Below are 55,505 nucleotides of genomic sequence, written 5' to 3'. Positions count from 1 at the left end.
GTGCCGATCGGGATCTCGAAGTCGACCGTGTCGTATTTCGCATACGGCTGCTTCTTGCGCAGATCCCAGGCGATGCCCGAACCGCGCAGCATCGCGCCGGTCATGCCCCAGGCGCGCGCTTCGTCCGGCGAGATCACACCGATGCCGACAGTGCGCTGCTTCCAGATGCGGTTGTCGGTGAGCAGGGTTTCGTACTCGTCGACGCGCTTGGGGAATTCGTTGGTGAAGTCTTCGATGAAATCCAACAGCGTGCCTTCGCGCGCGGCGTTGAAGCGCTTCAGCGCCTTGCCCTTGCGCCAGGGCGATTCCTTGTACTTGGGCATGTGGTCCGGCAGGTCGCGATAGACGCCGCCCGGACGATAGTAAGTGGCGTGCATGCGCGCGCCGCTGACCGCTTCGTAGCAGTCCATCAGCTCTTCGCGTTCGCGGAAGGCGTACAGCATCACCGCCATCGCGCCCAGGTCCAGGCCGTTGGAACCGACCCACATCAGGTGGTTCAGGATGCGGGTGATCTCGTCGAACATGGTGCGGATGTACTGGGCGCGTTCCGGCGCCTGAATGCCCATCAGCCGTTCGATCGCAAGCACATAAGCGTGCTCGTTGCACATCATGGACACGTAATCCAGACGATCCATATAGCCGATCGACTGGTTGAACGGCTTGCTCTCGGCCAGCTTCTCGGTGCCACGGTGCAGCAGGCCGATGTGCGGATCGGCGCGGACCACGGTTTCGCCGTCCATTTCCAAGATCAGGCGCAGCACGCCGTGCGCGGCCGGGTGCTGGGGGCCGAAGTTCAGCGTGTAGTTGCGGATTTCCTGGCGGCTTTCGGCAGGATTGCTGGCGAAGGCGACGCCGGATTGCTGCGCGGTCACTTGGCGGGCTCCCTCAGGGCGGCTTCGCCGGCCGCAGTGGCGTAGCGGGCGTCGTCGCGGATCACGCGCGGTACGCCGACGCGGGGTTCGACCGAAGTCACCGGTTCGTAGATCACGCGCTTCTTCTCTTCGTCGTAGCGGACTTCCACGTTACCGATCAGCGGGAAATCCTTGCGGAACGGATGGCCGACGAAACCGTAGTCGGTCAGGATGCGGCGCAGGTCCGGATGTCCCTGGTAGAGGATGCCGAACAGATCGAACGCCTCGCGCTCGAACCAGTTGGCGCCCGGCCAGATGTCGGTGACCGAGGCCACCATCGGCAGTTCGTCGTTGGCGGCGTAGCAGCGCACGCGCAGTAGGCGGTTGTGCCGGTAGGAACGCAGGTGGGCCACGGTGGCGAAGCGGTGCACGGGGCCTTCGCCGTGCGGACGGTTTTCCCAGGTGAAGCGTCCCGGACCGAAACCCAGTTCGACACCGCGGCTGAAGCCTTCGGAAGAGACGTTGGCGGTTTCCCACTCGTCGCTGCCGTAACCCAGGTAATCGACACCGCACAAGTCGACGAGTTGCTCGAAGCCGAAATCGTCGCGCAGGGAGAGGCAGGCGGCGTGCCACGTCTCCGACGGCACTTCCAGCGTCACTTCACCGCGGGCTTCGGCGATGCTGAGGATCGCGTCGGGAAAACGCGCCTGCAGTTGTTCGATGTAGGTTGCAGCTTGCTCGGCCATGGGGGCGTGGCGTGCTCTTGAGTTAAGGGATCAGCGGGTGGCTCTTCAACGGGCAATCGTCTGCGTACGCCAGATTTTCTTTTGCAACTGCAGGATGCCGTAGACCAGCGCTTCGGCCGTCGGCGGGCAACCCGGCACGTACACGTCCACTGGCACGATGCGGTCGCAACCGCGCACCACTGAATACGAGTAGTGGTAATAACCGCCGCCGTTGGCGCAGCTGCCCATCGAGATGACCCACTTCGGTTCCGGCATCTGGTCGTAGACCTTGCGCAGCGCCGGCGCCATCTTGTTGACCAGGGTGCCAGCCACGATCATCACGTCGGATTGGCGCGGCGACGGGCGGAACACCACGCCGTAGCGATCCAGGTCCAGGCGCGAAGCGCCAGCGTGCATCATCTCGACCGCGCAGCAGGCCAGGCCGAAGGTCATCGGCCACATCGAACCGGTGCGCGCCCAGTTCATCAGCGCATCGACGCTGGTGGTCACGTAGCCCTTTTCCAGCAGCGGGTTTTCGCCGTCGGGCCGCAGGATGTCGTCGACCCGCCCTTCCGGGATCGGGTTGGTCATCAGGCGATCGATGGTTCCAAGGACGCTCATGCGCTCACTCCCATTCCAGGGCTCCCTTCTTCCAAACGTAGATGAAACCGAGGAACAGCATGCCCACGAACAGGCCCATGGTGACCAGCGCGCGTGCGCCCAGCTCCTGCCAAACCAGGGTCCAGGGCACGATGAAGATGATTTCCAGATCGAAGACGATGAACTGGATGGCGATCAGGTAGTAGCGCACGTCGAACTTCATGCGCGCGTCCTCGAAGGCCTCGAAGCCGCACTCGTAGGGCGAGAGCTTCTGCGCATCGGGACGACGGGGACCGAGGAACCGTCCTATCACCATCAGCGAAACGCCGATGCCGGTAGCGACGATCAGGAACAACAGGGTCGGCAGGTATTCGGCCAGCACGCGTGGTCCTCGGTTGGTTGACCTGCGGAATGCGCGCCGGTCGCGCGCGGGTTCCGCCGGATTCGCGTTTTCCCTCACGAGTCCGCGCGTCTGATGCGCGGGGCTTTGAGAAGAATTCGCATCTTGGTGCCCAAGAGGGGACTCGAACCCCTACGACTTTCGCCGCTACCACCTCAAGGTAGTGCGTCTACCAATTCCGCCACCTGGGCAAACGTATGCGCTTGGGCAAGCCCGAGCGCGGAAACTATTGTAACCGTCTTCAGCCGCCTTGCGGCGGTGTCACGGGCGGTTGCGCAGGCGTCGACGGTGCGGTTTCCTTCTCTACCGGAACCGATTCGACCGGCACGGAAGAAGCCGGTGCCGACGGCACGGAGGAAGGCGTCGCGCTGGGCGCCGTGATCGGCGCACTCGGCACCGTCGATGGAGACTGCGACGGTTTCGACAATTCGCCCGCGGCGGCGGCAGGCGCAGGCTGTTCGGCCATGATGCCGAGATTCTGCTGCACCACCGGACGTGCGCTGTGCGACGCCTGCCAAGCCATGAACAGGCTGATGCCGAAGAACACGACGGCCAGCCATTTGGTGCTCTTGGACAGGAAGTTGGACGCGCCACGCGCGCCGAACACGGTGCCGGAAGCGCCGGCACCGAAGCCGGAACCCGCGGCCGCGCCGCTGCCACGTTGCATCAGCACCATTGCGATGATCGCAATGGCCACCAGCACGTAGATCACATTGAGGGTCAACATCAACATTTGTGGATCTCGATCGAATTTGAAAAAAAGAGCCAGGGACGTCAGGCCCGAACCAATGGATCAGTCGGCTGCAGCCCTTGCGATGGCCAGGAAATCGGCGGCCACCAGGGAGGCGCCACCGACCAGTCCACCATCGACATCGGGTTGCGCGAACAGTTCCGCGGCATTGTCGGGCTTGACGCTTCCGCCATACAGCAGCGGCAGCGAATCGCCAATTCTAGCATCGCGGGCCTTGACCACGCCACGAATGAAGGCGTGCACGTCCTGCGCCTGCTGTGGAGATGCGGTGCGGCCGGTGCCGATGGCCCAGACCGGTTCATAGGCCACCACGGCCTCCCCGAAGGCCCCGATACCGGCCAGATCCAGCACCGGAGCCAGCTGCGCGGCGATCACGGCTTCGGTCTGGCCGGCCTCGCGTTGCTCCAGGGTTTCGCCCACGCAGAGGATGGGAACCAGCCCGGCATTCTTCGCCGCGACGAACTTGGCGGCCACCAGTTCGCTGCTTTCGGCGTGGTACTGACGGCGTTCGGAGTGGCCGACCAGCCCGTAGCGGGCGCCCACATCCACCAACATCGCCGCCGAGACTTCGCCGGTATAGGCGCCTTTTTCGTTGCTGCTGACGTCCTGGGCGCCGAAGAAAATGTCGTGGCGTTCGAAGTCCTCGATCAAGTCGCCCAGGTAGGGCATGGGCGGCAACACCACCACCTCGACCCCCGACAGCGGCAGACCCGCGGCCAGTTCAGCGACCAGGCCTGTGGCGAAGGCGCGGGTGCCATGGAGTTTCCAGTTTCCGGCTACGATCTTGCGGCGCATCGTGCGATTCCTATCCAGCCTGACTCCAGGGGCGCAAAGAATAGCCGATGCCCTGCCCCGCCTTCATTCAGGATGCGACCGATGGTTTCCACTGCTCCCGCCGGCTATGCACTGGTCACCGGCGCCTCCAGCGGCATCGGCGCCGCCATCGCCCGGGAATACGCGCAGCGGGGCGTGCCGTTGATCCTGACCGCGCGCCGCGTGGACAAGCTGGAACAACTGGCTGCCGAGCTGCGCGGCAAAGTGCAGGTGGAAGTGATCCCCGCCGACCTCAGCGACCCGAAGGCGCCCGAAATCCTGGCCGCCGAAATCCAGCGCCGCGGCCTGCCGGTGCGCATTCTGGTCAACAACGCCGGCTACGGCGTGCCCGGCCGCTATCTGACCAAGGACTGGCCGACGCATGCGCAGTTCCTGCAGGTCATGGTCGGCGCGGCCAGCGAACTGACCTGGCGGCTGCTGCCAGCGATCCGGGCTTCCGGCCATGGTCGCATCCTCAATGTGGCCTCGTTCGCCGCACTGGTGCCGGGCGCGGACGGGCAGACGCTATACGCGGCGGTCAAAGCCTACCTGGTGAGGTTCAGCGAATCGCTTGCGCTGGAAAACCTGGATCGCGGCGTGCACGTGACCGCGCTATGCCCGGGTTTTACCTGGTCCGAATTCCACGACGTGACCGGCACCCGCGAAATGATGTCCAAGCTTCCCAAATGGGCGTGGCTGGAAACCGATGCGGTGGCCAAGGCGGGTATCGACGGCGTCGAACGCGGGAAGGTGATCGTAGTGCCGGGGCGCGTCTACAGGCTGCTGCGGTTCCTGGCCAAGCATCTGCCCGATTCGCTGGTATTGGGATTAATGGGCAGGAATTCGAAGAAGATCCGCAAGGTGGATTGAATGCCGGATCGACGCAGATAACCGAAAGGAGCCTGTAAATCCCAAGGCTCGTCATCCCAGCGAAAGCTGGGATCCATTTTGCTTTTGCTCCTATCCGGCTGACCGCGAAGATCAAGATGGATCCCAGCTTTCGCTGGGATGACGACCCGTTACTTTTGCTTCGCCTGCAACAACTGGAACCTGCTGGCCACTACTTCTATTTCAGCTTGATCTCGCGCAACCGCTCTTCCAGATAGCCCTGGGCAGTGATCGGCTCCGGATAGCGCTTGGGATTTTCCGCGGTGACGGTCGAGGGCAACACGTCGATCAGGAAATCCGGATTGGGATGCAGGAAGAACGGCACCGAATAGCGCGGCTTGCGCGCCTGTTCGCCCGGGGGATTGACGACGCGGTGCGTGGTCGACGGGTACACATGGTTGGTCAGCCGCTGCAGCATGTCGCCGATGTTGACCACGATGGTGTCCGCATCCGAAGTGAACGGCACCCACTCGCCCTGCTGGGATTTGACTTCCAGCCCGGCGGCGCTGGCGCCGACCAGCAGCGTGATCAGGTTGATGTCCTCGTGCGCGCCGGCGCGCACGTTGGGGATGTCGTCGGCGGTGATGGGCGGGTAATGGATGGGCCGCAGGATGGAGTTGCCGGAGTCGGTCTTGTCGGCGAAATAGTTCTCCGCCAGCCCCAGATGCAGGGCCAGAGCGGACAGAACCCGCGAACCGAGCTTGTCGAGCGCCTCGTAAAGCCCGTAACCGTGCTCGCGGAAACCCGGCACCTCATCGGGCCACAGGTTGGGCGGCATGACCTCGGCGTATTTCGAGTCGCGCGGAATCTCACGGCCGATATGCCAGAACTCCTTCAGATCGAAGTGTTTGGAATCCTTCGCGGTCTCCACGCCGAACGGCGTGTAGCCGCGCGCGCCGCCGCTGCCGGGCACGTGGTATTTCAATTTGGTCTCTTCCGGCAGAGCGAAGAAATTGCGGAACACGTCGTAGGCGTCATCGATCGCCGGCTGCGGGATGCCATGGTTGCGGATGCCGGCGAACCCCCACTGCCGATAGGCAGCGCCGAGTTCGGCGACGAAAGCTTCACGATCTGTGTCGAAACGGGTGATGTCGAGGGTGGGAATTCTTGCTGTCATTGTTTTGCTCTGGCTTTTGTTCCCTTCTCCCACCGGGAGAAGGTGGCGCGCAGCGCCGGATATCGAAGTCGCCTCAAGCGGCTGAGGAGGGAGAATTCCAACCCACGGGAACGGCATCGCAAGCGGAAAGTCCGCTCCCTCATCCGCCCTCCGGGCACCTTCTCCGGGGGGAGAAGGAAAACTCAAGCCGCCGCACGCACCGCATCGGCCAGCTTGTCCAACGTGTTCTGCATCAAAACATCATCATCCGCCTCCACGGTCACCCGCACCACCGGCTCGGTGCCGGAAGGACGCAGGAAAGCGCGCCCGTGGCCTGAAACCGCGGCCTGCGCCTCGGCCAAGGCGGCCTTGACGCTATCGGCTTCGGTCGGCCTGGCGCCATTGGTCAGACGCACGTTGATGGTTTTCTGCGGCACCATCACCAGACCTTCCAGCGCCTGCCGCAACGACCTGCGCGTGCGGCCCAGCACTTCCAGCACCTGTAGCGCGCTGACGATGCCGTCGCCGGTGCTGGTGCGGTCCAGGCACAGCAGATGCCCGGAGGCTTCGCCACCCAGGATGCCTTTGCCTTCGACCAGCGCCTGATGCACATAGCGGTCGCCGACTTTGGCGCGGACGAACTCGATACCGGATTGGCCGAAGGCTTTTTCCAAACCGTAATTGGTCATCAGCGTGCCGACCACGGGGCCGCGTAGACGGCCGCTCTTCTTCCAGTCGTTGGCCAGCACATAGATCAGGCCATCGCCATCGACGATTTCGCCCTGTCCATCGACGAACAGCACGCGGTCGCCATCGCCATCGAAAGCGATGCCCAGATCCGCGCCGGTTTCGCGCACGCGCGCCGCCAGCAGTTCCGGGTGGGTGGAACCGACGCCGTCGTTGATGTTGAGTCCGTTGGGTTCCGCGCCGATCGCTTCGACGCGCGCGCCGAGTTCGCGCAGCACGATCGGTCCTACCTGATAGGTCGCGCCATTGGCGCAGTCCACCACGATGCGCATGCCCTGCAGGTCGAACTGCCGCGATACGGAATTCTTGCAAGCCTCCACGTAACGGCCGATGGCATCGCGGGTGCGTACCGCCTTGCCCAGTTGTTCGGAAGCCACGGTGCGGAACGGATGCTCCAGCGCCGCCTCGATCGCCAGTTCGGTGGCATCGTCCAGCTTCTCGCCTTCGGCGGAGAAGAATTTGATGCCGTTGTCGTGGTGCGGATTGTGCGAAGCGGAAATCACGATGCCGCCATCGGCGCGCAGCGAACGGGTCATGTGCGACACCGCCGGGGTGGGCATCGGCCCCATCAATTCCACGTCCACGCCCGCCGCGACCAGACCGGCCTCGAGCGCGGCCTCGAACATGTAGTTGGAGATGCGCGTGTCCTTGCCGATGATCACCACCGGCTTGCGCCAGTCGCCAGCGCTCTTGACCGAAGCGCGCAGCGCATGGCCGTAGGCATTGCCCAGCCGCAGCATGAAGTCGGCCGAGATAGGACCCTCGCCGACCCGGCCACGAATACCGTCGGTGCCGAAATACTTGCGACTCATGCGGCGTCCACCAGCGGACCATCCTGCGGCTTGGGTTGTTTCATCATCAACGCCAGCAGGTCGGCCAGGCGGTCACGCAGCTCGCGACGGTCGCAGATCTGATCGATGGCGCCGTGTTCGACCAGAAACTCGGAACGCTGGAAACCTTCCGGCAAGGTCTCGCGCACGGTTTGTTCGATCACGCGCGGACCGGCGAAACCGATCAGCGCTTCCGGCTCGGCCATGTTGATGTCGCCCAGCATCGCGAACGACGCCGACACGCCGCCGGTGGTGGGATGGGTCATCACCGAGATGTACGGCAGGCCGGCCTCGCGCAGGCGACCGAGCGCCGCCGAAGTCTTGGCCATCTGCATCAGCGAAAACAGGCCTTCCTGCATGCGCGCGCCGCCGCTGGCGGAAAAGCATACGAACGGCGAACCGATCTCCAGCGCACGCTCGGCGCCCAGGGCGAAACGTTCGCCGACCACCGAACCCATCGAGCCGCCCATGAAGGCGAAATCGAACGCGGCGGCGACCAGCGGACGCCCCTTCAGCGGGCCCTGCAACACGACCAGCGCGTCGCGCTCGCCGGTGGCTTTCTGCGACGCCTTGATGCGGTCGACGTATTTCTTTTGGTCCTTGAACTTCAGCGCATCGACCGGCCCCAGCGTCGAACCGATTTCCTGGGTACTGGCGCCTGCGTCGAACAGCGCGTTCAGGCGCGCACGCGCGCGGATGGCCATGTGGAAGCTGCACTTCGGACAGACTTCCAGGTTTTCTTCCAATTCGGGACGGTAAAGCACGGAGCCGCAGCGCTCGCACTTTTCCCAGAGACCCTCCGGTACGCTGCGCTTGTTCTTGTTGGCGCCCGCCTGGGTGCGGATGCCCGACGGCATCAGTTTGCTCAGCCAGCTCATGCGTTTGCCATGTGTTTGCGACGCCCCGTTCAGTTTCAGCGCTTGGATCAGCGCGGAAGTTTATCCCAGCCGCCGCTTTTTGAGTTCAGCCGTCCAGCGCGCGGCGAAGCGGCGCAAGGAATGCTGCAGCGCGGGATGCGGCGTCCTCGGGCGTGGCGGCGTCCGCCAGGTAAGCCACCAGCGCGCTGCCGACCACCACCCCATCGGCCTCGACCGCCATGGCGGCGGCGCTGGCCGCATCCTTGATGCCGAAGCCGGCGACCACCGGCACCTGCGATTGCGCCCGAAGCGTATGCAGCCGTCCTCCGGCGGCCTGCGTGTCCAGATGGCTGGCGCCGGTGACGCCGGCGAAGCTGACGTAATACAGATAGCCCTGCGCGGATTCGCACAGCATGGCCATGCGTTCGGGCGTGGTGGTCGGCGAAGCGAGCGCGATCAGGTCCAGGCCCTGGCCGGTGAAGATCTCGCGCGTCTCGGCGGCTTCTTCCGGCGGCAGGTCGACCAGCAGCACCCCGTCCACGCCGGCCTGCACCGCTTCTTCGGCGAAACGCCGGTTGCCATGGATCTCGATGGGGTTCAGGTAGCCCATCAGCACCACCGGCGTATCGGCATCGCGCTGGCGGAACTCGGCGACGGCCTGTAACACATAGCGCAGACCCGCGCCGCGCCGTAACGCCTGTTCGGAACTGCGCTGGATGACCGGACCGTCCGCCATGGGATCGGAGAACGGAACGCCCAGCTCGATCACATCGGCTCCGGCGGCGACCAGCGCATGCATGACCGGCACGGTGGCTTCCAGCGAAGGATCGCCTGCGGTGACGAAGGGGATGAGTGCCTTGCGCTGAGCGGACTTGAGTTGTGAAAAACGGGCGGCGATTCGACTCACGTTAGGAGGCTCGGTTGAGCCCCTCTCCCACCGGGAGAGGGGTTGGGGTGAGGGTACGGCGAAGTCCGGATGTTGAAATGGCTTCCGCAGTTCGGCACTCACTGCTCCGCCGTACCCTCATCCGCCCTTCGGGCACCCTGTATCAAGTACAGGGCAGGCCCTTCTCCCGAGGGGAGAAGGGAAAATGCTTAAAGCTCAAACCCCTCGCGCGCGGCGATCGTGTGCACATCCTTGTCGCCGCGACCGGAGAGGTTGCACAGCACCAGTGCGTCCTTGGGCAGCTCGCGCGCCAGTTTGATCGCCTGGGCCACGGCGTGGCTGGACTCCAGCGCCGCCAGAATGCCTTCGGTGCGCGCCAGCGTGTGGAACGCTTCCAGCGCCTCCTCATCGGTCACGCCCACGTACTGCGCGCGTCCCGCATCGCTGAGAAAGGAATGCTCCGGACCCACGCCCGGGTAATCCAGGCCGGCGGAGACCGAATGGGTCTCGGTGATCTGCCCGTCGTCGTCGCAGATCACATAGGTGCGGTTGCCGTGCAGCACGCCTGGGCGGCCAGCGGCGATCGAGGCCGCGTGGCGGCCGGTCTCGATGCCATCGCCCGCCGCTTCGGCGCCGACGATCTTCACTTCGGCATCGTTGAGGAACGCATGGAACAGGCCGATGGCGTTGCTGCCTCCGCCGACGCAGGCGGTGATGACATCCGGCAGGCGGCCATAGTCGGTCAGCATCTGCGCGCGCGCCTCGCGTCCGACCACGGCGTTGAAATCGCGCACCATGCGCGGATACGGATCCGGGCCGGCGACGGTGCCGATGATGTAGAAGGTGTCCTGCACGTTGGTCACCCAGTCGCGCATGGCTTCGTTCAACGCATCCTTCAGCGTCTGCGAGCCGGAGGTGACCGGCACTACGGTCGCGCCGAGCAGCTTCATGCGGTAGACGTTGATCTTCTGGCGCTCGATGTCGGTCGCGCCCATGTACACCACGCATTCCAGACCCAGCCGCGCGGCGACGGTGGCGCTGGCCACGCCGTGCTGGCCGGCGCCGGTCTCGGCGATGATGCGGGTCTTGCCCATGCGGCTGGCCAGCAGGGCCTGGCCGATGGTGTTGTTGATCTTGTGCGCGCCGGTGTGATTCAGATCCTCGCGTTTGAGCAGGATGCGGGCGCCGCCGACTTCGCGCGACAGGCGCTCGGCCTCGTAGATGGGGCTGGGCCGGCCGACGTAGTGCTTGAGGTCTTTTTCGAACTCGGCGATGAAGGCCGGGTCCACGCGCGCCACGTCATAGGCGGCTGCCAGTTCCTGCAGAGGACCGATCAGGGTTTCGGCAACGAAGCGCCCGCCATAACGTCCGAAATGGCCACTGGCGTCCGGATAGGCGTGGTAATCGGTGGTCCGGGTTTGGTTCATGGGTGATCGAACGACATCAATACGGGACCTACACTTTAGCGCACACAAAATCAGCTATAAAGCTATAAAATCTCAATGAAACGTCAGTAAAACTCACCTATCAATGCCCCGGAAACTGCCCTCTCTCAATGCCCTGCACGCTTTCGAGGCCGCCGCCCGCCTGGAAAGCGTGACCCGTGCAGCGAACGAACTGCACGTCACCCACGGCGCCGTCAGCCGACAGATCAAGGCGCTGGAAGCCGATCTGGGCAAAGCTCTGTTTGCGCGAGAGGGGCGCGGCCTGGCTCTGACGCCCGCCGGCGTTCGTTTGCGCGACGCTACTGGCGCTGCCTTCCAGCAACTGGAGGAATCCTGGTCGGACCTGCGCCGCGTCAGCGCCCCTTCGGCACTGGTGCTGGGCTGCCCGGGCAGCGTGCTGGCGCGCTGGGTCATTCCACGCCTGCCACGCCTCAGCCGGGAACTACCGGATCTGAAACTGCATCTGGTGGTCCACGAAGGCGATTTCGATGCCCGTTTGAATGGTCTGGACGCCGCACTGTTGCTAGCGGAGCCGCCGTTCCCCGAAGGATGGCAGGTGCACGAACTGGCCGCCGAAAGGATCGGCCCGGTAGTCAGTCCGCGTTACGCCGGTTTCGACTCGTTACGCGACCAGTCGCCCCCGATGTTGTTGGGCGAAGCCTTGTTGCATACCAGCTCGCGGCCGCAGGCCTGGCCGACGTGGGCCGCGAGCAACGGACTGGACCCGGACGATCTGACCTTTGGCGCGGGTTTCGAGCACCTTTATTACCTGCTGGAAGCGGCGGTCGCCGGACTGGGCGTGGCGATCGCGCCGCAGCCGCTGGTCAGCGAAGACCTCGACTCCGGACGCCTGATGGCGCCCTGGGGCTTTGTGGAAGCGCCGGGGCGATGGATTCTCTGCGCACGTCGCAACGAGGACGATGCACGCATCGCCCTGCTGGCCGAATGGCTGCGACGCGAGCTGGCCGGCGATCGGGCATAAATCCAAACGCTCAGTCGGGCTGCGCGTCGGCGCGGCGGGCCTCGTCCAGGAAGAATCGCATGCGATCGGGGTTCTTTATTCCGGGCGCCGATTCGATTCCGCTGGACACGTCCACGCCCCACGGTCGCGCGATACGGATAGCAGTCGCCACGTTTTCGCTGGTCAGGCCGCCCGCAAGAAAGACCGGTTTTTCGAGCCGCGGCACCCGTTTCCAGTCGAAGCGCTGACCGCTGCCGCCCTGCTCGCCCTTGCCGTGCCCGTCGAGCAGATAACCGTAAGCGGAAGGAAATTCGGTGGCGCGCGCGGACGCGTTTTCGTCTTCGCTGGCCATGGCGATAGCCTTCAGGAAAGGCACATCGAACCCAGCGCAGAAGGCATCGGTTTCGCCGCCATGGAACTGCAATAGGTCCGGACGCACGTTCTCGATCAACGTTTCGATCTCCGCGCTCGTGTTGTCCATCACTAGGGCGACCACCGCGATTTCTTCCGGTACCAGTTCACGCAACATCCGCGCTTGCCCCAACAGCAGCCTGCGTGGGCTGCGCGGCGCGAAAACCAGACCGACATAGTCCACGCCCAGCTCCACCGCCAAGCGCACGTCTTCGGCACGGGTCATTCCGCAGAATTTGATGCGGGTGTGGGTCATTAGTAAGGAGACGGCAGATAAGGCGATGGGGATAGCCTAACTCTTTACGTTCGTCATCCCAGCGAAAGCTGGGATCCATTTTGACTTTGCACTTGACTCTGCTCGCTTTATGGCCAAGAGCAAATGCCAAGAGCAAGATGGATCCCAGCTTTCGCTGGGATGACGGCACGAGCAACAATTGCTAATCAGATAGCGAGTGTCACTTCTTCGGGTAAGCCCCATTGCGCGGGATACAACGGCCCCAAGAACACCAACCCATCTGCGGGGGCGGTAGGCCCGGCCAGTGTCCGATCGCGTCCAGCCAGCAATTCGGCGATCCAGTCTTCGGGTTTCTCGCCCCGCCCCACCATCAGCAACGATCCGACGATATTGCGGACCATGTGGTGCAGGAACGCGTTCGCCTGTATCTCCAACCGCACCTGTTCGCCTTCGCGCACGATGGAGAGTGCCTGCAGATCGCGCACCGCGTGCGGCGCCTGGCAATGCACCGTCCGGAATGCGTTGAAGTCGTTCTCGCCCAGCAGCGCTTGCGCGGCACGGTGCATGGCGTCGGCATCCAGAGGCAAACGCTCCCAGCTCAGTTGTTGCCTGCCCAAGGCAGGCCGCACCGCACGGTTGAGGATGCGATAGCGGTAACGCCGTGCCCGTGCGGAAAAGCGCGCATTGAAATCGTCGGCCACCGGTAGGCACCAACGCACGCAAATCGAAGGCGGCAGGCGGGTAGTGGTACCCAGGCTCCAGCTGCGCGGCGTACGCGGCGCATCGCTGTCGAAATGCACGACCTGGCATTCGGCATGCACGCCGGCATCGGTACGGCCGGCGCAGACGACTTCGACCGGGGCCGCAGCGACAGACGAAAGCGCCTCTTCCAGCGAAGCCTGCACAGTCGGTACGCCGGGCTGCCCGTGCGGACTCAGCCGCTGCCAGCCGCGAAAATCGCCGCCGTCGTATTCGACTCCCAACGCGTAACGCATCAGCGACCCATCGCTGGGCGGTCAGCCGATCTCGCGCAGCAGCTGCGTCGCTTCTTTGCGCGCGGCGGCATCGCCGCCGGCGGCCACTTCGTTGAGCAGGTCGCGCGCGGTTTCCAGGTCGCCCAGGTCCAAATAGGCGATCGCCAACTCGAGACGTTCGCGCCCTGCCGGCGCGGCGTTCAGGGGCGCTACGTTCAGTCCGTCGCCGACGTGCCAGGTGGGTTTGATCGCAGCCGTCGTCCACGGTTGTGGCGCGGCGACCGGCGCGGCCGGTGCGCGCGCGGGCGCGTCTTCCGCTTCAGGCAGCGTTGCCGGCACCTCGTCCTCGTGGCGTGCTGCCGCGAAGTGGTCGTCCTTCGCCTTGGCGGCCGCTTGCGGCGCGGTTTCCGCGGCCGGCATGGCCGCCGCCATCGCCGCGCTGTCGTAACCCGGACGGGCGGCGACGAAGGCCGGCTTCTTGCGGCGGCCGATCAGCCAAGCCACCACCAGACCGGCGACCAGCAGGCCCAAACCGGCCCACAGCCACAGCGGCTGCGAGGCATCTCCCTGCGATTGCGCCAGGCGTTGCTGCGCGGCCGCCAGTTCGCTGTCCTTCATCGCGATCAGCTTGGCCTGCTGTTGCTTGAGGCCTTCCAGTTCGGCGACCTGAGCGCGCAGTTCCTGCACCTCGGATTCGCGCGCCGCCAGTTCTTCCTTGGTCAGCGTGAGTTGTTCGTTCGCCAGCATGTCGCCCTCGCCTTCGGCATCGATGCCGGATTGTGTTCCCGCCCTTGTCGCCGCGCTCGCATCGGGCGGCGCGATCTCAAGACGCGCCTCGGCTGCACGCGGAGCTGCAGGTGCGGCACGTGGCGGCGCCGACGCAAGCGGGGATGCCGTTGTTTCGACTGGCTGCGGGATCGGCCGGCGCGCCTGCCGCCATTCGGCCATCTGGTCGCGCACCAGCGCGGCCGCCTCGGCTTCCCCCAGCTGCGCCAGTTCCGCCGATTGCGGGACCCGCAGCACTGCGCCCTGTTTCAGGCGATTGATGTTGCCGTTGATGAAGGCCTCGGGATTGGCGCGCAGCAAGGCCAGCATGGTCTGGTCGAGGTTGTAGCCCTGGCCCGCGCCGTTATTTAAGAAGCCGCGCGCGATCTGCGACAGGGTCTGGCCGCGCTGAACTTCCAGTTCGCCGCCTGCCAGGGTCGGTGAGGGGGTGGGAGCCGCAGCTGCAGGGGCAGCGGCTGCCGGAGCCGGGGTGGGAGCGGGTTCGGTTGCCGGGACCGGTGCGGGCTCGGTCGCGGCAACGGGCTCCGGTTCGCGGACGATGGTGTTGGCCGGCGGCGGCAGCGGCGCCTCGATGATCGGTTGGTTAGCGGCCGCAAGGGCGCCGGGCGTATCGACCAGCGCGGAGTATTCGCGCACCAGCCGGCCCTGACCCCAATCGACCTCGATCAGGAAATTGACCGCGGCGACCTGCACGGGCTCGCTGCTGGTGACCCGGATTACCGGTTTGCCTTCGTCGCTGAGCGCCACCGCAAAGTTCAGGCTGCTGACCAGTCCCTCGGGACGCGCCAGGCCTACGCGCTCGAACGTGATCGGGGAAGCGAGCCGGGCCTGCAGCTGTTCGAGTTCCCCTGGCTCGTTGGAAATGACCGGAATTTCGGCGAGCAGCGGTTGTCCGGGCTGGGACTTCACCCGGATCTCGCCCAGCCCCAGGGCCATAGCGGCGCCGCTGAGCAGCACCAACGCGATCCCGAGCAGCAAACGCGGAGCAAGTTTCAGAAAACCATGTTTCAAGCACGTTCCCCGTTCATTCCCACCGGGGAATATAGCTTTTTCGGTCCCTGCAATGTGTCTTCACCCGGTAGGTCGGGGCTACGCCCCCGACGCGCGTGGATTCCGGATTCCCTGAGGTCGGGGGCGTAGCCCCGACCTACGGGCCTATTCGGCGGCGACCAGTTCAGCTACCTGCACGGCGTTCAGCGCCGCGCCCTTGCGGATGTTGTCCGAGACCACCCACAAATTGATGGCCCGCGGGTGGGAAAAATCCTCGCGGATACGGCCCACATAAACGGCATCGGTGCCGGAAGCATGGGTGACCGGAGTCGGATAGCCGCCGGCGACGGGTTCGTCCACCACTTCCACGCCAGGCGCGGATTCCAGCAACTTGCGTACGTCGGCGACGCTGATCTTGGTCTTGGTTTCGACGTTGACCGCTTCGGAGTGGCCATAGAACACGGGTACGCGCACGGCGGTGGGATTCACCTGGATGCTGTCGTCGGCCAGGATCTTGCGGGTTTCCCAGACCAGCTTCATCTCTTCCTTGGTGTAGCCGTTGTCCTGGAAGTCGTCGATGTGCGGGATCAGGTTGAAGGCGATCTGCACCGGGAACCGTTGCGGATCGATGCCCTGGAAGTTGAGCAGCTGGCCGGTCTGCTTGCCCAGCTCCTCCAGAGCCGAACGGCCGCCGCCCGAAACCGACTGGTAGGTCGCCACATTGATGCGTTCGATGCCCACCGCGCGATGGATCGGCGCCAGCGCCACCAGCATCTGCATGGTGGAGCAGTTGGGATTGGCGATGATGCCGCGCGGACGGTTCTTGGCCGCCTCGGGGTTCACCTCGCTGATCACCAGCGGCACGTCGTCGTCGTAACGGAAGGCCGAGGAGTTGTCGATCACCACCGCGCCAGCGGCGGCGAATTTCGGGGCGTATTCCTTGGAAATGCCGCCACCGGCCGAAAACAGCGCGATATCCACGCCGGTCGGATCGAAAGTGGCCAAATCCTGCACATTGACTTTGCGTCCGCCGAAATCGACGTCCGCGCCCGCCGAGCGTTCGCTGGCCAGGGCGACCAGTTCGCTGATCGGGAATTTGCGCTCTGCCAGGATCGACAGCATGACTTCGCCGACGGCACCGGTGGCGCCAACGACCGCGACTTTGAAGCTCTTCTTCTCGCTCATTTCAACTCAAGTGGTGGTGGGGGTGGGACCGGTCGTAGGGCTGCACTAGTCTTGAGACGCATCCGGCCGCGGCGCGCGCGCCAACCTGCCGGAGCCTTTCGGTCGCAGCTTCCGCAGCTCCTACGTGTACCGGCAGGATAACGGAAACCGGGCTTTATGCGCTGATCGGATTAGGCGGCTTGCCGGCGTTCGGGCCGACGCCCAGCGCCGCGATCAGGTTGTCCACCGCCAGCGACACCATCGCGCGCCGGGTGGCCAGGCTGCCGCTGGCGATATGCGGGGTCAGCACCACGTTGCGCAGCGCCAGCAGGCGCGGATTGATCGCGGGCTCGCCTTCGAACACGTCCAACCCCGCCGCCGCCAGTTTGCCGCCGGCCAGCGCTTCGGCCAGGGCGTCCTCGTCGACGATTCCACCACGCGCGATATTCACCAACGTGGCCGTGGGTTTCATTCCCGCCAGGGCCTTGGCGCCGATGAGGTGATGGCTTTGTTTGGAATACGGCAGCACCAGCAGCAGATGGTCGGCCCGCGCGAGCAGGTCGTCGAAACCGACATAGGCGGCACGGGCCTCGCGCTCGATGGCTTCCGGCAGCCGGCTGCGGTTGTGGTACAGCACCCGCATGTCGAAGCCGGAGGCGCGTTTGGCGATGCCCCGCCCGATCCGGCCCATGCCCAGGATGCCCAGCGTGCCGCCATGCAGGTCGGCGCCGAGCATGGTCTGGAACGACCACTGCCGCCAATGGCCTTCGCGCAGCCAGCGCTCGGCTTCGGTGATGCGGCGTGCCGTCGCCATCAGCAGCGCGAAGCCGAAATCCGCCGTGGTTTCGGTCAGCACATCCGGCGTGTTGGTGGCGGTAATACCCGCTGCGGACAGCGCCGGGATGTCGAGATTGTTGTAGCCGACACCGACGTTGGCGACCGCTCGAAGCTGCGGCGCAGCGACGATCTGTTCGGCGCCGATACGTTCGTTCAGGGTCACCAGCGCGCCGCTCGCATCGCTCAACGCGGCCGAGATCTGCTCCGGCGTGTATTCGGCGACATCCGATGTGGACACGACCTCGAAATACTCTTCCAGCCGCGCGATCACATCATCGAACAGCGGCTGCGACACCCACACCCGTGGAGGTGGCCGCGGCTCAGCCATGCCCGCCGTCTGAACGCGCGCTGCCTGGGATCAGCGGCGCGACTGGGCCGACATCGCCGCACTGGGCGCGATGGCGCAGTGCCTGGTCCATCAGCACCAGCGCCATCATCGCCTCGGCGATCGGCGTGGCGCGGATGCCCACGCAGGGATCATGCCGGCCGGTGGTGACGACTTCGGTCGCATTGCCTTCGATGTCCACGGTATTGCCCGGCAAGCGCAGGCTGGAAGTGGGCTTCAGCACGATGGAAGCGGTGACCTGCTGACCAGTGGAAATGCCGCCGAGGATGCCCCCGGCATGGTTGGACAGGAATCCTTCCGGCGAAATTTCGTCGCGATGCTCCGTGCCCTTCTGCACGACCGCGCCAAAGCCGTCGCCGATCTCCACGCCCTTGACCGCATTGATGCTCATCAGCGCCGCGGCGAGCTCGCCGTCCAGCTTGCCGTAGATCGGCTCGCCCCAGCCCGGCGGCACGCCGTCGGCGACCACATTGACGCGCGCGCCGACCGAGTCGCCGGACTTGCGCAGCGCATCCATATAGCTCTCCAGCACCGGCACCTGCTCGGCCGACGGCCAGAAGAACGGATTGTCTTCCACCGCATTCCAGTCGAAAGCTTGTGGGGTGATTTCGCCCAGCTGCGACAGGTAGCCACGTACGCGCACGCCGAAATGCAGCGCCAGCCATTTCTTGGCGATCACCGCCGCCGCCACCCGCATGGTGGTTTCGCGCGCAGAGGAGCGTCCGCCGCCGCGCGGATCGCGGATGCCGTATTTCTGCCAGTAGGTGTAGTCGGCGTGGCCGGGGCGGAACTGCTCGGAAATCTTGCTGTAGTCCTTGCTGCGCGCGTCGGTGTTGCGGATCAACAGGGCGATGGGCGTGCCGGTGGTTTTGCCTTCGTAGACACCGCTAAGGATCTCCACTTCGTCGGCTTCGTGCCGCGCCGAGGTGTGGCGCGACTTACCGGTGGCGCGACGATCAAGATCGGCGCGGAATTCCCCCACCGCGATTTCGAGACCCGGCGGACAACCGTCGATCACACAGCCGATGGCCGGCCCGTGGGACTCGCCGAAGGTGGTGACGGTGAACAATTTTCCGAAACTGTTGCTGGACACGCTGCCTCTACTCCGCAATGTCTATCGAATCGTCATTCCCGCGAAGGCGGGAACCCAGTGACTTTGTGCTTTTGCCCGCTTGCCCAGAAAACCAAAGTCGCTGGGTTCCCGCCTTCGCGGGAATGACGGCTGATTTTTCTGCGTGTCACGGCCGCGCATTCGCCAGTTCGCGGATGCGCGGGTGATGCACGATCAACTCCGAGCATTCCACCGCGAAGATGCCCATCTGCCCTACCTTGAACTCGATCCAGGCGAATTCGACATCCGGCAGCAACTCCACCAGCGCCTTTTCGGATTCGCCGACCTCGCAAATCAGCAGGCCGTCCTGGCTCAGGTGCAAGGGCGCATCGCGCAAGATCTTCAGCACCAGGTCCAGACCGTCGTCGCCTGCGCGCAGGCCGAGTTCGGGCTCGTAGGAATACTCCTTCGGCAGCGCGTCGGTTTCGGCATTGGTGACATAGGGCGGATTGGTGACGATGAGCTGGTAGTGCTGGCCCGAAAGTCCGGAGAACAGATCGGACTTGAACAGCTTCACGTTGTCGGCGTGTAGCCGTGCTTTGTTCTCCGCGGCCAGCGCGAGCGCGTCGTCGCTGATGTCCACGCCGTCCACGTGCCATTCGGGGTTGTAGTGGGCCATGGCGATGGCGATGCAGCCCGAACCGGTGCACAGATCCAGCGCGCGCAACACTTCGCGCCCGCCCAGCCAGGGCTCGAAGCCGCTTTCTATGAGTTCGGCGATCGGCGAACGCGGCACCAGCGCGCGGTTGTCGCTCTTGAAGTTGAGTCCGGCGAACCAGGCCTCGCCGGTCAGGTAGGCGATCGGCACTCGCTCCTCGATGCGGCGCTGGAACAGGGCCAGGATCTCGGCTTTCTCCGGCGCGGTCACGCGGGCAACGCCGTAGGCCGGGCCCAGGTCGTTCGGCAAGTGCAGGGTATGCAGGACCAACTGCGTGGCTTCGTCCAGCGCATTGTCGTAGCTGTGCCCGAAGGTAAGGTCGGAGGCATTGAAACGGCTGGCGCCGTAACGGATCAGGTCGATGATCGTATGCAGTTCGGCGGCCGGGTCGGCAGTCATGGCAAGGCTTTTCTCGGGTCGGATGGAGATTATAGGGGTATGCAAACCGAAGCGCCGGTATCATTGCCGTCTTGATTGGCAGGCATTGCGGGACGATCGAACCACTAGAACCTCGTTCGTGGTGAGCCTGTCGAACCACGCTTTTCGAGTAAAAAGAAAACCACCGCTGCGACCTGAAAGGTCACGCCAAGAGCGTGGTTCGACAGGCTCACCACGAACGGTTTCCAGATTTATTCAAGCCATCACCTATGAGCCCCGTCCATGTTCAACCGCAAAATCGGCTTCATCCTGATCATCGCCCTGGCCGCCGGCCTGGGATTGCTGGCCGCGCAGAAGTACTTCGGCGCCAAGTCCACCGGCCCGCAATGGCCGCAGACCACGAGCATCACGATGTTCCCGCAAGCGCGCACCCTGCCCGCGTTTTCGCTGCGGCAGTCGGACGGCACCCAACTGGTTTCAGGCGAACTGAACGGACATTGGACGCTGGTGTTCCTGGGCTTCACCTACTGCCCTGACGTGTGCCCCACCACTTTGGCCGAGCTGGCCCAGGCGCAGAACCAGTGGAAGTCGCTGCCCGATAGCACTCGCCCGCGCGTGCTGTTCGTGTCGGTGGACCCCGAACGCGACACTCCGACGCGGATCGGCGAGTACGCGCATGCCTTCCATCCGGACACTCTGGCGGCAACCGCAGACGTGCCGGCGCTGGAGTCGTTCGCCAAGTCGCTGATGTTCGTGTTCCAGAAAATGCCCGGCAATCACTTCGAAACGGACCCCAAGGACTACAGCATGGACCACTCGGCCAACATCGCCGTGCTGGATCCGCAAGGCCGCATGGTCGGCTTCATCAAGCCTCCGTTCCAGCCTAAGGCGATCGCCGAGGACATGGCCGCCTTGACCCTGGCGACGAAGAAATGAGCCTGGTTACGCGCCTGACCTATCTGTTGCCGCACCGGCTGATGTCCTCTTTGGCGCGACGGCTGGCGTATTCGTCTTCGCCGCGCACCAAGCAATGGCTGATCGACACCGTCACGCGCAAGTTCGGTGTGGATCTGGAGGAAGCCGCGCAGTCCGACGCCACGGCCTACCCGACCTTCAATGCCTTCTTCACCCGCGCGCTCAGGCCCGGCGCGCGCGTGGCCGATCCGGATCCGCGTGCGCTGCTGATGCCTGCCGATGGCCGCATCAGCCAGTGCGGCCCGATCCGCGATGGTCGCATTTTCCAGGCCAAGGGCCAGTCGTTCACCGCCGCCGAACTGCTGGGCGACGCGGAAGCCGCCAAACCTTTCCAGAACGGCCTGTTCGCCACCGTCTATCTGTCGCCCAAGGACTACCATCGCGTGCACATGCCGTGGACCGGTACTCTGCGCGAGACGGTGCACGTGCCTGGCCGTCTTTTCAGCGTGGGCACGGCGGCGGTGGCCACGGTGCCGCGCTTGTTCGCGCGCAACGAGCGTCTGGTCTGCCACTTCGACACCGATTTCGGGCCGATGGTCTCGGTGATGGTGGGCGCGCTACTGGTGTCCGGCGTGGAAACGGTGTGGAGCGGCGTGGAAATCCCGCGTTACGGCGACGCGATCACCCGCAAGGATTGGCGCGGGAAGAACATTACTCTCGAGCGGTTTGCGGAGATGGCCCGGTTCAATTACGGGTCGACCGTGATCGTGCTGTTGCCGCCGGGGATAGCGGAGCTTTCCCCCGAACTGGTCGCCGAATCGCCGGTCAGGCTCGGGCAAGCTCTTGCCCGACTCGTTCCGAACGCACCTTGACGACTAACGGAAGGATCCGGGCGCGTTGCGACGCGCTCGTTGCCGCTGGCGTCTCGTTCCTCGCGCGGCGCGGGCAAGCCCTCGCCCGGATCGTCTCGAACACCCCGTGACGGAACGATCCGAGCGCGTTGCGACGCGCTCCTTAGTCCTTGGCGTCCCGTTCAACGCACCATGGCATTGAGTTCGTTCTGCAACGCCATCAGCTTCTGGCGCTTGTCGTTCAATGCGCCCAGATGCACATTGAGCTCCTCCAACAGCGCAGGGCTGTTCACTTCCACCTGCGAGCCTACGAAATTCACCGAGGCTTCGTTGGTTTTCAGGAAAGTGGCGAAATTCTGCGCCTCGCCAAGAATGCCATCGGTCTGCTCCAGCACCTTGAGCATCAGCTCGCTGGGTTTGACCACCGTTTTTTCGTAAGCGGCCTGGAATACCGGCTTTACGTCGTCGGGCTGCTGCAGTTTGGCGCGATCGGCCTGCGTCTTGCCCAGCTGTTCGCCAAGCTGGCCCTTGACCTTGGCCAGCGCCGCGCGCGCCTCGCCGATCCGCGCCTGCTCCTGCACCAGCGCCTGCGGCGTCGATAGCGAAGCCATGGTCTGCATGGCGGGGCTGGCTTCGGTGAACGCCTTGCCCATGCTGTCGTTGAAATCGCCGATCACCGCATACTGCGCCGCATACCGGCCCAGCGATTTCTGTTCCTCGGCGCTCAGCTTGGGTACGCGCAGGCCCGGCTGATCCACGATGCGCGTCTGCAGGAATTCGATGAACGCCTTGCGTTCGCCTTCCTCGTTGCTGCAGGCGGCCAGACCCAGCAAGGCAAGGCCGGCGAAGAGGACGGGAAAGACTTTACTTGCCAGCGCATTCATATGTTCAGTCCTTGGATGCAGGGTGAGAAGAGCTTACTTGGCGGAAACGATTCTATCCGGCGATACCGTGTACTCGGTATCGAACAAGCGCACCTTGGCGATGGCCTTGTCGCCGCAAGCAAAAGCCATCTCGACCTTCAGCTTGGCCTTCGCCGGCACGGTGAACTCGTCGTCCACCGACTGCGTGGCGCAGGCATAACCTTCGCCATCCAGCGCGGTGACGTGATTATTCTGCGCCAGCTCCGTCACTCGCACCGGCACGTCGCCGGGGTTTGCGAAGCCCAGTGTGACCACGACGGTTTCGCCCGCCTTGGCTTCCAGCACTTCGCCCCTGAGCGAGGATCCGAGCTCCTTGCCACTGCTGACGATCAGCGCGCCATCGACACTGGTGCTGGCCTTCCGGCCTTCCTCAACCCCTTTGCTGGCGCCTGTGGCCGCACCCTTGACCAGTTCCACCGCTTTGGAGACGGTGCCGGAGGCAGCCTTTTCGGCGTTGTCGCCCGAGCAAGCAGACAATACGACGGCGGTCAGCAGAACCGCTGACATAGAAGCTTTCATTCAAATCCCCAAGTTGTACTGCAACGGAGTCTAGTCATTTCCGCGCCGGACAGAAGCCCGGCACGGGAGACATTCATTTTATTCAGCGCCCCGAAGAACGGCGTCTGGGCATTCGCAGCCTATCAGGCCGCTACTTCTTGCAGCTTTCCAGCTTCAGCGATTGCCCCGGCTTCACGCTGTATCCCGGCGCGCGCAGACCGTTGGCGCGTGCCAGCTGTTTCAGGTCGCAGCGCAACTTCTTGGCGATCTTGCCCAGCGTATCGCCGCGCGCCACCCGATAGTCGCGGACCTGTTCGGCTTTGGGCTTGGCCGGCTTGGGCTCGCCAGTGGCCACCGTGGTAGGAACGCCCGGAATGGGAGTGACGTCGCCCACCGCCACGCTGCCGGCAAGCGGGTTGCGGATGATCGCCGCATTGACGTCGGCGGCGATCAAGGTACGCGCCAGGTCCGCACGCGGGCCGCTGACGCAGTTGCGGTTGTACAGACTGGCGATCTTGGCCGTGGCCTTGATCTGCGTGCCGGCGGGAATCCACTGGTCAGGCTCGTAGCGCGGGTTGAGGTTGCGCAGCGCGCGCATATAGCCGTCGCGCGTTCCTCCGTTGCCCAGGCAAATGGTCAGTTCGTAGATCGACGCGGACTTGGCCAGCGGGAAAGTCGCAGGTTCGGCGTCGACCTTGGGAAACTCCAGCCCATATTGCTTGGGATGCAGGAACAGCCAGGCCGCCGCGATCACCATGGGCACGTAGTCTTTGGTCTCGCCCGGAAACTGGTTGTAGACAACCTCATCCCAGAAATTGCGGCCGGCGAACTGGTTGTATACCCGCTGGGCGCGGCCTTCTCCGCCGTTGTAGGCCGCCAGCGAAAGCTCGATGCTGCGGTTGAGGGCGCCCATGCGCTCGTCCAGGTACTCAGCGCTGGCCATTCCCACCGCGGTCGGGTCGAAGCGCGTGTCGAAGCCGGTGCCGTCCGGGCCCAGGCCGAAGCGCCGGCCAGTGGCCGGCATAAACTGCATCAGGCCGGCGGCGCCGGCGCGCGAATTGGCATGCACGCGGCCGTTGGATTCCTTGGCCATGATGCCGAACAGCAGGGCCTCGGGCAGTGCGTGCTTCTCCCATGAGGGCCACATCAGCGGGCGCACGTATTGATAGTTCTCGTAGCTGGTGATCAACGACACGCGCATGTCGGTCAGCCAACGGCGGATGCCGGCCTGCACGGCGGGGTTGTACTGCACCATTTTGTCGAAGGCGTGGCGTTGGTCGTTGAGCAGGCGCGCGGCGCGCGCCGCTTCGGGTATCGCGATGGCCGCCGCGTGGTCGGTGCCATCGTCCAGCAGATCGACCTCGCCCTCTTCGTCCGAGGCGGAGGATTCGGCATCCACGTTCTGCTTCAACAGACGCTTGTAAGCGCTGAGCATGGTGTGCACCTGGCAGCCCTTCTGCTTGAGGCAGGCGTCCATCACGTCTTCCATGTCCTCCAGCGCCGCATCGCCCTCGGTGGTGCCCTTGGGGTCGCTGTTGGCGCTCAGCACCAGCGCGTCCCGGTAGCGCTTCTCGGCAGCGGCCATGCGCTGGTCGAGGACTTCCAAGGCCTCCTTGTCGCGTGCCGAGACGCGCTGGGCCAAGGCGGAGGGAGCAACAGAAAAGAGCGGCAGCATGACCAGCAAGGGCCAGGCGCGGAACAAGGATTGTGGGGACGGCATCAGTAAGGACGACTACGGGAAAAAGGCAGGTTAGCCCCCTGGCGCCGCGCGGGGCAAGGTTGACAAGCGCCTCTGTTGCCCTGCGCGACAGGTTGAGCCGCTAGAATTCGCGCTTCGACTCATCGCTAGGAATGACATGGACCCCATCCTGCTAGGCAAAGGCACTACCGACGATATCGCCGTCACGCTTTTGCCCAAATTCGGCAATCGCCACGGACTGGTCGCCGGCGCCACCGGTACCGGCAAGACCGTGACCCTGATGACCCTGGCCGAAGGTTTTTCGCGCATGGGCGTGCCGGTGTTCATGGCCGACGTGAAGGGCGACGTAGCGGGATTGGCGGTAGCGGGGGACGGCAACGAAAAGATCCTGCAGCGCGCGAAGGACCTTGGCGTCGGCGACTACGCGCCCGGCGCCAGCCCGGTGATCTTCTGGGATCTGTACGGCAAGAAGGGCCATCCCGTGCGCACCACGGTCAGCGAGATCGGATCGATCCTGCTGGCGCGCATCCTGGAGTTGAACGACACCCAGAGCGGCGTGCTGGACATCGTGTTCAAGCTCGCCGACGACCGCGGCCTGCTGTTGCTTGATCTGGACGATTTGCGCGCGCTACTGGCGCTGGTCGCCGACGAGCGCAAGGACATCGCCACCGAATATGGCTTGGTCAGCACTCAGTCGGTCGGTGCGATCCAGCGCGCGCTGTTGCGCCTGGCGCAGAACGGCGGCGAAGGTTTCTTCGGCGAACCGGCGCTGGAACTGGCCGACCTGATGCGCACCGGTACCGATGGTCGCGGCGTGATCGGCATCCTCGCCGCCGACCAGCTGATCCTCAACCCGCGCCTGTACTCCAGCTTCCTGCTGTGGCTGCTGTCGGAACTGTTCGAGCAATTGCCGGAAGTCGGGGATCTGGACAAGCCCAAGCTGGTGTTCGTGTTCGACGAAGCCCACCTGCTGTTCGACGACTCCCCGCCGGCGCTGGTGCAGCGAGTGGAACAGGTCGTGCGCCTGATCCGCTCCAAGGGCGTGGGCGTGTACTTCTGTTCGCAATTCCCGGACGACGTGCCCGACAACATCCTGGGCCAGTTGGGCAACCGCGTGCAACACGCGCTGCGCGCGTTTACCCCGCGCGACCAGAAGGCCGTGCGCGTCGCTGCGGAGACGTTCGTGCCTAATCCGAAGCTCGATGTGGCCGAAGCCATCTCCAAACTGGGCACCGGTGAAGCGCTGGTGTCGACGCTGCAGGACAAAGGCATTCCCATGCCGGTGCAGCAGACCCTGATCGCGCCACCGCGTTGCCGCATGGGTTCGATCAGCGATGCCGAACGCAGCCAGGTGCGGGCCGGCAGCCCGGTGGGAATGAAGTACGACAACCCGGTCAACCGCGAATCCGCATCGGAGATGCTGGCCAAGCGCGCCGAAACCGCCAGCAAGGCCGCCGATGCGCCACCGGCCAAGGACGACCCGGAAGCGGGCGGCTTCGGGCAGTCGATCAAGGACGCGGTGTTCGGCACCAAGCGTCGCCAAGGCATGGTGGAAACCATGGCCAAGCAGACTGCGCGTACCGTAGGCAGTCAGGTCGGTCGGCAGATACTGCGCGGATTGTTGGGCGGCATTTTCGGCGGCAAGCGCTGATTCGGCATGGGAGAGAGCGACGATGAAGGCAGGGAAGCAACTCCTCATATTGGCGTTGTGGGGTATGGCGCAATTCGCAGTGGCTCAGGTCGCGACCGAGAACGGCGGTTATGGACCGATCGTGTGGCCTAAAGAGCGCCAACACGAACTGGCCGGGCATTACGCCGGAACTTTGCGCGACCACGCATGCGAAAACATGATCGCGCGCCTGGCCCTGGATAAGGCGCATCACTACGTACTGACCGTCGACTGCTCGGAACAGGGCTCGCGCGCACGCACGCTGCGCGGCGACTGGTGGATAGACGAGATCGCGGGCAGTTGCCTGATCCTCAACCATGGGGATGGCGAAGAGAAGAGGTTCGGCTTCCGCATCAGCGACGACGCGAACCTCTTGTCGCTGGATGGCAGCGACTGTAACGCCGCCGACGAGCGCGACTCGCCGCATGGCCTCAAGCGTACGGGGAGCAAGCGGTGAGCGCTGGGTCGTATTGCGCAGCGGTTGCCCGCTCGATGCCGTTCCACCACGCACGCTAGCCGCTTTCGGCAAGTTTCTGTAACAAACCACAAGGAATCAGACCATGACCAATCGGACCCTAATCCTGCTTGCGCTCGCCGTCATGCTGGCCACCGCCTGCAAACGCGAGGAACCTGCGGCACCGGCTGAGCCTGCTGCCGCCTCGACTACCGCACCTGCGAATACCGCCAACCCGGTCGACGCCACTTCCGTGGTCGAGAACACGCCGGCCGCCGCAGATGCCTCCGCAGTGGACAGCAAGGCAATCGCCGGCAGCTTCAGCGACGGCGAATCGGTCCTGGAACTGCGCGCCGACGGCAGTTACGTGCAGACACTGAACGCGGGTGGCGGCTCCATTTCCAGCGACGGCACCTGGAGCGGTACCGGCAACAAGAGCCTGTTGCTGGACCCGAACAGCAAATCGGCGAAAGACGTCGCTTTCGAAATCGTCTCCAACGACGAGTTGCGCACCGACAACGGCGCGCGCGTTTTTCGACGCGTCGCCGGCCGATAAGCGGGCCGCCGGTAAGTGAGCCGCTGGCGTCCGCCCGGAGAAAAAAGCACCGCCCTGATCACGCGCGAAGGCCATGAACGCCTGAAGGCGGAACTGGACGATCTGTGGCGCGTAAGGCGGCCGGAAGTGGTGAAAGCGCTCACCGCCGCCGCCGCCGAAGGCGACCGCTCGGAGAACGCCGAATACCACTACCGGAAGAAACAACTCGGCGAGATCGACCGCCGCGTGCGCTATCTCAGCAAACGCCTGGAAGAATTGCGCGTGGTCGATACCCCGCCCACGGATCCGGAAGCGGTTTTCTTCGGCGCTACCGTGGAGCTGGAGAATATCGGCACTGGCGCGCTGTCGAGTTACCGCATCGTGGGTCCGGACGAAACCGACGCTTCGCGCGGCTACATCAGCATCGACTCGCCGTTGGCCCGGGCCATGCTGAAAAAGCGCATCGACGATGAGTTCGAGGCCTCGCTGCCCACCGGCATCGCCAGCTTCGCCATCATCGGCGTCGAATACGAAGCCTGACGCGGCGCGGCGGGAGTCGCTACTGGTCCCAGCCGAGCGTCGCTTCCGGCGCGGGCGCGTCCTCGATGTACAGCGGCGTGGTCGGCACCTTGCCGCGCGTTTCGGGTTTTTCCACGTATTCGCCCGCATCGTCCAGATCGGCGGAACGACGGATCTGCAGACCGGTCAGGCGATTGGTGCTGATTTCCTGCCAACCGTGCGCGTTGGTGCGGCTGTACAGCTTCACGTCGTCGCCGATCAGGCGCATGCGCTTGCTTTTCGCTTCGTAGCGATAGCGGTAGGTCGATGAAATCGCGGTGGTGCCGCCGGTCAAGTCCTCCACCACCAGCACACCCTTGGGCGTGCTGAGCGATGCCGGACCCAGCGCATCGACCGCCAGCTCGGTCTTGCCGGCAGGCGAGTGGCCCATGTCCATTTCCTCCATGAAGCCGAACAGCACGCCGAGCACGCGCGACTCGTCATTGCGCGCGACGAAGGCGATATCGGTCAGGCCGTCGGCATTCAAGTCCGCGTCCAGCCGCTTTTCCAGTTCCATGCCCGGTGGTAGTTCCATGGCATTGAAGTAGTAGTCGGCCAGCAGCTTGTCGTCGGGCATGAACAGTTCGGCGGCTGTCGTGCGAATCGAAGCAGCCATAGCCCAACAAGCGCAGGCGGGCAGGAAAACGGCACGAAAAAGTCTGCGGAAATATTTGCTGGTCATGGCTCCCCCTATCCAAGCGGCACCCCTGCCGCGTTGGTGAAAGGTAACGCAGACGGGCGACGGTAAGGGACATGTTGCCGTCGCATCGGCCGCCGCAAGGCGAACCGACCACGACGCACCCACGGAACCGGACGACCGCCCTAAACTGTAGCCCTCTGCTTTTTGCTTTGGAGGCCACGTGGGCGCCTGGATAGAGATCGACACACCGCATGGGGCCATCGCCGCCTGGAAAGCGTTTCCAGTCGCTGCGCCGCGCGGCGCGCTGGTAGTCATCCAGGAAATCTTCGGCCTCAACGCGCACATCCGCAGCGTGGCCGACGGATTCGCCGACGAAGGTTACGCGGTGCTGGCACCGGCGTTGTTCGACGTGCTCGAGCGCGGCGTGGAATTGGGCTACGACGCTGACGGCATGGCCAAGGGCAGCGATCTGATCACACGGCTGGGACTGGAGAAGGCGTTGGACATGACCGCATCGGCCGCCGACGCACTGGCCGCGCAGGGCAAGGTGGGCACGGTGGGTTATTGCTGGGGCGGCACCGTTGCCCTGCTGGCCGCACTGCGCCTGGGACTGCCGTCGGCCAGCTACTACGGCAAGCGCAATGTGCCCTTCCTGGGCGAAACGCCGAAGGCGCCGGTGATCTTCCACTTCGGCGAACGCGATGCCTCGATCCCTCAGGAGATGGTGGAAAAGCATCGCCAGCTGTTGCCGCAGATGCCGGTCTACGTCTATCCCGCTGGGCACGGCTTCAACTGCGACGCACGCGCCGATTTCGACCCGCAAAGCGCCGCGCTCGCGCGCTCGCGGACCCTGGCCTTCTTCGACGAGCATTTATGATTTCCACCGATTTCATCCTCGACCCGCGCCTGGCCGCCGACAGCGTCTTCATCGCCGACGGCCCGCTGTCGCAAGTGCGGTTGATGAACGACGCCCGTTTCCCTTGGCTGGTGTTGGTGCCGCGCGTGCCGCAGGTATCGGAATGGCTGGAACTCGACGGCGCGCAGCAACGCCTGCTGCTGGCCGAGATCAACCAGGCCGGCAACCTGATACGTACGGAGCCGGGAATGGAAAAACTGAACATCGGAGCCCTAGGCAACATCGTGCGCCAGCTGCATGTGCATCTGGTCGGCCGTCATGCGGGCGACGCCGCCTGGCCAGGACCGGTGTGGGGAAGCGGTGCAGCCGAGCGATACCCGCAAACGACGCTGGATACCAGAATCGCCTACTGGCGACAGCGGCTGGCATGAACCTGCCGACGTTCGAGCCGCTGGCCGACGACGCGCTGCTGCTGCGTTTCGGCGAAGTCATCGACGCCATGCACAACACCCGGGCGCTGGAAGCTTCAAGACGGCTGCGCGAACGGGACCCGTGCTGGCTGCGCGACGCCGTACCGGCCTACGCAAGTCTGGCGGTGTTCTTCGATTGCGGCAGGATCGACGATGCCGATCCCCATGCGTTCGTCGCCACCGCGCTGCGTGCGATCCTGCAAGAGCCGGAAACCGCAGGTGTGGCGACTCCGAGACTCGTCGAAATCCCGGTCTGCTACGACTTGAACATGGCGCCCGATCTGGTCGAGGCGGCGAACGAACTCGGCATCAGCCCCGATGAACTCATCCATCGCCATAGTGCCGCCAACTACACCGTAGCGATGATCGGTTTCGCACCGGGGTTCCCCTATCTGCTCGGCCTGCCGGACTCCTTGGCGTTGCCGCGCCTGGCCACGCCGCGCACCCGCGTGCCCGCGGGCTCGGTGGCGATCGGCGGCAACCAGACCGGTATTTATCCACGCGAAAGCCCGGGTGGCTGGCGGCTGCTGGGACGCACGCCGCTGGTGTTGTTCGATGCCGCCCGCGCGTCGCCCGCACTGTTGGCGCCTGGCGATCGCGTCCGATTCCAGCGCATCGATCTTTCCGCCTTCGACCGGTTACGGAAACCATGAAGGCTTGGGAAGTGATCGCGCCCGGCGCGCTGACCACCGTCCAGGATCGCGGTCGCGAGGGTTGGCGCCATCTGGGCGTGTCGCGTGCCGGCGCGCTGGATCCCGACGCTATGGAACTAGCCAACCGACTGCTCGGCAACGCGCTCGATGCGGCAGTGCTGGAGCTGACCCTGCAAGGCCCGACCCTGAAACTGACGCAAGCGGCGAGGATCGCCATCGTCGGGGCCGAGGTCACGGCGACATCGAATGGCCGTGCCTTGCCCGGCCAGCGCCCGCTTACCGTGCCCGCAGGCGAACTGAAACTGGGCGGCCTCCGTGGGGGCATCCGCGCATGGCTATCGGTCGCGGGCGGCTTCGATTTGCCGATGGCGTTGGGCAGCCGTAGCACCGACCTGCGTGGCGGCTTCGGGGGAATAGAGGGGCGCGCATTGCGTGCGGGCGATCTGCTCCCACTGGGCAAATCCCCACGCGTGGAGACCGCAGTCCCGCAACGCGCCGCGTGGTGGATCGGCGCAGACGACCACAATTCCGGGATCGACCTTCCGCTTCGCTTTGTGTCCGCCGAGCATCCGGCCTCGACCACTCTGGCGGACCGGACATGGTTGGTCAGCCCCAGCAGCAATCGCCAAGGCATCCGGCTGCAGGGACAGCCGTTGCCGAACGCCCCGCACCACAACGTTTCCGAGCCCGTCGCAGTGGGCTGCATCCAATTGCCGCCCGATGGCCAGCCCATCATTCTGTTGGCAGACGCGCAAACCGTTGGCGGATACGCGCGACTGGGCTATGTGATCGCTGCGGACCTGCCGCGATTGGCGCAAGCCGGGCCTGGCGCCGCGCTCGCCTTCACCGCGATTGGCATCGGCGAGGCCCGGCGAATCAACCTGCAGCATCGGCATCGGCAAGCCCGCACCGCCCTTGCCATCGATCAGCGACTGGCCCGCGATCCGTAAGCCGCAACAGGCCGCATAATCCTCATTACCTCCCTGCAGGCTATTCCCGCCAATGAAAGCGAATCTCGTACCCAGCCGGATCCTCATCGCGATGGGTATCAGCATGCTGTCCAAGAATCGCAACGGCAAATAGCCGCAAGCCGCGATGGCACGGGTAATCGACTTCAACTGCGACCTGGGCGAAGGCGTCGGCGACGACGCCGGACTTATGCCCTTCATCAGTTCGGCCAGCATCGCCTGCGGCTTCCACGCAGGAAGCCCGGAGCTGATGCGCGACACAGTGAAGTTGTGCGGCGAACACGGCGTCGCCATCGGCGCGCATCCCTCCTTCGCCGATCGCGAGAACTTCGGCCGCACCGCGCAATCCGTTGCGCCCGGCGAGGCCTATGCGCTTGCGCTGTATCAGATCGGGGCACTGGACGCTTTCGTGCGCGCGGCCGGCCTTCGTCTCAATCACGTCAAACCGCACGGCGCCTTGTACAACCTGGCTGCGCGAGATCGCGCGATCGCCGATGCCATCGCCACCGCCGTGCGGGATCACGATCCGCATCTGATCCTGTACGGCTTGTCCGGAAGCGCCTTGACCGACGCGGGAACCGCACTCGGATTGCAGGTCGCCCATGAAGCGTTCGCGGAACGGCGCTACGAGGCCGACGGCGCCTTGACGCCGCGCAGCCATGCCGATGCGAGCATCGACGATCCCGCCAATGCCGCGGCCCAAGCCGTCTTGCTGCTGCGCGATGGCGTGGTGATCGCGCGCACCGGCGAGCGTCTGGCCTTGCGTGCGGACAGCCTGTGTCTGCATGGCGACCGTGCCGACGCGGTCGGCTTCGCGCGCGCGCTACGCGCGGCGATCGAGAATTCGGGTTTCCAAGTTCGCGTACCGGAGCGTCGCCGATGAATTACTGGCCCCTGCTGGGAATCGCCGTAGTAGTGGTGGGTTTCGTACTGCGCTTCAATCCGGTGCTTGTGGTGGTGGTCGCCGGACTGACCAGCGGCCTGCTGGCCGGCATCGCCCTGCCCGACCTGCTGGCCTTGCTGGGGACGAGCTTCGTGGAGAATCGTACGCTGTTGATGTTCCTGTTGACGCTGCCTGTCATCGGCTTGTTGGAGCACTATGGCTTACGTGAACGCGCACGTGAGTGGATCGTCAGCTTCCGTGGCTTGAACCTGTCGCGTTTCCAGATCGCCTATCTGGCGATGCGCCAGTTGAGCAGCATGATGGGACTGACGCACGTCGCCGGTCCCGCGCAGACGGTGCGTCCCCTGGTTGCGCCAATGAGCGAAGCGGCAGCGGAACGCACCCTCGGGCCGCTAACCGATTCGGAACGCGAGCAGGTGCGCGCCAGCGCCGCGGCCACCGACAACATCGGCCTGTTCTTCGGCGAAGACGTTTTCGTCGCCATCGGCGCGGTGCTGCTGATCCAGGGTTTCTACGCCCGCAACGGTATCGAACTGGAACCCATCGCCATCGCTTTGTGGGCGCTGCCCACCGCCATCGCGGCCTTTGTCATCCATGCGATCCGATTGAGACTGCTGCAGCGCAGGTTGGAACGCGAGCGCGCCCGGACCGCACCGGAATCCACCGATGCTTCGGGTTGACTATTTCTACTGGCTGATCGGCGCTTTCCTGCTGATCACGGCCTTGTACAACCTGCGCGAAGGGCGTTACTCAACTGCCGCCTTTTGGGCGATATTGATCGGACCCTTCGCTTTCGGCACGCAGATCCTGCAGGCCGCAAAATCGGGCGTGCAATGGCCCGCACAGGTCATGGGTGCGGGCGTGATCGCCCTGGGCGTACTGGCCGCGAGAGGACGTCTTGGCACCGCGCCCGACAGCGTCGAGGCGCTCGCGCGACGCCAATCGCTGGCCGCCGCCCTGCGCAATCGCCTGTTTGTGCCCACATTGCTGATTCCGGCGCTCACGCTGGTGCTGTTCGTCGCCAGCAAATGGGTGCCGGGCATGGACCGGTTGATGGACCCGAAGGCCTTGACGCTGAGCTCGCTGGCGATCGCCAGCCTGTTCGCACTGGCTGCGGGATTATGGGTGACGCGCGCCCGCGCGGCCGAACCCCTGGCGCAGGGGCGCCGCCTGCTCGACTCCCTTGGATGGGCAGTCTTGTTGCCGATGGTGCTGGCCACACTGGGCGGCGTGTTCGCCGCCACCGGCGTGGGGGAGGTGATCGCTTCCCTGGTCGGTCACGTGATTCCGATCGAAAGCCGAGTCGCCTGCCTGCTGGCGTTCGCGTCGGGCATGGTGTTGTTCACCATCATCATGGGCAACGCGTTCGCCGCGTTCCCGGTGATGATGGCCGGCATCGGCCTGCCGCTGCTGATCCAGAAGCACGGTGCCGATCCGGCCAGCCTGGGCGCCATCGGCATGCTCACCGGCTATTGCGGCACCTTGCTGACGCCGATGGCGGCCAACTTCAACATCGTGCCCGCAGTACTGCTGGAATTGAAGGATCCCTATGCGGTGATACGTTCGCAAGCCATGACCGCATTCGCGCTCATGGCGGTCAATGTCGCGTTGATGTTGCTGCTCTGCTTCCGATGAAATCGCTGCCCACCATTCTGCTGACCGGCTTCGAACCCTTCGACGGCCAGCCGACCAATCCCAGCTGGGACGCGGTGCTGGCCCTGCACGGCAAGCGTATCGCCGGCCACCACGTTGTCGCGCGGAGACTGCCTGTCACGTTCGGCGCATCGCTGAAGCTGCTGGGAGCCGCCCTCCGTGAAGTTTCGCCGGTCTTGGTCGTCTGCGTGGGCCTGGCAACGGGCCGCGCGTGCCTCTCGCTGGAACGCATCGCCATCAATGTCGACGACGCGCGCATTCCCGATAGCGATGGCAACCAGCCGGTGGACGAGCCCATCGTCGCCGACGGTCCGGCGGCCTACTTCGCCACCCTGCCCATCAAATCGATGCTGGCCGGATTGCGTGAGGCGGGATTTCCAGTCGAAATTTCGCAGACCGCCGGCACCTATGTCTGCAACCACGTGTTCTATGGACTGATGCACGCATTGCGTAAGCGCCGCAAAGTCCGTGCCGGTTTCATACACGTCCCGTATTCGCCGGAACAGGCCTCGATTGCGAACGCGCCCGGGCTTCCGGTGGAAACCGTCGCCGATGCGCTGCGCCTGGCCCTGCGCATCGCTATCGCCACCACCGACGACCAGCGTATGGCCGCTGGCGCGGAACATTGAAAGCCTTCCCTTTGAACAGGAAGGAGTAAATCGTCAGGTACGCGGCAGGGTGACGCCGGTCTGCCCCTGGTACTTGCCGCCCCGGTCCTTGTAACTGGTCTCGCAGACTTCGTCCGATTCGAAGAACAACATCTGCGCCACGCCTTCGTTGGCGTAGATGCGCGCGGGCAGCGGCGTGGTGTTGCTGAATTCCAAAGTCACGTGGCCTTCCCACTCCGGCTCCAGCGGGGTCACGTTGACGATAATGCCGCAACGCGCGTAGGTGCTCTTGCCCAGGCACACGACCAGAGTGCTGCGCGGAATGCGGAAATACTCCACCGTGCGCGCCAGCGCGAAGCTGTTGGGCGGTATCACGCAAGAGTCGGCCTCGACGTCGACGAAGCTGCCGCTGTCGAAATGCTTCGGATCGACGATGGTCGAGTTGATGTTGGTGAAGATCTTGAACTCGCGCGAGCAACGCACGTCGTAGCCATAGCTGGAGGTGCCGTAGCTGACGATGCGCTCGCCGTTGACCTGCTTGACCTGCCCGGCCTCGTACGGTTCGATCATGCCGTGCTGTTCGGACATGCGGCGGATCCAGCGGTCGCTCTTGATGCTCATGCGTTGATTCCTGTGGCCGATCGGCCGGGGCTTTATGGAGTTGAAGCCGTCAATTCTAGCCGAGGCGCTGCGGTCGGTCTCAGACCAGGGACGACGCAATGGGAATGGAAGCGCGCGGACGCAGGGCCAGTTGCGCGGCCATGGCACGGGCGGTCTGCCGATACGCCTCGGCCACGGCCGAGTCGGGCGAAGCGATCACCACCGGTTGGCCGGCATCGCCCTGTTCGCGGATGGCGATATCCAGCGGCAGCGAACCCAGCAAGGGCACGCCGTACTGCGCGGCCATGCGCTGCCCGCCGCCTTCGCCAAACAGGTGTTCTTCGTGTCCGCAGTTCGAGCAGACATGCAACGCCATGTTCTCGATGATGCCCAGCACGGGCACTTCCACTTTATGGAACATCTTCAATGCCTTCTTCGCATCCAGCGTGGCGATGTCCTGCGGGGTGGTGACGATGACGGCTCCGGCCACCGGTATTTTCTGCGCCAGGGTCAGTTGGATATCGCCCGTGCCGGGCGGCAGGTCGATCAGCAGGTAGTCCAGATCCCCCCACAGGGTGTCCGTGAACAACTGGGTCAAGGCGGAAGTCGCCATCGGGCCGCGCCAGATCATCGGCGTTTCGGCATCCACCAGGAAACCGATCGACATCGCCTCGATCCCGAAAGCCCGCATCGGCTCGATGGACTTGTTGTCCGGGCTGTCCGGCTTGCCGCTCAGCCCGAGCATGGTGGGGATGCTGGGGCCGTAGACGTCGGCATCCAGGATTCCGACTTTCGCACCATCGGCGTGCAATGCCAGCGCAAGATTTACGGCGGTGGTGGACTTCCCCACCCCGCCCTTGCCGGAGCCTACTGCGATGACGTTCTTCACCCGCGGCGACGGCGACAGCCCAGGCTGTACTGCGTGCGCACTGATTCGATGTTCCACTTCGGAAGAAACCCCGGTTGTTCGGCAAGGCGTTCATTTTACCTGCATCCCTCTCTGTGCCGCCTGCTGAATGGAAGTGGACATCCGCTTCCATACGCCAGCGGATGCGGTATAAAGGCGGCGCACCGGGATGACCAGAAGCGATTTCCGGACCGAACGTCCACTATCCCTGGGAGGGGAACATGCGCAATAAATTGATCGCCACGCTGGTGGCACTGCCTTTGCTCGCCTTGTCGATGTCGGCTATGGCCGCCGACCCGGCCGTTGGACGCTGGAAAACCTACGATGAAGACACCGGCAAGCCGCGCCTGATCGTGGATGTGTACGAAGCCAAGGGCGGCACCATCGCGGCCAAGGTGGTGGAAACCCTGTTCGCGCCGAACGCCACCTGCACCGCATGCACTGGTGCAGCCAAGAACAAGCCAATGAAGGACATGGTGATCCTGTGGGGACTGAAGCGCGACGGAGCCGGCTACAGTGGCGGAACCGTGCTCAAGCTCGCCAACGGCAAGACCTACAAGGCGAAGGGCGAGTTGCTGTCGCCGACCAAGCTGCAGGTTTCCGGTTGCCTCGGCTTCATCTGCAAACACCAGGAATGGACCCGCGAGCACTGAGGCCCGCCTTGACTTGAAGGACGAACGGCCCGGTCGATCCGGGTCGTTTTCGACCATGCCATTGGCTCATGCCTCGACCGGATCATCCGCCATGTCCCTCCGCCGCCTGTCCGTCTTCCTGTTGTTGTTGGCGCTTCCCTTCGCATGCGTCGCCCAAAGCAGTCCCATCGGCCGCTGGAAAACCATCGACGATGAGACCGGAAAGCCGAAGTCGATCGTCGATATCTACAAGGCTGCCAATGGCACTCTGGCCGGCAAGGTCGTGGAGGTGCTGCAATCGGACACGGGCCCGAACCCGATCTGCGACAAGTGCTCGGGCGTCAACAGGAACAAGCCGATCAAGGGAATGGTGATCCTTTGGAATCTCAAGGCCGAGGACGCGACCCGCTGGGTCGGCGGCACGGTGCTGGATCCGAGCAAGGGCAAGACCTACAAATCGAAGATCGAACTGCACCCGAGCGGCAAGAAACTGGACATGTCCGGCTGTATCGCCTTTATCTGCCGGGCGCAGACTTGGATTCGCGAATAAGCGATCGCCGATACAGGCAAGCGACCTGTTCGGCCCGGCGTCTGCCGGGCCGCGCCTTTTTAGGCAGGCCGGTTTGCGGCGCATGCGATAATCGCCTGCCCTCCGCTCGCCGCATCCCATGACCCGCACCGCGCTCGTAACCACCGCCCTGCCCTACGCCAATGGCCCCCTGCACCTGGGCCACCTGGTCGGCTATATCCAGGCCGACATCTGGGTGCGCGCCCGTCGTCTGCGCGGCGACATCGCTTGGTTCGTATGCGCGGACGACACCCATGGCACGCCGATCATGCTGGCCGCGGAAAAAGCGGGAGTGACGCCGGAAGCCTTCATCGCCAGCGTCCAGGCCTCGCACGAGCGCGACTTCGCGGCGTTCGGCGTCGCCTTCGACCATTACGACTCGACCCACTCGGCCGCCAATCGCGAGCTCACCGAGCTGTTCTATACGCGGCTGGAAGCCGGCGGCCACATTGCGCGCCGCAGCGTGGCCCAGTTCTACGATCCGGAAAAAGGCATGTTCCTGCCGGATCGCTACATCAAAGGCATTTGCCCCAACTGCGGCACGCCCGACCAGTACGGCGACAATTGCGAGAACTGCGGCGCCACCTACGCGCCGACCGAGCTGAAGGAACCGAAGTCGGTCCTGTCCGGGGCTACGCCCGAACTGCGCGATTCGGACCACTACTTCTTCGAGGTCGGCGGCTTCCAATCGTTCCTGCGCGAGTGGATGGCCGGCGATGTCGCTCTACCCGGCGTCAAGGCCAAGCTGATGGAATGGCTGGACGCCGAGGGCGGCCTGCGGGCGTGGGACATCTCCCGTGATGCGCCGTATTTCGGGTTCGAAATCCCTGGCGCACCTGGCAAGTACTTCTACGTCTGGCTGGATGCGCCCATCGGCTACCTCAGCAGCTTCCGTAACCTGTGCGCGCGTAACGGCATCGATTTCGAATCGCACCTGATCGCCGGTACAGGGACCGAACTGCATCATTTCATCGGCAAGGACATCGTCAACTTCCATGGCCTGTTCTGGCCGGCGGTGCTTAAGGGCGTGGGCTTCCGCGCGCCGACGCGCCTGCACGTCAACGGCTACCTGACCGTGGACGGCGCCAAGATGTCCAAGTCGCGCGGCACCTTCGTCATGGCGCGCACCTTCCTGGATGTCGGCCTGGAGCCGGAAGCATTGCGCTACTACTACGCCGCCAAGTCCTCCGGCGGCGTCGACGACTTGGATCTCAACCTGGGCGATTTCGTTGCGCGGGTCAATGCGGACTTGGTCGGCAAGTTCGTCAACCTGGCCAGCCGCTGTGCCGGTTTCATCGAAAAACGCTTCGACGGGCGATTGGCGGCGACGTTGCCCGACGCGGCGATGTATGCGCGCTTCGTGACTGCGCTGGCGCCGATCCGCGAAGCCTACGAACGCAACGATCCCGCGGGCGCGATTCGCCAGACCATGGCGCTGGCCGATGAGGCCAACCGCTATATCGACGATAAGAAGCCTTGGGTCATCGCCAAGCAGGACGGCGCCGATGCGGAACTGCAGGCGGTCTGCACGCAGGGACTGAACCTGTTCCGCGTGCTGGTTGCCGCTCTGAAGCCTATCCTGCCGCATACCTCGACGCAGGCGGAGGCCTTCCTCGCCGCGCCGGTCTATGCCTGGCAGGACCTGGACACGCCGTTATTGGCGCACGCGGTCAAGCCCTACCTGCCGCTGTTCACCCGTATCGACCCGAAGCAGATCGCCGCCATGACCGAAGCCTCGAAAGACACCATGGCTGCTCAGCCCGCCACGGCGCCGGAAACGAAACCGGCGGTAACTAAGGTGGTCGCCAAGGCGACTGCCGCCACTGCCGACGGCACCAAGACGGACGCTTTCGTTTCGATGGAAGATTTCGCCAAACTCGACCTGCGCATCGGCAAGGTCGTTGCCTGCGAATTCGTCGAGGGCTCCGACAAGCTGCTGCGGTTCGAGCTGGATGCTGGCGATCTGGGCAGGCGCCAGATCTTCTCCGGCATTCGTGCGAGTTATGCGGAGCCGGAAAAACTGTTGGGCCGCAGTGTGGTGTTCATCGCCAATCTGGCGCCGCGCAAGATGAGGTTCGGCACCAGCGAAGGCATGATCCTGTCCGCGGGTTTCGATGGCGGCGCGCTGGCGCTGCTGGACGCGGACGACGCCGCCGAACCCGGCATGCCGGTGCGCTGATTGCCGGTGCGCCGCAGACGACGTGGACATCGCACTTGCCGAGCGTCTTGACCGCCTGCTGCCGCAGACCCAATGCGGGCAGTGCGGTTTCGACGGCTGCCGCCCTTACGCCGAAGCGATGGCCCGGCACGAAGCCGGAGTGGATAGGTGTCCGCCCGGCGGCGACGCGGGCGCACGGGCGCTTGCGCACCTTCTATCGACGGCTGCGCAACCCTATGATCGAACGCGCGGGTTGCACAAACCCTCTGCCGTCGCACTGATCGTCGAAGCCGATTGCATCGGCTGCACCAAATGCATCCAGGCCTGTCCGGTGGACGCCATCATCGGCGGGGCCAAGCACATGCACGTGGTGATCGAACCGCTATGCACCGGCTGCGAGCTCTGCCTGCCCGCTTGCCCGGTGGATTGCATTGAAATGCACCTCACCGCTTGAGCGACGACCCAAAGGTCAGCCTACGTCCACGCCGCCTTCTTCGAGCAGACGCCGCAGTCCCTCCATCTGCGTTCCATAGCGCTTCCATCGATGCAGCGAGGAGGCATTCATGCCGGCACGCACCTGCACCATGCTCGCAGTCGCCGCAGGCGCCTGGTTCCGCTCGAAGCTGAGGCAGCCTTCCTCCCACGGCAAACCGCAGAACTCCAATAGCGCGCGCGTGGTGTTTTCCTGCGCATTGACGAGCTGTTCGTAATGAAGGTCCAAGATCCTTCCCGGCATCATCTGCTGGAAGTACCGCATCAGCCGGTCGAATCGCAGGTAATAACGCCCGGTGTCGAGTAGGTCGAAGGAATAAGCATGATCGATCGACTCCAGCGCGAATAGTTGCCTGAAATTGCTCAGACAGGTATCCATCGGATCGCGGCGCAGGCAGATGAGCTTCGCCCGCGGCAATGCTTGCGCAATGAATCCGGCATACAGAAAGTTGTGCGGAAGCTTGTCGACGAAGTGCGGAGCACCGCCTGTGCCTGGCCGCGTGCTCTCCAGATAGGAGTTTCCCAACCGGGCCCAGTCCGAGAATCCGGGGCCGAGTCGGGAGATGACGTCCGGCAGCGATCGCAGCGCGCTGCCGGCCACGCGCTGCAGGGCGGTCCCGAAGTTGTCCAGTTCGCCAGCCGAATGCACCGCGCTGTGCGAAGACAGTATGCGATCGGTCAGAGTGGTCCCCGAACGCGGCATGCCGAAGACGAAGATCGGCTCGTCGCTTTCCGCGCCGCTTGCCGCGCTCACCTCCAGCCCATCGAAATAGCGCCTGATCGCGTCGAAAACCGCGGCATCCCGCTCGCTTGAGTATCCGACCCTGCTGCGATGCGCGGCCTTGCCGCGGGTGTAGTGGTCGAATGCCGTCGGATACTCGCCAAAGTCCTCGAATTCTTTGGCTAACGACAAATTAAGGTAGAGCCTCGCATCGACGTCCTGCAGGTGATCCTGCAGCAATTTGGCGACTCGCTCGATGTGGTTGTTTTCCCTGGTTTGCGTACGCAGCTGCGACAATCCCATGTACGCGCGCCAGTAAGTAGGATCGATTTCGGCGCAAATCTCGTACTCGCGCTCCGCCAAGCCGATCTCGCCGTACTGCATGAATGAAGTGGCGAGGTTGAAACGGAGATTGGCATTGTCCGGGGCGAGTTCCACGGCCTTGCGGAATGCGTCCGCTGCCTGCCGGTGCAAGTTCGCCAAGGTATACACCACGCCAAGCGTGTCCCAGGTCGTCGCATCGGCGCTGGCCAGACCAATCGCGGCATCGGCCACGGCCACCGCCTCGCGTTGGTGTCCGCTGATCGCCAAGGCACGCGCATATTGGGCCGAATAGTCCGCACGATCCGGGCCGTAGCGGGCGGCCTTCTCCAGGTGTTCAATCGCCAGCGGCAGTTGTTGCAACTGCAACGCCGACACGCCAGCGATAAAATGCACGCCACCGTGGTTGGGCGCGTGTTTCTCGACCTGCCCGACCAGTTGCTGGGCCTGCCGCCACTGGCCACGATTCATGGCCTCGACCGCGCGCATGTAGGCCTGCATGACCTCGCGCATGGCGTTTGAATCGGTCAACGGCCGGAATTCCCCTGGCCACCTGTCCGCTCACAAGCCGAACAGATACGCTCGATCCGATAACCCTTGGCACGAAGTTTCTCGACGACGCCATCCGATCCCAACAGGTGCAAGGCGCCGACCACGACCAGCGTGTCGTCCTTGCCGGATGCAGTGAGACGCTTCTCGATCCTGGGCACCCACGCGTCGTTGCGCGCGACGTTGATGCGCTTGTAAAGACCGGGATACTCCTTCTTCATCTGCACAGCCATGTCCTGCCATAACACGTCGGCTTTACCGGCGCGCCATGCGGCATGCAGCTTGGCGGTTTCCTCTTTCGCGTCCCTGGATTCGGACAAGGCCTCGGCCAGGAACTGGAGTTGTTCTTCCTTGCTCATGCCGTCGAGGAACGCGATCTGCTGCGCGCCGGTCTCCAGGCCGGCGGTCGGCTTGCCTGCCTCGGCTGCCATCGCAGCCAAGTGCGTATCCAGGCCGAGTTTCGGGTCCAGGCCCTGCTTGGTCATTTCGGTGATGGTGATGGTCAGGCCGACGAACCAAGGCTCGAACATCTGCACCACCTGCGGCGTCAGCCCCATTTTCTGCAGGTCTGGTCCATTGGCCGCCAGCCAGGCGTCCAGCAAGCTCACGGTGGCGGCGGGAAGCTCGCTATTGAGCTGCGTGCCGTCTATGCGCAATGCGGCCTGTCCCATCTGCATGCCCAGCGCGGGAGAAGACATTTCCTCCGGCGCCATCTCGAACACCAGCGACTCGGCATCGGCGAACGCCGCATCCACATCCTGGGACAGCGGATAGTCGTTGGGTCTGAGCAAATGGAACGAACCCAGCAGGTAAACCGAATTGTCGCCATCGGATACCTTCCACAACAGCGGGACCGGCGGCGAACTGGCCGTCGCGGCAAGCGGGGATTTGGCCGCATCTGCATTGACGGCGAAAGCGAACGTGGCCAGCGCCGCCAGCAGCATCGGCTTGAAGCCGCAGGATCGAAGTAGACGCATGGTTGTCCTGGTCACAGGGTTGCGGGATGAGAGTAGGTTTTCTCGCCGGCGGTGATGGCCAGGTCGAGACGGTTTTCGGGCGGCGGCAACGGACAGGTCGCGAACGACGTGAAGGCGCAAGGCGGGCTATAAGCCCGATTGAAATCCAGCACCACCCTGCCCTGCGCGTCCGGACCCGGCGTATCGATGAAGCGGCCCGCCGGATAGCTGCCGTGGCCGCTGGTGCGGTCGGCGAACACCAGGAAAAGCTCGTTGCCGGGCTCGCCCATCGCCTCGAGGCGGTAGGTCTTGCCCTCGCGCACGAATTCCACCGCACCCGGATTCGGCGCATCCGTGGCGGTGCCGATGATGTCGACGATGGGCAAGGTCTTGCCCGGCGGATGCGGAACGAATTTGCCGACGATTCTCCAAGACGGATCGGCCGGCCAGTATTCGAGTCCGGCGAACTGCAGGCGCGTGGGCGCATCGGCGTGCTTGATGCGCAAACCGAAACGCTGGCCACGCTTGATCACGCTCAGCTGACCTTTGCCATCGTCGAAACCGATCAGGCTGGGCGCCTGGTCATGGTCGTTTTTCAGCTCCACTCTGCCGGTCAGGGGGTTGCCGTCCAAGGTCAAAGCGACGCCACTCTCGGGAGTGAAGTAAATGCGCCCGTCGCGCTGTTCCACCATGCCCATCTTGGGCGGACCTACCGCCAGATGGATTCCGCTGCCGGCGCTGCTGCCGAGGTAGTGGGCTTTGAGTTCCAGCCAGTGCAGGCCTACCAAGCTGGTCCAGCCATCCGGCTTGAGCAGATCCTGCTTGCGCTCGTTGCGCCAGATGGCGTTGTCGGCGTTGAAATTGACGTCGGGTGCGGGCGCTGCCGCCTTTTGACCCGCGCCAGGATCGCCACCGCATGCCGCGAGCAGCAGCAGCGACGCAGCCAGCGCATAGCGGGTCAATTTTCCCATCTCCACGGCCTTCCCCATCTCAACGTCCTCTCAAGAACCAGCGATCGATTTCAGTCAGGGAGAAACGCGCCCAGGTAGGCCGGCCATGATTGCATTGGCCGGAGCGCTCGGTTATTTCCATCTCGCGCAGCAACGCGTTCATTTCCGGAACCGACAGGCGGCGATTGGCGCGCACCGCGCCGTGGCAAGCCATGGTGGAAAGAAGTTCGTCGCGCGCTGCCGCAATGCGTCTGGTCTCGCCATGCTCGCGCAGGTCGGTCAGCACGTCGCGCAACAGGCCCTCCGGTTCTGCTTGCGCCAGCAATGCGGGTACGCTGCGCACGCTGAGCGACTGCGGGCCGCTGCGGGTCACGTCGAAACCGAGCGTCGCCAGGGTTTCGGCTTCGCGCTCGGCGACTTCCGCTTCGCGCTCGGCCACCGCCAGATTCAACGGCACCAGCAGCGGCTGGGAATGCAGACCGATGCCGTCGTGCGCGCTCTTCAATTTCTCGTAACCGATACGCTCGTGCGCCGCATGCATGTCCACCACGATCAGGCCATCGGCGTTCTCGGCCAGGATATAGATGCCGTGCAGTTGCGCAATGGCATAGCCCAACGGCGGAACGGCAGCATCGCTGCTCGCGGGCAAGCGCTGCTCCTGCGATTGCGCCGAGTAGGGTTGTGATACTGGCGGTTGCGCATAGAGCGCGGCATAAGCCGCCGGCGCTTCGCCGAGGCTCAAGCCCAGCGGCGACTGTTGCGTCGGCAACCACTGTCGCGGCGAACCGAACGCAGCGGCGGTTGCCGGATACTGCGCGTTGTCCGCGGCTCCCTGGGTCGCGGCCGCAATCGCACCGGCGCGCGTTTCGGCCAGGGCGTCCTGCAAGGTGCGATAGACGAAGTCGTGCACCAGGCGCGTGTCGCGGAAACGGACTTCATGCTTGGCGGGATGCACGTTGACGTCGACGCGCAGCGGGTCTATTTCGAGAAACAGCACATAGGCCGGCTGACGGCCGTGGAACAGCACGTCCTGATAGGCTATCTTCACCGCGTGGGCGACGTTGCGATCGCGCACCGCACGACCGTTGACGTAGAGGTATTGCTGGTCCGCACTGGCGCGCGAATAACTGGGCAACGCGATCCAGCCGTGCAAGCGCAGGCCCGCCGCCCCGTGCTCCACACGTAATGCCTGACGCGCGAAATCCTCGCCCAGGGTTTCGTTCAAACGTAGCGAAGCGTCCAACAGATCGGGCTTGTAGCGGCGCGAAGGACGGCCGTTATGGCTGACGCGCAGCTCCACGTCCGGGCGCGCCAGCGCAAGCGAACGCAACCATTCTTCGATATGCCCCAACTCGGTGCGCTCGGCGCGCAGGAACTTGCGCCGCGCGGGCACGTTGTAGAACAGTTCGCGCACTTCCACCGTGGTGCCGGGCGCCTGTGCCTTGGGCGCTACCTCGCCCAGCTTGCCGCCTTCGACCTGCAGAGACGCGCCATGCTCGTCTCCGGCGCGACGCGAGGACAACGAGAAACGGCTGACCGAAGCGATCGACGGCAAGGCTTCGCCACGGAAGCCTAGCGTGGCCACCGCTTCCAGATCGTCCAGCGAAGCGATCTTGCTGGTCGCGTGGCGTGCGACCGCCAGCGGCAGTTCTTCCGGGGCGATGCCGCCGCCGTCGTCGCGGATGCGGATCAGCCGTATGCCACCCTCTTCCAGATCTATGTCGATGCGTAAAGCACCGGCGTCCAACGCGTTTTCCACCAACTCCTTGACCACGGACGCGGGGCGTTCGACGACCTCGCCTGCAGCGATCTGATTGATGAGGGTGTCGGGGAGTTGGCGGATCTGCACGGTCGGATGGCGACGCGCAAGCGTCGTCGGGAAAACAGACGTGATGATAGCCGAGGGGTGGAGCTTACGGTGCGCCCGCGCTGCCGACGCTGGCCGTGCTCCTGGCCGCCGCGTCCGCTGCGGCGGCGCGCGCCGCGAACAGCGTGCCCGGTGGCGGCTGGCGGGTGAAATAGGTCTGCACGCCATCGAGCACCGCGCCGGCGACCTTGCGCTGGTAGCCCGGGTCGGTCAGGCGCCGCTCTTCGTCCGCATTGGAGATGAACGCGGTTTCCACCAGCATGGCGGGCATGTCGGAAGTGCGCAGCACCGCGAAGTTGGCGCGCTCGATGTTCGGCTTGTGGTTGTTGCCCACGCGCTTGAGTCCATCCAGCACGTGGTTGGCGGCGTCCTCCGACGCTTTCATGTGTCCGCTCTGAGCCAAGTCCAGCAGGACCGAGGACAGGGTGTTGTCCACCTGCCGCAGACGCACGCCTCCGACCAGGTCGGACGAGTTTTCCTTATCCGCCAACCAACGCGCCCGCTGCGAGGAAGCGCCCTTGAGCGAAAGCACGTACACCGACGAACCGCGCGCGCTGCGATTCTCGGCGGCGTCGGCGTGAATGGAGACGAACATGTCCGCCTTGTTGGCGCGCGCCTTCTGCGCACGCTGGGGCAGCGGAATGAAATAGTCGCCATCGCGCACCAAATAGGCCTTCATGCCCGGGGTGGCGTTGATCTGCCGCGCCAGTTCGCGCGCCACCGCCAGGGTGACGTCCTTCTCGCGCTTGCCGGTGGGGCCTTGTGCGCCGGGATCCTGACCGCCATGCCCTGCGTCGATAGCGATGACGAGCGGACGCATGCCGGTTCGCATCGGCACCTGCGGCACTGGCTTGTAAGGGGCGGGCTCGCCGGTTGCCGGAACTTCCGCCGGGGTGGCTGACATGGTGGGCGTCGGCACCCCCGTGGCGATGGTGTACTGGCCAGGGACCGGTTGCGTCGGCTCAGCACTGGCTTCGCCAGAGCTGGCGGGAACCGCAGCCTGAGTGCTCTGGCCATTGAGAATGGCCTGTGGCGAGAGTTGCGGCGAGACCGCAGGGGGTTTTGCCGCGGCCTGTTGCGCGGCGGCGGAAGTCAACGCGGCAGTCGCCTGCGCCGCGGTTTGCGCGCTGGCTTGCTGGGTGCCGGCTTGTTGGGTGCCGGCTTGGGTCGTCGCAGGCGGAGAATCGACCGCCGCCGGTTTGGCCGCGACCGTCGCGGGAGCGGGACCGTCGCCGGGCCATTCCAGCACCAGCCGCGCGCCGCTGCCGGTGGACTCAAGACGCGGTTTCATCGCCACGACCGAAGACGAAAGATCGAACACGATGCGCAAGGTGTCCGGCGTCGGCTGGCCGGTGCGCACCGACTTGATGATCCCGGCACCGGTCGGAAGCTTCAGGCCACGCATGGCGGTGGAGGCTGGCAGGTCTACGACCAGCCGATCCGGGCCGGCCAGGGAGAGGGTTTTGTACTCGCCTTTGCCTTCCAGCTGGATCTCGGCGCGGGTACCGGTCGCACCCGACTCAACGCTGACCCCGCGGACTTCACCGGCAAAAACGGGGCATGCGACGCTCAAAGCGAGCGCGATGCCCATCGTGGTGCTGCCGAAACGGGTGATCCCCTTATGCATGCGGCGGATTCAAGCACCATCTGCCCAGGAATGCAACTATTTTTCCCTTAATAATCCGTGACCTGCTGGCACTTCCTGTTGTGGCTGGGAAGATAGTGCCGCAACTTCCTGCGAAGTGGCCAGATGCGCCAGCCAGCGCTTGCCTATTCCCGTACCGGCACTTACTCTGGCCTCCCGGCCAACCCCTTGAGTCGCCAGTTCCACCCGCAGATCGGCTTTGGGCAGAGCAAGGCCCGCGCGCTCAGGCCATTCCACCAGCCACAGGGTGGCGACCGCGTCGTCCAAGCCCAGAAAGTCCAACTCTCCCGCATCGCCGATGCGGTAAAGATCCAAGTGCCAGGCTTCGCCTTCGGGAATCGGATATCGCTCCACCAAGGTGTAGGTCGGGCTGCGGATCGCGCCCTCCACGCCCAGCGCACGCAGCAACGCGCGCGCAAGCGTCGACTTGCCCGCGCCCAGATCGCCTTGCAGATGCACGACCGCATGCGCCGGACGCGTGATCGCCAACGCACGACCCAACGCCTCGGTCGCGTCGCTTGCCGGAAGCAGCAGGCGCATCAATCGACTCCCACCGGATTGGCCAGACGACGCAGAGGGAAGAAAAGATCCGCCGGCAAGAGTCCGCGTTCGCCCTCTTCCGCAGCGGCATCGCCCGCTAGCGAATGCAGTAGCGCGCCGGCGCTGGCCGCATCGAAAGCGGACATGCCGCTTGCCCGCAACGCCACGATCACGCCGGTCAGCACATCGCCCATGCCGCCCACCGCCATGCCCGGATTGCCGGCATCCAGCACGCGCGGCGCCTGCCCAGGCGCCGCAATGATCGTGCCCGCGCCCTTGAGCACGGCGACCGCTTGGTAACGTTCCGCGATGGCTCGCGCGGCGGCGAAGCGATCGCGCTGCACTTCGGCCGTATCTGTGCCGAGCAGACGCGCCGCTTCGCCCGGATGCGGGGTCAGGATCGCATCGGCAAGCGCAGGGGCGAACGTATGGGACTCTGCGGCGATCAGGTTCAGCGCATCGGCATCCAGCACCAGCGGTTTGTCCGTCGCCAGCGCGAGCTTCAGCATTGCGCGGCCCCAATCGCCCTGACCCAAACCGGGGCCGATGGCTATCGCGTCGACCTGCGAAAACAAGGGCTTCAGTTCGTCTCCGGATTCGACCGCACGCACCATCGCTTCGGGACGCCTCGCCAATATCGCCGGCACGTGCGTTTCGCGGGTCGCCACGCTCAACAGGCCCGCACCGCTGCGCAAGGCCGCTTCCGCGCACAACAGGATGGCGCCGCCATGCCCATGATCGCCGCCGATGCACAGCGCGCGGCCCGACTCTCCTTTGTGCGTATTGCGGCGACGCGGCAGCAGCCAGTACGACAACGCTTCCTGCGTCAGCAGCGATGCCCCAGGCTCGACCGTGGAAAAAACCTCGACAGGAACCTCCAGCCCGTCCAGTTCGAGCTCGCCCGTATGTTCGAGCGCTTCGCCAGTGTGCAGGCCCGCGTGCCGCGCGATGAACTGCAAGGTGCGTGATGCTGCCACCGCCTTGCCGGGCGCCGATCCCTTGTCGGCATCGAATCCACTAGGCACATCCAGCGCCAGCACCGGCGCCGGCTGCCCATTGATGGCATCGATCAACGCGGTAGCGAACGCATCGGGCGGCCGCGACAGACCGATGCCGAACAGAGCGTCCACCACCAGATCCCCATGCGGCACGACTTCGGGGAAAATCCCGATCTCTCCTCCCACCGCCACATAATCGGTGCAAGCGCGCTGGGACAGCTCCGTGCCGGGCACGTGCTCGGCCAGGTGCACCACCTTCACGCGGCGGCCCGAACGGTGCGCCAGGCGCGCCAGCACATAGCCATCGCCGCCATTGTTGCCGGGCCCGCACACCACGGTGATGCGTTGCGCGGCGGGCCAGTGCTGCAGCAGATGCTGCCAGGCGGCCTGTCCCGCACGCTGCATCAGCGCGTAGCCATCGCCTCCCAGCAGCGCTGTCGCGCGGGCGTCCAGTAAACGCGCGGCGTGGGTATCGAACAAGGGCAGCAATCCGTACATGGCATGGATTCTATACTTGACTCATGTCCTCTTCGTTCGCCGTCGCACCGGATCCTGCCGCACTCGCCCGGCGCGTGCGGGCGTTGTCGCGCGAACTCGGCTTCCAGCGCTGCGGCATCGCCGGCATCGAACTGGGCGAGGACGAAACCCACTTGCGCGACTGGCTGGCCAAGGGCCTGTACGGCTCGATGGATTGGATGGCGCGCCATGGCGACAAACGCGCGCGGCCCGACGAACTGATTCCCGGAACTTTGCGGGTGATCTCGGTCGGCCTGGACTACGGCCGCAACGATGGCGAGGAAGCCTGGACCACGCTGGAAAACGGGGAGCGCGCCTATGTCGCCCGCTACGCGCTGGGCCGCGACTATCACAAGTTGATGCGGCAGCGCCTGCAGAAACTGGCGGAACGGATACAGGAAGAAGTCGGAGCGTTTGGCCATCGCGTGTTCGTGGATTCGGCGCCGGTGCTGGAGCGTGCTTTGGCGAGAAATGCGGGGCTGGGCTGGATCGGCAAGCACACCTGCCTGATCGACAAGGACGGCGGTTCGTGGTTCTTCCTGGGCGAGATCTACGTAGATCTACCCCTGCCCGTCGACGCGCCTGCCAGCGCGCATTGTGGCACCTGCACGCGCTGCATCGACATCTGCCCGACCCAGGCCATCGTGGCGCCTTACCGGCTGGACGCGCGCCGTTGCATCTCCTACCTGACCATCGAGCATGAAGGCTCGATCCCCGAGGAACTTCGCCCCGCCATCGGCAACCGCATCTTCGGCTGCGACGACTGCCAGTTGGTGTGCCCCTGGAACAAGTTCGCCAAACGCACGGACGAGCCGGATTTCCGCGCGCGCAACGACCTGGATGTCGCGACGCTGCCGCAACTGTTCGCATGGTCGGAAGCCGAGTTCCTCAGTCGGACCGAAGGCTCGGCGATCCGCCGCAGCGGCTACGAACGCTGGCTGCGCAATATCGCGGTGGGATTGGGAAATGCGCCGACTACGCCGGAAGTGACCGCCGCCCTGGCTTCACAGCGCGACAGCGAATCGGCGGTGGTGCGCGAGCATGTGGCCTGGGCGCTGGCGCGTCACCAAACCTAGCGGATGCGTCCACCGTCATCCCAGCGAAAGCTGGGATCCATTTTGATCTTGATCCTGACTGCCACCGCGAAAATCAAGATGGATACCAGCTTTCGCTGGGATGACGACTGATTTTCTTTAGGCTCGCGCCTTCAGTTCCGCCAGCAGCACCTTGGTGACCGGATCGCTGGCTTCGGCCTCCCCGCGCAGCGCCGGCAGCAAACCGTTCGCTAGCTGCTTGCCCAGTTCAACTCCGAACTGATCGAAAGCATTGATTCCCCACAGCACGGACTGCGCGTAAACGCTGTGCTCGTACATCGCGATCAGCGCGCCCAGGGATTGCGGCGTCAACGCGTCCAACAATATCAACGTGCTGGGCCGGCCGCCGGCATAGGCGCGATGCGGATCTTCGCTGGACTGGCCGTTGGCCAGCGCTTCGGCCTGGGCGAAAAGATTGGACATCAATGCCAGATGGTTTTCCGCGTACGGATCGTCGTTGCGGATGGTGCCAACGAAATCCAGCGGCACGATACCCGTGCCCTGGTGCAATGCCTGGAAGAAACTGTGCTGCACGTCGGTACCCGCCCCGCCCCACCATACCGGCACCGTGTCGCCCTCCACCGGGCTGCCGTCCAACTTCACCGACTTGCCCAGGCTTTCCATCACCAGCTGCTGTAGATAAGCGGGCAGCAAGGCCAGGCGCTGGTCGTAGGTCATCACGCCATGCGCGGCATGGCCGAGAACATTCCGGTTCCACACCGCCGTCAGCGCATGACGGACTGAGATATTGCTTTCCAGCGGCGAATTCAACACATGCGCGTCGAACTCCGACGCACCGGAGAGCAGGCCTTCGAAACGATCGAAACCGATCGCCAGCGCGATCGGCAGACCTACCGCGGACCATAGCGAGTAACGGCCGCCGACCCAGTCCCACATCGGCAGCACGCGCTCGGCCGCGATGTCGAAAGCGGCTGCGGCGCGCTCGGGATTGGCGCTGACCGCGTACAGGCGTTCGCTGCCGCCCAGCCAGTCGCGCAGGATGCCGCCATTGAGCAGCGTTTCCTGGGTGCCGAAAGTCTTGGAGATCAAGATCGCTGCGGTGCGTGCCGGATCGAGCGGCGCCAGCGTGCGCTGCGCGGCGGCGCCGTCCACGTTGGAAAGGAAATGCACGCGGAAACGTCCGCCGGCCGGCTCGCGCAGCGCATCGGCCACCAGCCGCGGCCCCAAATCGGAACCGCCGATGCCGACGCTGACGATATCGGTGATGCCGCTGGCCTCGAGTTCCGCGACCAATGCGCCCATGCGCAGGCGGACCGCACTGGCGGTCGCGTAGGCCTCGCGCGCGATCGCGGCGCCCGAATGGTCGCCGCGCAGCGCCGTATGCAACGCGGCGCGGCCTTCGGTGATGTTGACTTTCTCGCCGTCGAACAAACGCCGGTACGCACCCGTCATGTCGCGCGACCGCGCCAGAGCCAGCAACGCGTCGAGCGCATCGCGGTCGTAGGATTGCCGCGCGAAATTGAAATACAGCGATTCCTGGCGCAGCGCGAAGTCGCGCGCGCGCGCCGGATCCTTCGCCAGCAGCGACGACGAGTGCGCGCCCTGCAGGCGCGCAGCGTGGGACCGCAGCGTGTCGAAACCCGGCTTCATGCTCATGCGGCCTGCTTGGGGATGGAGTGGTTGGTGTGGGTCAGGCGGTTGTCGGCATCCACGTAGACCAGGGTCGGCTTGAAAGCGGCGGCCTCCTGTTCGCTCACGCCAACGAAGGCGGCGATGATGACCAGGTCTCCAACCTGGACATGGCGCGCGGCGCCGCCGTTCAAGGAAAGGATGCCGCTGCCTTCGTCCGCGCGGATCGCATAGGTGCTGAAGCGGCTGCCATTGGTGACGTCCCAGACGTGGACCTGTTCGAACTCGCGTATGCCGCTGGCGTCCAGCAGCAGGCCGTCGATGGCGACGGAGCCTTCGTAGTTCAACTCGGAATGGGTAACGGTGGCGCGGTGGATCTTGGCTTTCAGGAGGCTGAGTTGCATGGCGGAAGAAACGTCGGAGGGAAGCCGAAGTCTACCAAGCAGGCCCCTCTCCCGTCGGGAGACGGATTGGGGTGAGGGGTAATGGAGTACGGATGGTTCAGACATCACTACTCCGTTCCCCCTCATCCGCCCTCCGGGCACCTAGTATCAAGTACGGGGCAGGCTCTTCTCCCGTTGGGAGAAGGGTTTCAGAACTCCAGGTTGTCGATCAGCCGGGTCTTGCCCAGTTTGGCCGCGATCAGCGCCACTTTCCCGGATTTTTCGCCGTCTGCCGGCTCGCTGAGATCCGGACGCCTGATCACGGCGTAATCCACGGCGAAACCCGCCACGGCCAGTCTGCGGGAAGCCTCCGCTTCCACTTCCTGACGGGGCCGTCCGGACGCCGCGGCATCGCGCATCGCCAGCAGCGTCTTGCGGATCTCGGCTGCAAGCGGACGCTCGTCCGCCGACAGATACTGGTTGCGCGAACTCATCGCCAGCCCGTCGCTTTCGCGCACGATGCTGCCGCCCAGAATCTCGATGGGAAAAGCCAGGTCGGTGACCATCTGCCGGATTACCGCCAGCTGCTGGAAATCTTTCTTGCCGAATGCGGCCACGTCGGGCTGAACTTGGTTGAACAGACGCGTGACCACTGTGCAGACGCCGTCGAAGTGCCCGGGGCGGTGCGCGCCTTCCAGCACGCCGCTGACGCCGGGCACGTTGATCCTGGCCGCCAGTTCGACGCCGAACGGATACATGGATTCCACTGTCGGCAGCCACAGCACGTCGCAGCCCGCGCCCTCCAGACCGGTCGTGTCCGCTTCGGGAGTGCGCGGGTAGCGGGTGAAGTCTTCGTTGGGGCCGAACTGGGTCGGATTGACGAACACGCTGGACACCACGCGATCGGCGTACTGGCGCGCCAGCATCACCAGCGAATAATGACCGGCGTGCAGGTTGCCCATGGTCGGCACGAAACCGACCCGCAAGCCCTCGCGCTTCCAGCCATTGACCCGCGCGCGCAGCGCGTCGAGTTCGGTGATGGTTTCGATCATTGCGCTTCCTTATGCGGGCGCCGGCTTTTATTAGGGGTGTTCAGCTGGAAACTTTCAGTAGGAGTGTTCGGCATCGGGAAACGAGCCATCGCGCACCGCTGCGGCGTAAGCGGCGATCGCGCCGGCGATCGAACCGCCCTCGCCCAGGAAATCCTTGACGAATTTAGGCTTGCGGTGTCCTGTGTCGATGCCCAGGAAGTCGTGCAGCACCAGCACTTGGCCGTCGCAATCGGGACCGGCGCCGATGCCGATGGTGGGAACGGGGCTGGCTGCGGTGATGGCCGCGGCCAGCGGCGACGGCACGCATTCCAGCACCATCATCGAGGCCCCGGCATCGGCCACGGCCTGCGCATCGGAACGTAATTTGGCCGCGGCATTTTCGTCGCGACCCTGCACTTTATAACCGCCGAACTTCAGCACCGACTGCGGGGTCAGACCAAGGTGCCCGCAGATCGGAATGTCGCGCTCGGCCAGGAAGCGGATGACTTCGAGTTTGTGGCCCGCGCCCTCCAGCTTCACCATCTCTGCACCGGCCTGCAGCAGCGCGATGGACGCTTGCAGCGCCCGCTCGGGCGTGGCGTCGGACTGGAAAGGAAGATCGGCGATCAGCATCGCGCGGGTTAACCCGCGAGCGACTGCCGCGGTGTGGTAGGCCATCTGCTCCACCGTGACCGGCAAGGTCGAATCGCGGCCCTGCACCACCATGCCCAGCGAGTCGCCGACCAGCACCAGGTCAACGCCGTTGGCGTCGACCACCCGCGCGAAGCTGTAGTCGTAGGCGGTCAGCATGACCAGCTTGCGCTGTTCGCGCTTGGCGGCGGCCAGTGCCGGCAGGGTCCACTTCTTGATTTCGGCGTGTGTGCTCATCGGTTGATTATCACCCTAACGACTCTATGGCCGAGATATCCAGGTTGGACAGAGCATCCTGCGCGCGGCCTTGCCGGGGAATGAGGATATCCGGGGCGATCTCGAGCAAAGGCACCAGGGCGAAGGCGCGCTCGTGCAGATGCGGATGCGGCACCTGCAGACCGGGTTCGCCGATCACCGCATCGCCATAGAGCAGCAAGTCCAGATCCAGCGTGCGCGGGCCCCAGCGCGAGGCCGCCCCGCGTTCGCGGCCGAAATCGCGCTCGACCGCAAGCAAGGCCTCCAGTAAGGGACGCGCTTCGAGCCGCGTTTCCAGCATGGCGGCGCCATTGATGAAGTCCGCCTGCTGTTCCAACCCCCATGCTGGTGTCCGGTACAAGCTCGACGCCCGCAGCAGGCGGGTTTCGGGCAAGTCGGCCAAGGCTTGGACTGCCAAACGCAGGGTCGCGACGGCATCGCCCAGATTGCCGCCCAGGCCGACGAAGGCGATAACGGGAGGAGTCATTCCGTGGCGGGCGCGGCACTGCCGGAACGACGGCGACGGCGGCGACGCTTGGGCGGCGCGGCGTCGTCTTCGGCATAGACGTCCCGGGGAGCGGCCACGCCGAGAGCGGCCGACAGCTCTTCGCCCGACTGGGTCTGGGCTTCACGCCAGAAAGCCACGTCTTCCGCGTGCTCGCTGGACGCGGTCAGTCGCAGCAGCAGGAAATCGTAGGCGGCGCGGAAACGCGGATGCGCCAGCAGACGCATCACCCGCTTGCGCTGCCTCGAACTGAAGCGCGATTGCAGCAGCCAGATTTCCTGCATGGGCAGGGAGAAACGGCGCGGCAAGGCGACCGTGCCGAGCTGGTGCAGGGTCACCCGGTCGGCGGCACGGCGCTGGGCCTCTTCCGCATTCACGCCCTGGGCCTGCAGGCCGATCAACGCGCGGCAATACGCCGGCCACAACAACAACGCGAACAAGAAGGCCGGAGAAACCGGTTCGTCGTTGGCCACCCGGGCATCGGTACCACGCAGGCCCTCCAGCAGCATGCTGCGCAGAGCGCCGCTGCGGTTGGAAGCGAGTGCAGCGGCGGTCTCGGGAAGGATCGCCGGCAACAGACCGAAGCGCTCGAGACCCTCGAAACTGGCTACGGCATTGCCTGAAAGGAACAGCTTCAGCAGTTCCTCGAACAATCTGGCCGGAGCGGCTTCGGAAAGCAGCGGCGCCAATCGCGCGATCGGCTCGGCCGAGGCGGGATCGATCTCGAAACCCAGCTTGGCGGCCAGCCGTATCGCGCGCAGCATCCGTACCGGATCTTCGCGGTAGCGCTGCTCGGGGTCGCCGATCAGCTTCATGCTGCGCGCCTGCACGTCCTCGAAACCGCCGACGTAATCGCGCACCGAGAAATCCTCGATGGCGTAATAGAGCGCATTGGCGGTGAAATCGCGGCGCACCGCGTCGTCCTCGATGGTTCCGTAGACGTTGTCGCGCAACAGGCGGCCGCCTTCATGCTGCTCGCGGT

At 64.7% G+C, this 55,505-nt stretch carries 58 protein-coding genes and 1 tRNA gene (2 of these 59 running past the window's edge); 21 read left to right on the top strand and 38 right to left on the bottom strand.

All coding sequences use genetic code 11. The features are described 5' to 3' along the window. The 7 genes from J2W94_RS03410 to tpiA form a co-directional block, all read right to left on the bottom strand. On the bottom strand, positions 1–872 hold the 5' portion of the coding sequence (locus J2W94_RS03410; RefSeq protein WP_310090291.1) for an NADH-quinone oxidoreductase subunit D. Its footprint begins 433 nt before the window's first position; the window shows 872 of its 1,305 coding nt (coding positions 1–872); the start codon lies at positions 870–872; its stop codon lies beyond the left edge, outside the window. Beyond that, positions 869–1,597, bottom strand: coding sequence for an NADH-quinone oxidoreductase subunit C (locus J2W94_RS03405; protein WP_310090290.1), 729 nt, complete (start codon positions 1,595–1,597; stop codon positions 869–871). The genes J2W94_RS03410 and J2W94_RS03405 overlap by 4 nt, the downstream gene beginning before the upstream one ends. 45 nt (positions 1,598–1,642) lie before the next feature. Further along, positions 1,643–2,197, bottom strand: coding sequence for a NuoB/complex I 20 kDa subunit family protein (locus J2W94_RS03400; RefSeq protein ID WP_310090289.1), 555 nt, complete (start codon positions 2,195–2,197; stop codon positions 1,643–1,645). 4 nt (positions 2,198–2,201) lie between these two features. Further along, positions 2,202–2,558 (bottom strand): NADH-quinone oxidoreductase subunit A, encoded by a 357-nt coding sequence (locus J2W94_RS03395; RefSeq protein WP_093280427.1) that lies wholly within the window; start codon positions 2,556–2,558, stop codon positions 2,202–2,204. 124 nt (positions 2,559–2,682) lie between these two features. Next, a tRNA-Leu gene (locus tag J2W94_RS03390) sits at positions 2,683–2,767 on the bottom strand. Positions 2,768–2,817: 50 nt separating this feature from the next. Continuing rightward, complete coding sequence (gene secG, locus J2W94_RS03385) at positions 2,818–3,309, bottom strand: preprotein translocase subunit SecG (protein ID WP_310090288.1); 492 nt, start codon at positions 3,307–3,309, stop codon at positions 2,818–2,820. 60 nt (positions 3,310–3,369) lie between these two features. After that, positions 3,370–4,122, bottom strand: a complete 753-nt coding sequence (gene tpiA, locus J2W94_RS03380; protein ID WP_310090287.1) for a triose-phosphate isomerase — start codon at positions 4,120–4,122, stop codon at positions 3,370–3,372. Between the two features lie 81 nt (positions 4,123–4,203). Here tpiA and J2W94_RS03375 point away from each other — a divergent pair, with 81 nt between their 5' ends. Beyond that, positions 4,204–5,010 carry an SDR family NAD(P)-dependent oxidoreductase gene (locus J2W94_RS03375; RefSeq protein WP_310090286.1) on the top strand — a complete coding sequence of 269 codons (807 nt, stop codon included), beginning with the start codon at positions 4,204–4,206 and terminating at the stop codon, positions 5,008–5,010. A 196-nt stretch (positions 5,011–5,206) separates the two neighbouring features. Here the strand turns inward: J2W94_RS03375 and J2W94_RS03370 are convergent, their stop codons facing one another. The 5 genes from J2W94_RS03370 to trpB form a co-directional block, all read right to left on the bottom strand. After that, positions 5,207–6,145: an isopenicillin N synthase family dioxygenase gene (locus J2W94_RS03370; protein WP_310090285.1), complete on the bottom strand. Its 939-nt coding sequence runs from the start codon at positions 6,143–6,145 to the stop codon at positions 5,207–5,209. Positions 6,146–6,327: 182 nt separating this feature from the next. After that, positions 6,328–7,683, bottom strand: a complete 1,356-nt coding sequence (gene glmM / locus J2W94_RS03365) for a phosphoglucosamine mutase (RefSeq protein WP_310090284.1) — start codon at positions 7,681–7,683, stop codon at positions 6,328–6,330. Further along, entirely contained in the window at positions 7,680–8,579 is a 900-nt protein-coding gene (accD, locus tag J2W94_RS03360) for an acetyl-CoA carboxylase, carboxyltransferase subunit beta (RefSeq protein ID WP_310090283.1), read from the bottom strand. Before accD ends, glmM begins: the two co-directional genes overlap by 4 nt. Positions 8,580–8,664: 85 nt before the next feature. Next, complete coding sequence (gene trpA, locus J2W94_RS03355) at positions 8,665–9,465, bottom strand: tryptophan synthase subunit alpha (protein ID WP_310090282.1); 801 nt, start codon at positions 9,463–9,465, stop codon at positions 8,665–8,667. A 188-nt stretch (positions 9,466–9,653) separates the two neighbouring features. After that, a complete protein-coding gene (trpB, locus tag J2W94_RS03350; protein WP_310090281.1) occupies positions 9,654–10,871 on the bottom strand; it encodes a tryptophan synthase subunit beta in 1,218 nt (405 codons plus the stop codon). Between the two features lie 103 nt (positions 10,872–10,974). On the opposite strand from trpB, the gene J2W94_RS03345 reads away from it, so the two are divergent. Further along, positions 10,975–11,871 (top strand): LysR family transcriptional regulator, encoded by an 897-nt coding sequence (locus J2W94_RS03345; protein WP_310090280.1) that lies wholly within the window; start codon positions 10,975–10,977, stop codon positions 11,869–11,871. A 10-nt stretch (positions 11,872–11,881) separates the two neighbouring features. Here the strand turns inward: J2W94_RS03345 and J2W94_RS03340 are convergent, their stop codons facing one another. The 7 genes from J2W94_RS03340 to prmB all read right to left on the bottom strand — a co-directional run bounded on the left by J2W94_RS03340 (position 11,882) and on the right by prmB (position 19,761). Further along, positions 11,882–12,517, bottom strand: a complete 636-nt coding sequence (locus tag J2W94_RS03340) for a phosphoribosylanthranilate isomerase (protein WP_310090279.1) — start codon at positions 12,515–12,517, stop codon at positions 11,882–11,884. Between the two features lie 185 nt (positions 12,518–12,702). Further along, positions 12,703–13,491, bottom strand: a complete 789-nt coding sequence (truA, locus tag J2W94_RS03335; protein ID WP_310090278.1) for a tRNA pseudouridine(38-40) synthase TruA — start codon at positions 13,489–13,491, stop codon at positions 12,703–12,705. A gap of 21 nt (positions 13,492–13,512) precedes the next feature. Then, entirely contained in the window at positions 13,513–15,222 is a 1,710-nt protein-coding gene (locus J2W94_RS03330; RefSeq protein ID WP_310091562.1) for a type IV pilus assembly protein FimV, read from the bottom strand. A 189-nt stretch (positions 15,223–15,411) separates the two neighbouring features. Beyond that, the gene (locus J2W94_RS03325) at positions 15,412–16,431 is read right to left on the bottom strand and encodes an aspartate-semialdehyde dehydrogenase (protein ID WP_310090277.1); all 1,020 of its coding nucleotides are present in this window, start codon (positions 16,429–16,431) and stop codon (positions 15,412–15,414) included. A 154-nt stretch (positions 16,432–16,585) separates the two neighbouring features. Beyond that, positions 16,586–17,575: a 2-hydroxyacid dehydrogenase gene (locus tag J2W94_RS03320; RefSeq protein ID WP_310090276.1), complete on the bottom strand. Its 990-nt coding sequence runs from the start codon at positions 17,573–17,575 to the stop codon at positions 16,586–16,588. Then, positions 17,568–18,686 (bottom strand): chorismate synthase, encoded by a 1,119-nt coding sequence (gene aroC / locus J2W94_RS03315; protein ID WP_310090275.1) that lies wholly within the window; start codon positions 18,684–18,686, stop codon positions 17,568–17,570. Before aroC ends, J2W94_RS03320 begins: the two co-directional genes overlap by 8 nt. A gap of 145 nt (positions 18,687–18,831) precedes the next feature. Beyond that, on the bottom strand, positions 18,832–19,761 hold the full coding sequence (gene prmB / locus J2W94_RS03310; RefSeq protein ID WP_310090274.1) for a 50S ribosomal protein L3 N(5)-glutamine methyltransferase: 930 nt from the start codon (positions 19,759–19,761) through the stop codon (positions 18,832–18,834). A 261-nt stretch (positions 19,762–20,022) separates the two neighbouring features. Between prmB and J2W94_RS03305 the strand changes: the two genes are divergently transcribed. Together J2W94_RS03305 and asd are read left to right on the top strand one after the other, a co-directional pair. Further along, positions 20,023–20,676: an SCO family protein gene (locus J2W94_RS03305; RefSeq protein ID WP_310090273.1), complete on the top strand. Its 654-nt coding sequence runs from the start codon at positions 20,023–20,025 to the stop codon at positions 20,674–20,676. Beyond that, entirely contained in the window at positions 20,673–21,527 is an 855-nt protein-coding gene (asd, locus tag J2W94_RS03300; RefSeq protein WP_310090272.1) for an archaetidylserine decarboxylase, read from the top strand. The genes J2W94_RS03305 and asd overlap by 4 nt, the downstream gene beginning before the upstream one ends. A 161-nt stretch (positions 21,528–21,688) precedes the next feature. Here the strand turns inward: asd and J2W94_RS03295 are convergent, their stop codons facing one another. The 3 genes from J2W94_RS03295 to J2W94_RS03285 form a co-directional block, all read right to left on the bottom strand. Then, positions 21,689–22,390: a DUF3053 family protein gene (locus J2W94_RS03295; protein WP_310090271.1), complete on the bottom strand. Its 702-nt coding sequence runs from the start codon at positions 22,388–22,390 to the stop codon at positions 21,689–21,691. A 33-nt stretch (positions 22,391–22,423) separates the two neighbouring features. After that, positions 22,424–22,936 (bottom strand): hypothetical protein, encoded by a 513-nt coding sequence (locus J2W94_RS03290; protein WP_310090270.1) that lies wholly within the window; start codon positions 22,934–22,936, stop codon positions 22,424–22,426. Positions 22,937–23,078: 142 nt separating this feature from the next. Further along, positions 23,079–24,647 (bottom strand): transglycosylase SLT domain-containing protein, encoded by a 1,569-nt coding sequence (locus tag J2W94_RS03285; protein ID WP_310090269.1) that lies wholly within the window; start codon positions 24,645–24,647, stop codon positions 23,079–23,081. 136 nt (positions 24,648–24,783) lie between these two features. Between J2W94_RS03285 and J2W94_RS03280 the strand changes: the two genes are divergently transcribed. The 4 genes from J2W94_RS03280 to greB all read left to right on the top strand — a co-directional run bounded on the left by J2W94_RS03280 (position 24,784) and on the right by greB (position 27,824). Next, complete coding sequence (locus J2W94_RS03280) at positions 24,784–26,277, top strand: helicase HerA-like domain-containing protein (RefSeq protein WP_310090268.1); 1,494 nt, start codon at positions 24,784–24,786, stop codon at positions 26,275–26,277. A 22-nt stretch (positions 26,278–26,299) separates the two neighbouring features. Then, positions 26,300–26,752, top strand: coding sequence for a hypothetical protein (locus J2W94_RS03275; protein WP_310090267.1), 453 nt, complete (start codon positions 26,300–26,302; stop codon positions 26,750–26,752). Positions 26,753–26,855: 103 nt separating this feature from the next. Beyond that, entirely contained in the window at positions 26,856–27,305 is a 450-nt protein-coding gene (locus J2W94_RS03270) for a hypothetical protein (RefSeq protein WP_310090266.1), read from the top strand. A 15-nt stretch (positions 27,306–27,320) separates the two neighbouring features. Continuing rightward, positions 27,321–27,824: a transcription elongation factor GreB gene (gene greB / locus J2W94_RS03265; RefSeq protein WP_310090265.1), complete on the top strand. Its 504-nt coding sequence runs from the start codon at positions 27,321–27,323 to the stop codon at positions 27,822–27,824. Positions 27,825–27,843: 19 nt separating this feature from the next. Here the strand turns inward: greB and J2W94_RS03260 are convergent, their stop codons facing one another. Continuing rightward, the gene (locus J2W94_RS03260; protein ID WP_310090264.1) at positions 27,844–28,458 is read right to left on the bottom strand and encodes a hypothetical protein; all 615 of its coding nucleotides are present in this window, start codon (positions 28,456–28,458) and stop codon (positions 27,844–27,846) included. 244 nt (positions 28,459–28,702) lie between these two features. On the opposite strand from J2W94_RS03260, the gene J2W94_RS03255 reads away from it, so the two are divergent. The 8 genes from J2W94_RS03255 (at position 28,703) to pcp (ending at position 34,615) form a co-directional block, all read left to right on the top strand. Continuing rightward, positions 28,703–29,359, top strand: coding sequence for a dienelactone hydrolase family protein (locus tag J2W94_RS03255; RefSeq protein WP_310090263.1), 657 nt, complete (start codon positions 28,703–28,705; stop codon positions 29,357–29,359). Next, positions 29,356–29,769 (top strand): HIT family protein, encoded by a 414-nt coding sequence (locus J2W94_RS03250; RefSeq protein WP_310090262.1) that lies wholly within the window; start codon positions 29,356–29,358, stop codon positions 29,767–29,769. The genes J2W94_RS03255 and J2W94_RS03250 overlap by 4 nt, the downstream gene beginning before the upstream one ends. Beyond that, a complete protein-coding gene (gene pxpB, locus J2W94_RS03245) occupies positions 29,766–30,461 on the top strand; it encodes a 5-oxoprolinase subunit PxpB (RefSeq protein ID WP_310090261.1) in 696 nt (231 codons plus the stop codon). The genes J2W94_RS03250 and pxpB overlap by 4 nt, the downstream gene beginning before the upstream one ends. Further along, entirely contained in the window at positions 30,458–31,411 is a 954-nt protein-coding gene (locus tag J2W94_RS03240) for a biotin-dependent carboxyltransferase family protein (protein ID WP_310090259.1), read from the top strand. The genes pxpB and J2W94_RS03240 overlap by 4 nt, the downstream gene beginning before the upstream one ends. 145 nt (positions 31,412–31,556) lie before the next feature. Continuing rightward, positions 31,557–32,312 carry a LamB/YcsF family protein gene (locus J2W94_RS03235; RefSeq protein WP_310090258.1) on the top strand — a complete coding sequence of 252 codons (756 nt, stop codon included), beginning with the start codon at positions 31,557–31,559 and terminating at the stop codon, positions 32,310–32,312. Continuing rightward, on the top strand, positions 32,309–33,013 hold the full coding sequence (locus J2W94_RS03230; RefSeq protein WP_310090257.1) for a DUF969 domain-containing protein: 705 nt from the start codon (positions 32,309–32,311) through the stop codon (positions 33,011–33,013). The genes J2W94_RS03235 and J2W94_RS03230 overlap by 4 nt, the downstream gene beginning before the upstream one ends. Beyond that, on the top strand, positions 33,000–33,968 hold the full coding sequence (locus tag J2W94_RS03225; protein WP_310090256.1) for a DUF979 domain-containing protein: 969 nt from the start codon (positions 33,000–33,002) through the stop codon (positions 33,966–33,968). Before J2W94_RS03230 ends, J2W94_RS03225 begins: the two co-directional genes overlap by 14 nt. Continuing rightward, positions 33,965–34,615 carry a pyroglutamyl-peptidase I gene (gene pcp / locus J2W94_RS03220; protein ID WP_310090255.1) on the top strand — a complete coding sequence of 217 codons (651 nt, stop codon included), beginning with the start codon at positions 33,965–33,967 and terminating at the stop codon, positions 34,613–34,615. Before J2W94_RS03225 ends, pcp begins: the two co-directional genes overlap by 4 nt. A gap of 33 nt (positions 34,616–34,648) precedes the next feature. Here the strand turns inward: pcp and dcd are convergent, their stop codons facing one another. Together dcd and apbC are read right to left on the bottom strand one after the other, a co-directional pair. Then, positions 34,649–35,215 carry a dCTP deaminase gene (gene dcd, locus J2W94_RS03215; protein ID WP_310090254.1) on the bottom strand — a complete coding sequence of 189 codons (567 nt, stop codon included), beginning with the start codon at positions 35,213–35,215 and terminating at the stop codon, positions 34,649–34,651. A 79-nt stretch (positions 35,216–35,294) separates the two neighbouring features. Beyond that, positions 35,295–36,140 carry an iron-sulfur cluster carrier protein ApbC gene (apbC, locus tag J2W94_RS03210; RefSeq protein ID WP_310090253.1) on the bottom strand — a complete coding sequence of 282 codons (846 nt, stop codon included), beginning with the start codon at positions 36,138–36,140 and terminating at the stop codon, positions 35,295–35,297. A 182-nt stretch (positions 36,141–36,322) separates the two neighbouring features. Here apbC and J2W94_RS03205 point away from each other — a divergent pair, with 182 nt between their 5' ends. From J2W94_RS03205 to rnfB, 4 genes are all read left to right on the top strand, one after another. Continuing rightward, positions 36,323–36,754, top strand: coding sequence for a DUF2147 domain-containing protein (locus tag J2W94_RS03205; RefSeq protein ID WP_310090252.1), 432 nt, complete (start codon positions 36,323–36,325; stop codon positions 36,752–36,754). A gap of 91 nt (positions 36,755–36,845) precedes the next feature. Continuing rightward, positions 36,846–37,283 (top strand): DUF2147 domain-containing protein, encoded by a 438-nt coding sequence (locus J2W94_RS03200; protein ID WP_310090251.1) that lies wholly within the window; start codon positions 36,846–36,848, stop codon positions 37,281–37,283. Between the two features lie 118 nt (positions 37,284–37,401). Beyond that, entirely contained in the window at positions 37,402–39,480 is a 2,079-nt protein-coding gene (metG, locus tag J2W94_RS03195; protein ID WP_310090249.1) for a methionine--tRNA ligase, read from the top strand. A gap of 22 nt (positions 39,481–39,502) precedes the next feature. Next, a complete protein-coding gene (gene rnfB / locus J2W94_RS03190; protein WP_310090247.1) occupies positions 39,503–39,913 on the top strand; it encodes an Rnf electron transport complex subunit RnfB in 411 nt (136 codons plus the stop codon). Between the two features lie 15 nt (positions 39,914–39,928). Here the strand turns inward: rnfB and J2W94_RS03185 are convergent, their stop codons facing one another. The 7 genes from J2W94_RS03185 to J2W94_RS03155 all read right to left on the bottom strand — a co-directional run bounded on the left by J2W94_RS03185 (position 39,929) and on the right by J2W94_RS03155 (position 48,996). Next, a complete protein-coding gene (locus J2W94_RS03185; RefSeq protein ID WP_310090245.1) occupies positions 39,929–41,524 on the bottom strand; it encodes a tetratricopeptide repeat-containing sulfotransferase family protein in 1,596 nt (531 codons plus the stop codon). Further along, complete coding sequence (locus J2W94_RS03180) at positions 41,521–42,519, bottom strand: TraB/GumN family protein (protein ID WP_310090243.1); 999 nt, start codon at positions 42,517–42,519, stop codon at positions 41,521–41,523. Before J2W94_RS03180 ends, J2W94_RS03185 begins: the two co-directional genes overlap by 4 nt. Positions 42,520–42,530: 11 nt before the next feature. Beyond that, positions 42,531–43,487: a DUF1684 domain-containing protein gene (locus J2W94_RS03175; protein ID WP_310090242.1), complete on the bottom strand. Its 957-nt coding sequence runs from the start codon at positions 43,485–43,487 to the stop codon at positions 42,531–42,533. A gap of 1 nt (position 43,488) precedes the next feature. Continuing rightward, positions 43,489–45,297 carry a DNA mismatch repair endonuclease MutL gene (mutL, locus tag J2W94_RS03170; protein ID WP_310090240.1) on the bottom strand — a complete coding sequence of 603 codons (1,809 nt, stop codon included), beginning with the start codon at positions 45,295–45,297 and terminating at the stop codon, positions 43,489–43,491. A gap of 64 nt (positions 45,298–45,361) precedes the next feature. Beyond that, entirely contained in the window at positions 45,362–46,942 is a 1,581-nt protein-coding gene (locus tag J2W94_RS03165) for an N-acetylmuramoyl-L-alanine amidase (RefSeq protein WP_430540536.1), read from the bottom strand. A gap of 36 nt (positions 46,943–46,978) precedes the next feature. Further along, positions 46,979–47,500 carry a tRNA (adenosine(37)-N6)-threonylcarbamoyltransferase complex ATPase subunit type 1 TsaE gene (tsaE, locus tag J2W94_RS03160; RefSeq protein ID WP_310090237.1) on the bottom strand — a complete coding sequence of 174 codons (522 nt, stop codon included), beginning with the start codon at positions 47,498–47,500 and terminating at the stop codon, positions 46,979–46,981. Beyond that, complete coding sequence (locus J2W94_RS03155) at positions 47,500–48,996, bottom strand: NAD(P)H-hydrate dehydratase (protein ID WP_310090235.1); 1,497 nt, start codon at positions 48,994–48,996, stop codon at positions 47,500–47,502. The genes tsaE and J2W94_RS03155 overlap by 1 nt, the downstream gene beginning before the upstream one ends. Positions 48,997–49,019: 23 nt before the next feature. Here J2W94_RS03155 and queG point away from each other — a divergent pair, with 23 nt between their 5' ends. Beyond that, entirely contained in the window at positions 49,020–50,090 is a 1,071-nt protein-coding gene (queG, locus tag J2W94_RS03150) for a tRNA epoxyqueuosine(34) reductase QueG (protein ID WP_310090233.1), read from the top strand. Between the two features lie 117 nt (positions 50,091–50,207). On the opposite strand, the gene pgi is transcribed toward queG, so the two are convergent. From pgi to pcnB, 6 genes are all read right to left on the bottom strand, one after another. Then, on the bottom strand, positions 50,208–51,725 hold the full coding sequence (pgi, locus tag J2W94_RS03145) for a glucose-6-phosphate isomerase (RefSeq protein WP_310090231.1): 1,518 nt from the start codon (positions 51,723–51,725) through the stop codon (positions 50,208–50,210). Further along, positions 51,722–52,102, bottom strand: coding sequence for an aspartate 1-decarboxylase (gene panD, locus J2W94_RS03140; RefSeq protein ID WP_310090229.1), 381 nt, complete (start codon positions 52,100–52,102; stop codon positions 51,722–51,724). Before panD ends, pgi begins: the two co-directional genes overlap by 4 nt. Positions 52,103–52,290: 188 nt before the next feature. Then, positions 52,291–53,133, bottom strand: coding sequence for a pantoate--beta-alanine ligase (gene panC / locus J2W94_RS03135; protein ID WP_310090227.1), 843 nt, complete (start codon positions 53,131–53,133; stop codon positions 52,291–52,293). A 54-nt stretch (positions 53,134–53,187) separates the two neighbouring features. Next, entirely contained in the window at positions 53,188–54,000 is an 813-nt protein-coding gene (panB, locus tag J2W94_RS03130) for a 3-methyl-2-oxobutanoate hydroxymethyltransferase (RefSeq protein ID WP_310090225.1), read from the bottom strand. Between the two features lie 10 nt (positions 54,001–54,010). Continuing rightward, positions 54,011–54,505, bottom strand: coding sequence for a 2-amino-4-hydroxy-6-hydroxymethyldihydropteridine diphosphokinase (gene folK, locus J2W94_RS03125; protein WP_310090223.1), 495 nt, complete (start codon positions 54,503–54,505; stop codon positions 54,011–54,013). Continuing rightward, on the bottom strand, positions 54,502–55,505 hold the 3' portion of the coding sequence (pcnB, locus tag J2W94_RS03120; protein WP_430540563.1) for a polynucleotide adenylyltransferase PcnB. The gene runs 370 nt beyond the window's last position; the window shows 1,004 of its 1,374 coding nt (coding positions 371–1,374); the start codon falls outside the window, past its right edge; the stop codon is at positions 54,502–54,504. The genes folK and pcnB overlap by 4 nt, the downstream gene beginning before the upstream one ends.

This window comes from Pseudoxanthomonas sacheonensis, assembly GCF_031455975.1.
Lineage (GTDB): Bacteria > Pseudomonadota > Gammaproteobacteria > Xanthomonadales > Xanthomonadaceae > Pseudoxanthomonas_A > Pseudoxanthomonas_A sacheonensis_A.
Note: the sequence above shows the minus strand (reverse complement) of the source record. Positions and strands in the feature narration are given on the sequence as shown.

Excerpts from the sequence above, each read along its gene's own strand:
- J2W94_RS03260 (WP_310090264.1), bottom strand. The coding sequence starts at position 28,458 with ATGGCTGCTTCGATTCGCACGACAGCCGCCGAACTGTTCATGCCCGAC.
- accD (WP_310090283.1), bottom strand. The coding sequence starts at position 8,579 with ATGAGCTGGCTGAGCAAACTGATGCCGTCGGGCATCCGCACCCAGGCG.
- J2W94_RS03400 (WP_310090289.1), bottom strand. The coding sequence starts at position 2,197 with ATGAGCGTCCTTGGAACCATCGATCGCCTGATGACCAACCCGATCCCG.
- panD (WP_310090229.1), bottom strand. The coding sequence starts at position 52,102 with ATGCAACTCAGCCTCCTGAAAGCCAAGATCCACCGCGCCACCGTTACC.
- J2W94_RS03325 (WP_310090277.1), bottom strand. The coding sequence starts at position 16,431 with ATGAGCGAGAAGAAGAGCTTCAAAGTCGCGGTCGTTGGCGCCACCGGT.
- pxpB (WP_310090261.1), top strand. The coding sequence starts at position 29,766 with ATGAACCTGCCGACGTTCGAGCCGCTGGCCGACGACGCGCTGCTGCTG.
- queG (WP_310090233.1), top strand. The coding sequence starts at position 49,020 with ATGTCCTCTTCGTTCGCCGTCGCACCGGATCCTGCCGCACTCGCCCGG.
- tpiA (WP_310090287.1), bottom strand. The coding sequence starts at position 4,122 with ATGCGCCGCAAGATCGTAGCCGGAAACTGGAAACTCCATGGCACCCGC.
- J2W94_RS03270 (WP_310090266.1), top strand. The coding sequence starts at position 26,856 with ATGACCAATCGGACCCTAATCCTGCTTGCGCTCGCCGTCATGCTGGCC.
- J2W94_RS03275 (WP_310090267.1), top strand. The coding sequence starts at position 26,300 with ATGAAGGCAGGGAAGCAACTCCTCATATTGGCGTTGTGGGGTATGGCG.
- J2W94_RS03205 (WP_310090252.1), top strand. The coding sequence starts at position 36,323 with ATGCGCAATAAATTGATCGCCACGCTGGTGGCACTGCCTTTGCTCGCC.
- asd (WP_310090272.1), top strand. The coding sequence starts at position 20,673 with ATGAGCCTGGTTACGCGCCTGACCTATCTGTTGCCGCACCGGCTGATG.
- J2W94_RS03375 (WP_310090286.1), top strand. The coding sequence starts at position 4,204 with ATGGTTTCCACTGCTCCCGCCGGCTATGCACTGGTCACCGGCGCCTCC.
- J2W94_RS03155 (WP_310090235.1), bottom strand. The coding sequence starts at position 48,996 with ATGTACGGATTGCTGCCCTTGTTCGATACCCACGCCGCGCGTTTACTG.
- J2W94_RS03225 (WP_310090256.1), top strand. The coding sequence starts at position 33,000 with ATGCTTCGGGTTGACTATTTCTACTGGCTGATCGGCGCTTTCCTGCTG.
- J2W94_RS03320 (WP_310090276.1), bottom strand. The coding sequence starts at position 17,575 with ATGGCTGAGCCGCGGCCACCTCCACGGGTGTGGGTGTCGCAGCCGCTG.
- metG (WP_310090249.1), top strand. The coding sequence starts at position 37,402 with ATGACCCGCACCGCGCTCGTAACCACCGCCCTGCCCTACGCCAATGGC.
- J2W94_RS03250 (WP_310090262.1), top strand. The coding sequence starts at position 29,356 with ATGATTTCCACCGATTTCATCCTCGACCCGCGCCTGGCCGCCGACAGC.
- folK (WP_310090223.1), bottom strand. The coding sequence starts at position 54,505 with ATGACTCCTCCCGTTATCGCCTTCGTCGGCCTGGGCGGCAATCTGGGC.
- truA (WP_310090278.1), bottom strand. The coding sequence starts at position 13,491 with ATGCGTTACGCGTTGGGAGTCGAATACGACGGCGGCGATTTTCGCGGC.
- J2W94_RS03175 (WP_310090242.1), bottom strand. The coding sequence starts at position 43,487 with ATGGGGAAGGCCGTGGAGATGGGAAAATTGACCCGCTATGCGCTGGCT.
- secG (WP_310090288.1), bottom strand. The coding sequence starts at position 3,309 with ATGTTGATGTTGACCCTCAATGTGATCTACGTGCTGGTGGCCATTGCG.
- J2W94_RS03295 (WP_310090271.1), bottom strand. The coding sequence starts at position 22,390 with ATGAATGCGCTGGCAAGTAAAGTCTTTCCCGTCCTCTTCGCCGGCCTT.
- J2W94_RS03240 (WP_310090259.1), top strand. The coding sequence starts at position 30,458 with ATGAAGGCTTGGGAAGTGATCGCGCCCGGCGCGCTGACCACCGTCCAG.
- dcd (WP_310090254.1), bottom strand. The coding sequence starts at position 35,215 with ATGAGCATCAAGAGCGACCGCTGGATCCGCCGCATGTCCGAACAGCAC.
- J2W94_RS03200 (WP_310090251.1), top strand. The coding sequence starts at position 36,846 with ATGTCCCTCCGCCGCCTGTCCGTCTTCCTGTTGTTGTTGGCGCTTCCC.
- J2W94_RS03405 (WP_310090290.1), bottom strand. The coding sequence starts at position 1,597 with ATGGCCGAGCAAGCTGCAACCTACATCGAACAACTGCAGGCGCGTTTT.
- panC (WP_310090227.1), bottom strand. The coding sequence starts at position 53,133 with ATGATCGAAACCATCACCGAACTCGACGCGCTGCGCGCGCGGGTCAAT.
- glmM (WP_310090284.1), bottom strand. The coding sequence starts at position 7,683 with ATGAGTCGCAAGTATTTCGGCACCGACGGTATTCGTGGCCGGGTCGGC.
- J2W94_RS03165 (WP_430540536.1), bottom strand. The coding sequence starts at position 46,942 with ATGCATAAGGGGATCACCCGTTTCGGCAGCACCACGATGGGCATCGCG.
- pgi (WP_310090231.1), bottom strand. The coding sequence starts at position 51,725 with ATGAGCATGAAGCCGGGTTTCGACACGCTGCGGTCCCACGCTGCGCGC.
- J2W94_RS03290 (WP_310090270.1), bottom strand. The coding sequence starts at position 22,936 with ATGTCAGCGGTTCTGCTGACCGCCGTCGTATTGTCTGCTTGCTCGGGC.
- pcp (WP_310090255.1), top strand. The coding sequence starts at position 33,965 with ATGAAATCGCTGCCCACCATTCTGCTGACCGGCTTCGAACCCTTCGAC.
- tsaE (WP_310090237.1), bottom strand. The coding sequence starts at position 47,500 with ATGCGCCTGCTGCTTCCGGCAAGCGACGCGACCGAGGCGTTGGGTCGT.
- panB (WP_310090225.1), bottom strand. The coding sequence starts at position 54,000 with ATGAGCACACACGCCGAAATCAAGAAGTGGACCCTGCCGGCACTGGCC.
- J2W94_RS03235 (WP_310090258.1), top strand. The coding sequence starts at position 31,557 with ATGGCACGGGTAATCGACTTCAACTGCGACCTGGGCGAAGGCGTCGGC.
- J2W94_RS03285 (WP_310090269.1), bottom strand. The coding sequence starts at position 24,647 with ATGCCGTCCCCACAATCCTTGTTCCGCGCCTGGCCCTTGCTGGTCATG.
- J2W94_RS03280 (WP_310090268.1), top strand. The coding sequence starts at position 24,784 with ATGGACCCCATCCTGCTAGGCAAAGGCACTACCGACGATATCGCCGTC.
- J2W94_RS03370 (WP_310090285.1), bottom strand. The coding sequence starts at position 6,145 with ATGACAGCAAGAATTCCCACCCTCGACATCACCCGTTTCGACACAGAT.
- trpB (WP_310090281.1), bottom strand. The coding sequence starts at position 10,871 with ATGAACCAAACCCGGACCACCGATTACCACGCCTATCCGGACGCCAGT.
- prmB (WP_310090274.1), bottom strand. The coding sequence starts at position 19,761 with ATGACTGCCGACCCGGCCGCCGAACTGCATACGATCATCGACCTGATC.
- J2W94_RS03305 (WP_310090273.1), top strand. The coding sequence starts at position 20,023 with ATGTTCAACCGCAAAATCGGCTTCATCCTGATCATCGCCCTGGCCGCC.
- J2W94_RS03180 (WP_310090243.1), bottom strand. The coding sequence starts at position 42,519 with ATGCGTCTACTTCGATCCTGCGGCTTCAAGCCGATGCTGCTGGCGGCG.
- J2W94_RS03230 (WP_310090257.1), top strand. The coding sequence starts at position 32,309 with ATGAATTACTGGCCCCTGCTGGGAATCGCCGTAGTAGTGGTGGGTTTC.
- J2W94_RS03340 (WP_310090279.1), bottom strand. The coding sequence starts at position 12,517 with ATGACCCACACCCGCATCAAATTCTGCGGAATGACCCGTGCCGAAGAC.
- J2W94_RS03345 (WP_310090280.1), top strand. The coding sequence starts at position 10,975 with ATGCCCCGGAAACTGCCCTCTCTCAATGCCCTGCACGCTTTCGAGGCC.